The organism is Rhizobium sp. NLR22b (genome assembly GCF_019685295.1).
GTDB lineage: Bacteria > Pseudomonadota > Alphaproteobacteria > Rhizobiales > Rhizobiaceae > Rhizobium.
In genome coordinates this window covers 1-56512 of record NZ_JABDWM010000024.1, presented here as the reverse complement: position 1 = coordinate 56512, position 56512 = coordinate 1, and the positions used below count along the sequence as shown (strand labels likewise).

The following is a 56512-nucleotide window of genomic DNA, read 5'->3' as shown; positions in this document are numbered from 1 at the left end:
CTGGGGCGCTGTTACCCTGACGCTCGGCGAGCGAAATCTTGCCGCCAGGGATGAGGGCCAGCGCGCCCGGTCCGTGGACTATGTCAAGAGCGTCATCACCATGGTCAGCGAACTCGAGGGCGAGATCCTCACGCTCGTACCGGCAACAGTCGGCAAGGTGGTGCCGGATGGGACCGAGGAGGAAGAGTGGACATGGGTGGTGGACGCCACCAGGGAGTGTTTTGCTCACGCTCAAAAGAGGGGGGTGCGGATTGCCGTCGAGCCGCTCAACCGTTTCGAGACCTATTTCTTCAACCGTGCCGCCCAAGCGCTGGCGCTCGCCGATGCCGTCAGCCCTGAATGCGGAGTCTGCCTGGATGCCTTCCACCTGAACATCGAAGAGGAAGACATCTATGAGGCGATCCGGCTCGCCGGGAAACGCCTGTTCGACTTCCACGTCGCCGATAATAATCGTTTCGCCGCCGGCCTCGGCCACCTCGACTGGCCGAAGATCATCGGCACGCTCAAGGAGATCGGTTACGACGGCGCCGTCACCAACGAATTCGTCGCTCCGGTTGATCGAACGCCGGCCACCAAATATCCGGACATGGTCGAGCGCAACCCCGTCGACATCCCCCCGGAACAGCTGAAATTTATCCGGGACCACGGCTCGAGCCTGCTCACCGAGAAATTCTACGACGATCAGATGCGGATCACCGCCGAGACGATCCTGCCGCTGATCAAGTAACGAATGGAAGATATCTCCCGCGGCCCACCGCGGGCCTTGAGGAGCGGGGGCAGAGACATGCGTATCAAAAGCGTCGAGGCCTGGTGGGTCAAGATTCCCATCGAGGCGAGCCGTCAGCACCGCAGCGACTTCGGCCGCCTGATGACCTTCGACAGTGCGATCCTGCGTATCGAGACGAACGACGGCATTGTGGGCTGGGGGGAAGGTAAGAATGCCGCGGGCAGTGCCGGCAGCTATGGCACGCTGGTGCACATGATCAATCACGAGGTAGGGCCCAAGCTCATCGGCCGCGATCCTGGCGACATCTTCACCATATGGGAAATGCTCTACAACGGTGTACGCCACGAGACGGCGGCGAGTTCGGGTCACGCCATGCCCGAGATCGCGCGGCGCGGCCTTTCGGTCGCTGCGATCAGTGCGGTCGACATAGCGCTCTGGGACATCCTCGGCAAGTCGCTCGGCGTCCCAGTCTGGAAGCTGCTGGGTGGCCGCAAGGCGGACCGCTTGCCTGCCTATGCCTCGGGCGGTTGGGAGAGCACGGACCGGATCGGCGAGCAGCTCCGGTCCTATATCGCGGCAGGCGGTTTCAAGTCAGTCAAGATGCGCGTCGGCGCGATGGACGGTGCGCCGCATGTCTCGGCAGCGCGCGTGCGTGCCGCTCGCAAAGCTGTCGGCCCCGACGTCGATCTAATGGTCGATGCGCATGGCACATATACTGTTGGCGAAGCGAAGCGCTTTATCCAGATGGTTGCGGACTGCGACCTCGCCTGGTTCGAGGAGCCTGTCATAGCCGATGACAAGCCGGGCATGGCGGAGGTGCGCGCGGCCGGGAACGTGCCGATCGCTGCCGGCGAGAGCGAGGCGACGCGTTTCGCCTTCCGAGATCTTGCGATGCTCCGGGCCGCAGACATATTCCAGCCCGATCCGGCTTTCTGCGGTGGCATTACGGAAGCGATGCGCATCAGTTCGCTCGCCAGCGCCTTCAACCTCCGTTTCGCACCGCATCTTTGGGCTGGGGCGCCCTGCTTCTTTTCCGGTCTGCACGTGTGCGCGGCCTCTCCGGCAAGCTTCGTCATCGAATATTCCCTCGGCGCAAATCCGATGATCCACGATCTTGTCGAGGACGCTGTGTCTGTAAAGGACGGTATGATAGAGATCCCGGACCGACCTGGCCTGGGCTTCACGATCAATCAGAGGGTCCTGGAGACTCACGCGCAAAGACAGTGACGATGAAAGAAAACTCCCTCCTCTCCGATCTCGCAGCTTATCTTTTCTCAAACTCGAGCGACACCGGCCGCACGCCATCGGAGCGCGAGCTTGCAGAACATTTCACCGTCAGCCGGGGCCAAATTCGCGAGGCATTGGCGATCCTGGAGGCAATGCGCATCGTAGAGCGTCGAGCCAAGTCGGGCATCTATTTGACGACCACGGAGGCGAGCGTGGAGGCAATGGCGCTTTTTGCCCGCGCCGGCGTTCCCCTTGACCCCATTCTGATCTACGAGACCGTGGAGCTTCGCAAGATCCATGAGATCAAGGCCGCGGAACTCGCCTGCGGCCGGGCGACGGAGGAGAATTACAAGCGCTTGCGCGATATACTCGCTGCGTCCGAGGCGAAGCTTGCCGCGGGCGAGGGGCTGGCGCGCGAAGACCGGGATTTCCATCTGGAGATCGTTCGAGCCACCAAGAACAGCGTCTTCTATCGGGTGTGCAGCGTCTACTACGTCATGGGCGAACACCGGCTTCCTATCTATTTTGCCGATGCCGCCCGAAGCCGGCGCTCGCATGAGGAGCATATCCGCATTTACGAAGCGCTGCTTGCCCGAGACGGCAATCTCGCCCAGGCGCTGATGAGCGCGCATCTTCAAGGTGCGGAAAGCTATTGGAAGGGTCTTATCGGCGGTCCAGCGACGGCGGCCGGATAGGCGTAACCGGCGGGGAGGCCGATGAGCTTCATCTTTTCCACACATCCCCTGCACCCCGCGGCCAAGGCCGTGCTTGAGGGGGCGGGTGATCTGCGCGTAGCTTCCGCGCCCGATCCGGAAACCTTGCTGCGAGAAGGACGCGGCGCGGGTATTGTCGTCGTGCGCGCGCCGATCCCGCCGGCCTTCTTCGAGGATGCGCCAGCGCTTCGCGCGGCGATCCGCCATGGTGCGGGCCTCGACATGGTTCCAATGGAGGCGGCGACCCGCGCCGGCGTGCTTGTCGCAAACGTCCCCGCTGTCAATGCGTCGACTGTCGCCGAGCACGTATTCTTGGTGACATTGGCCCTGCTGAGACGCTTCCGCCAAATGGACCGGGAACTGCGTCAGGACGGCTGGGCGGCGGGCCGCGCCGAGTCGGATGCGGCCGTCGACCTCGGCGGCCGCACTATGGGCATCGTCGGTATGGGCAATGTCGGCAAGGCGATCTTCAAGATCGCGAAGTTCGGCTTTGGCCTGGAGGTGGTCGCAACGAGCCGGTCGCCGGAAAGCGTGCCTGCGGGCGCGCGCTTCCTGGCGATCGATGAGCTTGTTGAGCGGGCCGACATCGTCGTGCTCTGCTGCCCGTTGACGCCGGAGACGACTGGCTTGCTCAATGCCGGGCGCATCGGTCGGCTGAAGCCAGGAGCAATCCTGATCAACGTGTCACGCGGTCCCGTCATCGATGATGCGGCGCTGATCCAGGCGCTAGGCGATGGCCGAATTCGCGGAGCAGCGCTTGATGTCTTTGCAACGCAGCCATTGCCGCTCGACCATCCCTATTTCGGCTTCGCCAACGTCATCGTCACTCCGCATCTGGCTGGTCTGACGGAAGAGAGCATGATGCGCATGGGGACAGGTGCGGCCAGCGAAGCGCTGCGCGTCATCAGAGGCGACTTGCCCGTCAATTTGCGCAATCCCGAAGTGGTAGAACACTACCGCCGGCGCTTTCCGGCATAGGCCGTCCGACCGGGAACGTTGGTTGCCTGCCGCGCCACCGAGACCATTTGTATTGGGTGGATCAGGTCAGCCTGCGTGCCGCAGGCTGACCCCGCTTCCGGCGTCAAACAGGACGACCTTCTCCGGATTCCACGAAAAGCGAACCGTATCCTCGATCCGCAGCGCCGTTTGCGTCGGCACGGTCGCGTGGATAAACTTCTCGCCGGTGCGCAGTGTCACGATCTTTTCGACGCCATGGTTTTCCACGTCGTGCACCCGTGCTTCCCCCGGCGCGCCACTGTCGAGGAAGATGTCCTCCGGGCGAATGCCGAAGGTGAGCGGGCGGCCGTCCGTCGCAATTGCGTGGTCGCTGCCCAACGGCAGCCGATAGCCCTCGCTGGCCACCGCCTCGCTGCCGGCGAGCGTGCCGTTGATCAGGTTCATCGGCGGTGAACCAACGGCGCGCGCGACGAAGGTGTTGACCGGATTCCGGTAGATCTCCTGCGGTGTCCCGGTCTGCACCAGTTGACCGTTGTTCAGGACGCCGATCTTGTCGCCCATCGACATGGCCTCGATCTGGTCATGAGTGACGAAGAGGAAGGTCGCGCCGAGGTTCATCTGCAGGTTCTTCAACTCCGTGCGGAGTGCTTCGCGAAGCTTCGCGTCGAGCGCCGAAAGCGGCTCGTCCATCAGGAACACGCGCGGCTTGCGCACGATGGCACGGCCGATAGATACGCGCTGCATCTCGCCTCCCGACAGCCGGTCCGTCTTGCGGTCGAGCAGATGCTCGATGCGCAGGGTCTTCGCAACCCGAGCGACGCGTTCCTTGATTTCCTCTGGCTCAATGCGGCGGATGCGGGATTTTAATGGAAATTCCAGGTTCTCTCGGACCGTGTAGCGCGGGTAAAGCGAGTACTGCTGGAGCACCAGGGCCACGTCCCGCTCGGCGGCGCCCCAGTCGGCGACGTCGTGCCCGTCGATGTAGATCTGGCCTGCGGTGGGCTTTTCGAGCCCGGCGATCAGGCGAAGCGTCGTTGTCTTGCCGGCGCCGGTCTGCCCGAGCAGCACGAAGAACTCGCCGTCAGCGATGTCGATGTTCAGGTTTTTCAGTGCCGTGTGGCTGCCGAAAGTCTTGGTAATGCCCTTAAGTTCGATATGCGCCATCAGAGTCTGATCCCGAGCGATGAACCGGTTGCCGTATTGAAGAAATGAGCCTGGGCGGGGTCGATGCGTGCCCAGACGGCTTCGCCTGGACCGGGTACGAAACCGCTTTTGGTTCGCGCCCTGATCATTTGCTGGCCGACCTTCAGGTCAACGATATCGTGTGAGCCGAGCGGCTCGATAATATGCGCCTCGACCGGCACGAAGCCCTCACGTGCTTCCCGTGAAACGATCACGCCCTCGGGCCGAACCCCGAGTGTTAGCTGGCCGTTCGCGGCCTTCGCGTCAGAGAGACGGTTGGCCAGTGCGGCGGGGAACTCAAAGCCCGTTACGCCGTCGCCAACCTGCACGCGCGTATGGTCGCCCGTTTCGCTGACGGTTGCCGGCGCCATGTTCATCACCGGGCTTCCGACAAACTGCGCGACAAACATGTTGGCGGGTTGACCGTAAACCTCTTCCGGCGTGCCGATCTGCTGGAGGATGCCCTCGTGCATGATGACGATGCGGTCGGCGAGCGACATGGCCTCCACCTGGTCATGCGTCACGTAGATCGTGGTTGAACCTTGCTTGATGTGCAGACGCTTGATTTCCGCCCGCATCTCCTCTCTCAGCTTCGCGTCCAGCGCACCGATCGGCTCGTCCATCAGCATGGCCTTCGGCCGTCGCACCAGAGCGCGGCCGATTGCGACACGTTGCATGTCTCCTCCTGACAGTGCCGAAGGCTTGCGGGCCAGCAACTCGGTGATGCGCAGAACCGCGGCGATTTCCCGGACCGCCTTATCGACATCGGCGCGGCTCATCCGGGTGGCGCGGAGCGGGAAGGCGATGTTTTCGTAGACCGTCATGTGCGGATAGAGCGAAAAGGATTGAAACACCATCGCGATGTCCCGGCCGGATGCCTTGATATGTTGCACCGGCTTGCCGTCGATTAGGATGTCGCCTTCGTCGATCGTCTCCAGGCCGGCGACGGCGCGCAATGTCGTCGTCTTCCCGCAGCCCGATTGTCCGAGCAGCACGATGAACTCGTTATCGGCAATGGCGAGATTAAGGTCTTTGATGACCTGGACGGCACCGAAATATTTCTGAATGGCGCGAAGCTCGATCTGCGTCATGACTGGCTGCCTTCGTCTGATTGCGCGTCCCGGGGGATTTTGGTCGCCACCATGAAGGCGATCAGTCCGACCAGCGTCATCGTCATGCCGTAGCGGTGCAGGAACAGGTTCCAAGGCTGGCAGAGCGCGATAATGCCCAAGATCATCAGATACTGCGAACCGGGTTCGAGATATTTCTGGTTGAAGGCGCGCAAGGTCATTTGCGGATCGCTCCGAAGCTCATGCCGCGCAGGAGATGGTTCCTGAGCAGGAACGTGAAGATCGCGACCGGTAGCAGGAACAGGAACGTACCGGCCGCAATGACCGTCCAATCCGGCAGGCCGGAGCCGACCTGGCTCGGAATGAAGGGTGGAGCGGTTTGCGCGCGCCGGTTCGTCATGATCAGCGCAAACGCATATTCGTTCCAGGCCGTTATGAAGCAGAAGACGGCGGTCGCAGCGATGCCGGTGGCCGCTTCGGGGATGACGATCTTGAAAAACGCCTCCATCCGCGTGTAGCCATCGACGAGCGCGGCCTCCTCGTATTCCTTTGGGATCTCGTCGATGAAACCCTTCATCAGCCAGACGGAGAAGGAAAGATTGAAGGCGGTGTAGAGGATGATCAGCCCCCAATGCGTGTCGTTGAGGCCGACGGCGCGGTACATCAGGAACATCGGGATCGCCACGACGACGGGCGGCAGCATGCGCGTCGACAGGATGAAGAAGAGAAGGTCGGCCTCCCCTTTCACTCTGAAGCGCGAGAAGCCATAGGCGGTGAAGGTTCCCATGCCGACTGCCAGCACCGTGGACGTGATCGCGACGATCAGCGAGTTCATGAAGCGGTTCGGATAGCCGGATGGCTGCACCTCGCCGCGGCCGGAACGGACGATTTTCTCACCACCGTCGAACACCATCCGCTCCCACCAGGGGGCGGCGGCATATTCTTCGGGGGTCGGCACGCCACGCAGCTGCGAGCGCTTGGTGAAGAGCTTCACGAAAGGCGAGAGCTCCGGCTCGAAGAGCACTGTCGGTGGTATGGTGGTGGCGAGGTTGCGGGGCTTGAAGGCCGTCGAGGTGATCCAGTAGATCGGCGCCAGGAAGATCAGCGTAATGACAAGTACGGCGGCGATTGCCACCCGGTTCAGCGCGCGTTCGGAGCGGGTTTGAACGGCGGCCATCTCAGCGTTCCTTCACTTTGTTGAGGTACTTGACGTAGATATTGGTGATGGCGAGGATCATGATGAGAACGATGTAGGCGAGTGCGCAGGAGCGCCCGGTCTGCCACTCCTGGAAGGCCATTTTATAGAGCCGGATGGAGATCACCTCAGTCGTCGGCTGGCTGGTCAGGATGTAGGCGAGGTCGAAGGTCTTGAAGGCTTCCATCGTACGGAAGATGATTGCGATCATCAGGATCGGCGCCACAAGCGGCAGCGTGATGCGGAAGAAGGTATAGAACGGTCCTGCCCGGTCGATCGCCGCTGCCTCGTAGAGATGCTTTGGCACGGCCGAAAGGCCGGCGAGCGACAGCAGCATCACGAAGGGCGACCACATCCAGATGTCAGTGATGGCAACCGCATAAAGCGCCACATCCGGATTCGACAGCCACTCGAAGGAGCCGAGACCGAGCGTGTAGTTTATGATGCCAAACGAGGGATCGTAGAGCAGCTTCCAGAACAGACCGACCACTGCCATCGATAGCATCATCGGCAGTAGCAGCAGTGTCGTCAGGAGACCCTTCAGCGGAATATCGCGGTTGAGCAACATGGCCGTGCCGAAGCCGACGATCACCTGTCCCGTAACAGAGACGATCACATATTTTGCGGTGATGGCGAAATTCGACCAGATGAACGGGTCGTTCAGCAGTTCGCGGTAGTTCTGCAGGCCGACGAAGTTGGCTGGTGCGTTCGACGAGGCGCGAAAGTCGGTGAAGGAATAGCCGAGCGAATAGATCAGCGGAAAGATGTTGAAGACGATCAGAAACAGGATCGTCGGGATGATGAACAGATTGCGAATGTGAATGTCGCTCATGCCGCGGGATGCGGCACGCGATTTCGTGTCCAGCGATATCATGACTGCGGTGGCCAATCCTCTCCTCCTCCGAGAGTTCGGCGCCTGATGCCGGAAGGCATCACGATGCGCGAAGTGAATGCCGGGCGCCGCGCCCTCTCGAACCGCGCCCCTGGGCGCGAGATGCAGAATGAAACTGGAGGGGCGGCCAGGCCCCTCCGCTGATCGCGTCTGCTATTTGTTGCGTCCGTATTTCTTGAACGTCGCATTCCAGTCCGCTGCCAGAGCGTCGAGCGCTTCCTTCGCCGTGCCTTGGCCGGCCGTGACGAAGGGGTAAATGCGTTGGTTCGCCTGGATCAGCAGCTCGGCGTATTCAGGCGTTGCCCAGAAGTCCTTGACCTTGAACATGGTCTCGTAGAAGGCCTTGTTATAGGGCGTCGCGTTCTGAAATTCCGGGGATTCGAGCACCTTGGCGCTTGCCGTGTAGCCACCGAGTTCAGCCCAGCGCTTCTGGGTCTCGTCCTTGATGAACCATTCGAGGAATTTCATCGCCTCTTCCTGGTTCTTTGAGTAGGAGATGACCGATATGCCTTGTCCGCCGAGTGCTGCGAACTGCTCGCCATTCGGGCCTGCCGGATTGGCAAAGAATCCGGTAACCTTGGCATTCGGGTTCGAGGCCTCATTCACTAGAGCCGGGAAGAAGGCGAAATAATTCATGCTCATCGCGGCCAAGTTTTCGGTGATCGCCTGGTTGTTCTCGACGAAGAAGGACTTGGCCCAGCCTGGAGGCGTAAAGCCGTAGAGCTCGCGATAAAGTTCGAGCGCTTTGACGTTCTTCTCCGAGTTGATGATGCCGTCGACCTTGTAGTTCTGGTAATCGCCGAGTTCGCCTCCAAACGAGAAGATCGCGTTTTCGACCCCCATGACGAGCCCGTCGTAAGAATTGTCGGTGTAGATGGCGATGCCGTAGCGCTTCTGGTCTGGACGGTGGAAGAACTCGGCGATGTCGCGCATCTGGGCCCAGGTCTTTGGCGGGGCGAGATCGTAGCCGTATTTCGCCTTGAATGCCTCCATCTCCTTGGGGTCTTCGAACCAGTCCTTGCGGTAGGACCAGCCGACGGCGTCACCCTCTGCAGGAATTGACCAGTACTTCTTCGAGTTTGCCGGATACTCGGAGTAGTATTTCACCGTTGCCGGAGCCATCACCTGAGTCAGATTGTGCTTGGTGAAAAAATCGGTCAGATCGACGTAATGTCCTGCTTCCGACGCCGCCCCGATCCACTGGCTGTCGCCGACGACCAGGTCATAGGCTGAGCCCTTTGCATTGAATTCGGTGAAGGCCTTGGTCTGAAAGTCGGCCCATGGGGTGGTCTCGACAGTGACCTTGACGCCCGTTTCAGCCTCGTATTCGTTTGCAAGTTCCTGAAGGTAATTTGCCGGGTCCCACTCGGCCCAGAAAATCGTCAGTTCCTGGGCCTGTGCGGACGTTCCGCAGGCCCACATCAATCCGACACCGGCAACGAGACCGGTCATAGTTTTGCGCATAACGTTTCCTCCCATTTATGCACCTTCCCGCGTCGTCGCGGGCCTCCCGATCCGGCTTCTTGATCCTTCTGGGTTGATTTCGTGCTTGAGTCCTCCCCGACCCCAGCGCGTTTCAGATCTCAAGCCTGAATATTATTCCAATGATCTGGTAGTACCAAACTCCATTACCGTCAAGAGCGACCCACGGAGAGCTTTCATCTTCGGTTCTTCTTCCAGACTTCTGGATATATTCCCGTAGCCGCGGCTTACCTAAGCAGTCTTGTCGGGCGGCCTCAAATTCCTTGTCGCAAATCCCGGCCATGATGTAGGACATGTTACTTCATCTGGTCGAACCAGTTGGCGGGCTGCGATGTCATGCACTACCCTCCGCCTGCCGTAGTGCGCTGTCGACGAGCGCCTTGGCGGCCCACTCGGCAACAGATTGCGCGCCTTCGGAGGTCAGGCCCCAGATATCCTTCAACACGATCAGCACCTCGACGCCGAAGACAAGCGAAAGCGCCTGCGCAAGGCGCTCCCGGGACTCCGCTGGCACGCTGCCCTGCAGGGGCGCCGTCACGCACTTCAGCAGGTCGACACGGTGGCCGCGCTTGAATAGCGGTTCGTTGCCGAGCGTGCCCGCCTGGCGCTGCGCCCACTGGTCCAGCGAAAGTTTCAGCGCCGCCTTGAAGGTGGCCTCGAACTCGTCGATCCGCGGCATCGCGGTCGCCAAAAGGTCGGCAACGCGGGTGCGTGCATCCGGACTGTCGGACGACCAGCCGAGTATTGGTCCCAGAGCCTCATCCACCACGGCATGCACGAGCGCGGCCTGGCTCGGAAAGTAACGGTAGGCGGTCGCCCGCGAGACTTCAGCAGCCTCGGCCACTTCGCTGACCGAGGGCGTAATGCCGGACTGCATGAGCCGCGTTGCTGTTTCGAGCATCAGTTTTCGCGTGCGGGCACGCGGGCCTCGCTCGGTCCTGGCTGTTTCATTCTGTTGACGTGAGACATCCATATCTTTATGATACGCGCGTCTCACAAATTTGCAAGGGCCATCGCTTGCTCCGAACGTGGGATATGCTGGGAGGAAACCCGCCCGGTTGCGGAGGGGAAATGAAGCAGATCTACGTGGTTGGCACGGCTGACACGAAGGGCGAGGAGCTTGATTATCTCGCCGCTTGCATCGAGGCGTCGGGCGGGGCGGTTACCCGCGTCGACGTCGGCATCCGTGAGCCTCGGACCACCGTCGACGTGGCGGCTGACACGGTTGCCGCTTGCCATCCCGAGGGTGCTGGAGCCGTCCTTTCCTGCGAAGACCGCGGAAGGGCGGTCGAAGCGATGGGCATTGCCTTCGCGCGCTTCCTGGTGGCGCGCCAGGACATCGCCGGCATCATCGGTATCGGCGGAGGCGGGGGCACCTCGATTATTACTGCGGGCATGCGCCAATTGCGGCTCGGCCTGCCAAAGATCATGGTATCGACGCTCGTCTCCGGCAATGTTGCTCCCTATGTCGATGTTTCCGACATCGTGATGATGCCTTCGGTCACGGACATGGCTGGCCTGAACCGGCTTAGCCGGGTCATCCTTCACAACGCTGCCCAGGCGATTACGGCGATGTCCAGCCGGCCGGCTGAGGTGACGGCATCGAAGCCGGCGCTCGGGCTCACCATGTTCGGCGTGACCACACCTGCCGTATCCGCCATGGTCGAGCGCCTCCGGCCGGACTATGACTGCCTGGTATTCCACGCGACCGGAACGGGCGGGCGCGCGATGGAGAAGCTTGCCGACAGCGGCCTGATCTCAGGCGTGCTCGACATCACGACCACCGAGGTCTGCGACCTGCTTTTCGGGGGTGTTTTGCCGGCCACCTCCGACCGTTTCGACGCGATTGCCCACACGGGTCTGCCCTATGTCGGCTCGGTCGGCGCGCTTGATATGGTGAACTTCTGGGCGCCGGATACCGTCCCCGAACGCTATGCCGGCCGGCTGTTCTACCGCCACAATCCAAACGTCACCTTGATGCGCACGACCTCGGCAGAATGCGCTGAGATCGGCCGCTGGATCGGCGACAAGCTCAATCTTTGCCACGGCCCCGTGCGCTTCCTCATTCCCGAGAAGGGTGTCTCGGCCCTCGACATTGAAGGCGGTGCGTTCTTCGACCCAGAAGCCGACGCCGCGCTTTTTGCCGCGCTCGAGGCGACGGTGAAGCCGACGGCGTCGCGACGTATTGTTCGATTGCCGCTCCATATCAACGATCCGGATTTCGCAGAAGCCGCCGTCGCCGCCTTTCGTGACATTGCCAAACCGTGAGAGACAAAATCGATGCCAGCCATACCCCGCAAGACCATCCTCGAAAAATTTCACGGCATGATCGCAGCCGGCGTGCCGATCGTCGGCGGTGGTGCCGGCACCGGCATCTCCGCCAAGGCCGAGGAGGCAGGCGGCATCGACCTCATCATTATCTACAATTCCGGGCGCTACCGCATGGCGGGGCGCGGCTCGGCGGCAGGACTGCTGGCCTACGGCAACGCCAACGAGATCGTGAAGGAGATGGCGCTCGAAGTGTTGCCGGTCGTGAAAAAGACGCCGGTGCTCGCCGGCGTCAATGGCACGGACCCCTTCGTGCTGATGCCGCGCTTCCTTGCCGAGCTGAAGGCGATGGGCTTTTCAGGTGTGCAGAACTTCCCCACGATTGGCCTCTTCGACGGCAGGATGCGGCAGAGTTTCGAGGAGACGGGTATGAGCTACAATCTGGAGGTCGAGATGATAGCCACCGCCCATGGGCTCGATCTGCTGACCACGCCCTATGTTTTCAACGAGAGCGAGGCTATCGCCATGACCGGCGCCGGCGCCGATATTGTCGTGGCGCATATGGGGGTGACGACCGGCGGCACGATCGGCGCCACATCCGGCAAGTCGCTCGATGACTGCATCGACGAGATCACCGCGATCGCCAAGGCGGCGCGGTCGGTGCGCGACGACGTCATCGTGCTCTGTCACGGTGGTCCCATCTCCATGCCGGAGGATGCGCGTTACGTTCTCGAGCGTTGTGCTGGCTGCCATGGTTTTTACGGCGCAAGCTCGATGGAGCGACTGCCGGCCGAGGCGGCAATCCGCAAGCAGACGGAAGATTTCAAGGCGCTCGCTGTCGGCGCGGTCGTCTGAGGAAGGTCATGGAGGAGGCCGTTTCATGGTAAAGGACAACTACTTTGTCTATCCGCAGGATGTAAGCGCCTTCGGTTTCGACTGGGGCAAGCTGTCGCTGACCGTGGCGCCCGAAGTCAATGGCGCCAGTCGTTTTTCCGGCGGGGTAGTCGAACTGCCAAGCGGCGAGGGCCACTCACGTCACAATCATCCGGGTGCAGAGGAAATCATCTTCGTAATATCCGGCGAGGGCGAGCAGATGGTCGAGGACGAGAACGCAAATCCGGTGACGCGCAAGGTCGCCAGCGGCTGCACGATCTATATTCCCGAAAGTCGCTTTCATTCGACGAAGAACACCGGTGGCGGGCCGATGCTCCTGTTCGTCGTCTACTCACCGGCGGGGCCGGAGCTTGCGCTTCGCGATTTGCCGGACTTCCGCCTGCTGCCGCAGGACATCTGAGGCGGGCATCCATTTTGTGGGAGGAAAGACAATGAACGACAATGCAGGGCAGACAGGGCAGGCCGCCGTGGCGCCGTTCGATACGGCCAAGCTCGACCGCCTCATGGAGGAGGCCGGTATCGACGTCCTGATCGCCACTTCCAAACACAACACGCAATATCTGCTGGGCGGATACAAGTTCATCTTCTTCGCAGCCATGGATGCGATCGGGCATAGCCGGTACCTGCCGATGGTGATCTATGAGAAAGGTGCGCCCGATCACTCCGCCTATGTGGGGAACCGCATGGAGGGCGCAGAGCATCAGAACAATCCATTCTGGACGTCCGCAGTGCATACGGCGAGCTGGGGCACCCAGGATGCGGCCGGGCTCGCTGTCGAGCACCTGAAGAAAATCGGCAAGGCCGGCGGACGCATCGGTGTCGAGCCTGCCTTTCTGCCTTCCGACGCCCGTGATCTTCTTGCCTCTCGGCTGGATAGTGCGCGGTTTGTCGATGCCACACATGTGTTGGAGCGGCTGAGGGCGGTTAAGACGCCAGATGAACTGGCAAAGCTCAAACGCGCCTCCGAACTGATTACCGACTCGATGCTGGCGACAATCGCCGCCGCCCGCGCCGGCTCGACGAAACTGGAGATCATCGAGCAGCTGCGCAGGGAGGAAACCAACCGGGGACTGCACTTCGAATATTGCCTGCTCACGCTCGGCGCCAGCCACAATCGCGCGGGCTCGCCGCAGGCCTGGGCTGAGGGCGAGGTCCTGTCGATTGATTCCGGCGGCAACTATCACGGATACATCGGCGACCTCTGCCGCATGGGTGTGCTCGGCGAGCCGGATGCGGAGCTGGAGGATCTTCTGGCTGAAGTCGAAAGCATACAGCAGGCGGCCTTCGCCAAGGTCAGGGCAGGGGTTGTGGGCAGTGAAATGATCGCGGCGGCGGAAGCCGAGCTCAAGGCCTCGCCATCGGCGGGCTTCACCGACTTCTTCTGCCATGGCATGGGCCTCATCACGCACGAAGCGCCGTTCCTCATGACGAACCACCCCGTCGCCTATGAGGGCATCGATGCCGACAAGCCGCTGGAAGCCGGCAGTGTGATCTCGGTCGAGACGACGATGCTTCATCCGAAGCGCGGTTTCATCAAGCTGGAGGATACGCTCGCGATCACCGACGGGGGCTATGAAATGTTCGGCGAACGTGGCCGTGGCTGGAACCGCGGCGGAGTGTGACTGGAGGCCGGCACAATCAGATGCCCGGCAGACTTCACTACCGGGCATTTTGTCCGGGCGCCGTGGTCTCAGGTGTGGCGGATCTCCGTTCCCAGCACCTTCAGGCATTCGCGCATGAAGGCGGCGAGCGCCGTCCAACCCTTGGCCGAGACCATCGTCCCATCGACATAGGCTTCAGTGGGCGAGAGGTCGATGTAGGTTCCGCCCGCCAGCGTGACCTCAGGTTCGCAGGCCCCGAGCGCACCCACCTTCTTGCCGCGAACGACACCGTCGACTGCGATCAGGATCTGGACCCCGTGGCAGATGGTGAAAATCGGCTTCCGCTGCTCGTGGAAGTGACGCACCATTGCCTGCACCCGTTTGTCGGTGCGGATATATTCGGGCCCGCGCCCGCCGGCGCAGTAAACGGCATGATACTGATCGAGCTGGTCTTCCGCTTCGGAAAACGTCTTGTTGATGGTGACATTGTGCCCGAGTTTCTCGGTGTAGGTCTGATCTCCCTCGAAATCGTGCAGCGACGTCCTGAGAATATCGCCCGCCCTCTTGTCCGGGCACACCACGTGCACCGTGTGCCCGACCGCCTCCATCGCCTGCTGGAAGACGAAGATTTCGTACTCCTCGGTGAAATCGCCAGTGAGCATCAGGATTTTCTTGCCTGCCATGGGTTCTCCTCCTCGTTGTCACAGGCACGCTCTTGCCTGCGGGGTTGAATCAGATGTCGTCGAACGCCGGCAACAGCCGGTCTCGCGAACGTTCAATGTGGATGCGCATTGCGTTCTCAGCAGCGCGGGGGTCGCGCGCCGCGAAGGCGTCGAGTAGCGTCTGATGCTCGCCGAGTGCCTCCTCCGTGACGCGGCGATGAAACATCAGGCGGAAAATGTGGAAATGCGTGTGCTGGAATGCCAGCATTTCTCGGATCAACTCGTTACCGGCAAACTCCATGATGCGGTCGTGGAAAATAGCGTCCTTGCGGGCGAAGGCCGAATAGTTCGCCCGCTCGTCCCTATCGTCGCGACGTGTCATCACGCCTGCGGCGTCCGTGAGGATGGCCAGTTTTTCGTCGTTCATCGCCTGAGCCGCCTTCGCAGCGCCGGCAGGTTCCAGCAGCAGACGAAGTTCATAGAGTTCATCGAAGCGGTGGCGCGTAATCTGGGGCGCAGCGCGGTAGCCGACGAGATGCTGCTTGACGACGAGGCCTTCGCCCTCAAGCCGACCGAGAGCTTCGCGGATCGGAGTGTGGGAGACGTTGAACTCCCTGACCAGGTTGTCGACCGTAATGCGCTCTCCGGGGGCGATCTTCAGCGACATGAGCTGGTTGAAGATTGCCTCGTAGACGTCGACAGCTAAGCCGTTGGCGCGCTGGATCTGGGCCGTTCCCGTTGAGGGTTCTCTAAGTCTCGTCGAAATCATCTGATGCCTTGCCTCTTGACAGGTTCAATCGCTAGCACGATGCTGCGTGTAAGACAATCCTATATCCTATACGATTTAATATAGGGGACAAATCATGCGCGTTTCCGAAGCGGCAGCCCTTGCGCTTGCCACCCGCCTGCTCGAAGAGCATGGCGCACCGCGTGACCATGCGGCGCTGCAGGCTCGCGTCCTGGTGACGGCCGAGATGAAGGGGCACCCCTCGCATGGCCTGTGCCGGCTCTCGCGCCTCGTCGAAAGGATCAAGCGCGGTGTCATCGACCCACAGACGAAGGGAACGCAGCGCTGGCGGGCGGATGCAGTGCTGGAGGTCGAGGGATCGGCGGGACTTGGCCCCATCGTCGCCATGGCCGCGATCGAGCGGTTGGCGCCTCATATTCCTGATCTTGGCATCGGCCTGGTCGCCGTGCGCAATGCGAACCATCTCGGCATGCTCGCGCATTATGTTGAGGCCGTTGCTGCGATGGGTTTGGTCTGCATCGCGCTATCGTCCAGTGAGGCGCTGGTCCATCCATTCGGCGGTACACGGGCAATGCTTGGCACCAACCCCATCGCCATTGGCGTTCCGACCGCCGAAGACCCACTTGTGCTTGACCTTGCCACCAGCATCGTGCCGATGGGCAGGATCCATCATCACGCGGCGACCGGCAGACCCATTCCCGAGGGATGGGCGCGCGATGCGGCCGGCAGGCCGACGACAGATCCGAAGCGTGCCAAGGCCGGCGCGATTGCACCCTTCGGCGATGCAAAAGGCTATGGCCTCGGCATTGCCCTCGAGCTGCTGGTGGCGGCTCTTGCAGGCTCCGCGCTCGCACCCGAGGTGCACGGCACGCTCGACAGCCAGTCGCCATGCAACAAGGGCGACGTCTTCATTCTGATCGAGCCCAGTCTGGCGCCGGGTCTTCCGACGCGGCTGTCGGCCTATCTCGCTGCGGTGCGCGCCTCACCATCCGAGATGGCCGGCGAACCGGTTCGCGTCCCCGGGGATCGTGCGCGTCAGCGGCGTGCGGCCGCCAGCCGCAATGGTTTTGAGATCGACCAGCGCCTTTGGGACGACCTAAACGCGCTTTCCCCCTCCCGTATCCTGGCCTTCGAGGGACAAAGATCATGAGCCTGTTTGCCGCCTTGAGGCTGCCGCGGGAAATCCTGTTTGGTGTCGGCCAGCGTCATGCACTACCGAGCGTCGCCAGCAAGACCGGACGGCGCGCTCTCGTCTGCACGGACGCGCGTTTTGCCGCAACGCCCGTCTTCGCGGAAATGATCGCTGCCGTCAAAGCGGCCGGCATTGGCGTCGTAGTGCATGACCAGACGCTGCCGGACGTGCCGCGCGATACCGTAGCTATCTGCGTTGAAGCCGCGCGCGGCTTCGAACCAGATATGGTGATCGGGATTGGCGGTGGCAGTTGCCTCGATATGGCGAAATGCGCCTCGCTCCTGCTCGCTCATGGCGGCGCGCTCACCGATTATTATGGTGAGTTCAAGGTGCCTGCACCGGTCCTGCCGGTCATTGCTGTGCCGACCACGGCCGGCACCGGCTCCGAGGTAACGCCGGTTGCGGTTGTTTCCGATTCCGACCGTATCCTGAAGGTTGGAATTTCCAGCCCATATCTCATCGCCGCAGCGGCGATCTGTGATCCCGAACTCACCTTGTCCTGCCCGCCTGGGCTGACGGCGATTGCCGGTGCCGATGCGCTGACGCATGCCATCGAGGCGTTCACGGCGATGCGCCGCCCCGGCGATGCGGAGCTTGCGCAGCAGCATGTCTTCGTCGGCAAAAGCGATCTCACCGACCAGTTCGCTCTGCATGCCATCCGGCTCCTCAGCCGGAGCCTGGAAAAGGCCTTTGCCGACGGTTCGGACGTCGATGCGCGCGCCGATGTGATGATGGGCGCGCTTGCAGCCGGCTGCGCCTTCGGAACCGCGGGCACTGCCGCAGCCCACGCGGTGCAATATCCGGTCGGCGCCCTGACGCATACGCCGCATGGACTCGGGGTAGCGACCATGCTTCCCTATGTGATGGCATTTAATCGCCGCGTCGCCGTCGCGGAAATTGCCGCGGTCGGTAAAGCGCTCGGCCTCGATCCCAATGGAATAGAGAAGGACGAGACAGTTGCCGATGCCGCAATCGCCGAGGTGAGCCGCCTCTTTGCGGCGATCGGCATTGCGCCGACGCTCGCCGGACTCGGCCTTCCCGAAGACCGGATCGACTGGGCGGCCGGGGAGGCCCTCGGAATCGGCCGGCTGATCAAGAATAACCCACGCCCCCTCGATTCGGCCGCCATGCGCGGCCTGGTTCGGGCCGCCTATGACGGCGACCTGGCCGCTTCCGCCCTCTGACCTCGGAAATCATCATGAACGTCAACCAGCTTTCTCTCCACCCCGACGATGATACCTTCGGGCTCAGCTCGTTTTCCCGTGGTCTCTATATAGGCGGCGCCTGGCGGCCTGCGGCAGGCGAAGGTCGGATCCAGGTGATCGATCCGTCGACCGAGGTGGTCATTGCCGCCGTGCCGGATGCGACGCTTGCGGATGCGGCAGCGGCCGTGGAGGCTGCGGCGAGCGCCGCGGAAAGCTGGCGCGAGACTCCGCCGAGAAAGCGTTCCGAGATCCTGCGCCGCTGCTTCGAACTTATGGTGGAGCGCTCCGAAACGCTCGCGAGACTCATTTCGCTCGAGAACGGAAAGGCTTTGCGCGATGCGCGCGGCGAGGTGGCCTATGCGGCGGAATTCTTCCGATGGAACGCTGAGGAGGCGGTGCGGATCTCAGGTGAATTCGGCATCGCCCCGGCCGGCGGAAACCGGATCGTCGTCGATTACCAGGCTATCGGCATCTGCGTACTCATTACACCCTGGAATTTCCCGGCCGCGATGGCGACCCGCAAGATTGCGCCAGCCCTTGCCGCAGGCTGCACCGTCATCCTCAAGCCGGCGAGCGAGACGCCGTTGACGGCCTATGCGCTTGCTGCTCTCTACGAGGAGGCTGGCGTGCCGCCGGGCGTGGTGAACGTGATGACAACATCGACGCCGAGCCCCGTCATCGCCGCTATGCTGGCTGACCCCCGTGTGCGAAAGCTTTCCTTTACAGGCTCGACGGGTGTCGGGCGCACGCTGCTGGCGGAAGCAGCAAAAAATGTCATCTCCTGCTCCATGGAGCTCGGCGGCAACGCGCCATTCATCGTTTTCGACGACGCCGACGTTGATGCTGCGATCGAGGGTCTGATGGTTGCGAAAATGCGCAATGCCGGTGAGGCGTGCACCGCTGCGAACCGGATCTATGTCCAGTCCGCTATCCACGATGCCTTCGCGGAAAAATTTACCCGGCGCATGGCCGCCCTCGAGATCGGCCCAGGTGTAGATCCGGATACCGAATGCGGTCCGATGATCACACGCAAGGCAGTGGAGAAGATCGACCGTCTGGTTACGGACGCCATTTCAAAGGGGGCGCGCGCGCTCTGCGGCGGACGAACATTGGCAGGGCCGGGCTTCTTCTATCCGCCGACGGTGCTCGTCGACGTCTCGCCGGCCTCAGACATGGGGTGTGAAGAGATTTTCGGTCCCGTCGCGCCGCTCTATCGTTTCGACAGCGAGGCAGAGGTCATAGCTGCGGCCAATGATACCGAGTACGGCCTCGCCGCCTACATCTATACCCGCGACATCAGCCGTGGCATGCGCGTCGCTTCGAAGGTCGAGGCGGGCATGATCGCTCTCAATCGTGGACTGGTCTCCGATCCCGCTGCCCCCTTTGGCGGTGTGAAGCAGAGCGGCCTCGGACGTGAAGGAGGGCAGCATCACGGTATCGCAGAGTTCATGGAAGCCAAGTACATTGCCACCAGCTTCTGAGGAGGAGCGCGTGACCGCCGATCCGTTCCGCATTCGTGATCATGTCTCAGATTTCGACGAGATCGTCGCCGATCTCCGTGCCCGCAGCCTTGCAACGCGGCGCACCGTGACCATGGAGGCCAACATCGCTTACGGGGCTGGGCCAGGCGAGACGCTCGATATCTTCGTGCCGAATGATGCCGACCCTGACATGCCGATACACATGTTCATCCATGGTGGCTATTGGCGAATGTTTTCCAAGGAGGATTATTCCTGCGTCGCTGAGACGATCACAGGCGCCGGCGCGGTCGCAGCCATCGTCGATTATTCGTTGATGCCCGGCGCGAGAATGGACGTTCTGGTTGGTCAGGTCCTGAAAGCCAAGGCTTTCCTGCTGGCCCATGCCGATCGTTTTGGCGCCACACCGCACCGATTCTCCGTCAGCGGTCACTCCGCCGGTGCACATCTGGCAACCTTTCTCTTCCACCGGTCTCCTTCGCCTTCGCGCGTCGTTGCCGCTTTCCTGCTCGGCGGGCTCTACGACCTCGAGCCCCTGCAGACCTCCTTCCTGCGTGACGAGATCGCCTTGAGCGACGAGGAGGTGAGACGGTTTACGCCCATGCGTCACGAGCACGATCCTGCAACGCGCGTCGCTATCATGGCCGGCGAACAGGAAACTGATCCGTTTAAAATTCAGGCAAATGCGTTCAGAAAGATTCTTGCCGCCCAAGGGCTTGATGTGTGGGCATCGCTCGCCGCAGACGGGAACCACATGAGCACGGTACGCGACCTCGCCGTCGCTGGCACACCTGTGGCGGCAGCGTTGCGCGCCGCAATTGCCAATATGCCGGTGAGGAACTGAAGCGACCAACGTTCCCCTACCGCCGTTTGTCGCGATGGTGGCAGTCGAAGAGTGTGCATTGTCATGATCGGACCAATTTGTAGCGACCGGCGCGTTGAAGACAAAATGCCGTGCCCGCTGCGCCGGCGGCAAACAGGGGCTTGTCAGGACTTGAAGATCGTAGGGGTTTTTCTTCACCATCTCCTACGCGCCGGATAACTCGACACCATTGACCATTTTTTTAAGAGTTATGCCTATCGTGATGGCCTCGGACGCGGCCGCCGCCAATTGAGACAATGGTCAGTTTGCACGCAGGAGTGCTGTTGCATGCCGGAGCCGGAGAAAGAGCCGAATTTCCTGGGCAGGGGCGAACATTTCATGTCGTTGATTGATCGACTGTTGCAGCGCATGCGGATCGTGACGAAGGTTCTCTTCTTCGTCGTCCCTCTGATCGTCCTCATAGCGGGCATCGGGCTTTTCGGCTATTTCACCGCCGGCACGCTCAAGGGCCAGATGACCCTGACGCGGCAGACGATCGACGCGCTTTCCAGTTTCCAGCAGCTGCGATCCTCGCTGACGGCCTTTACCGATCTTCCGACGGCGGCCACGCGCGACCGGCTGATCGCCAGCATCTCCGATCAGGAGAAAGGCGCTACGACGCTCGATGCGATGTTGATCGATCCGTCCCAGAAGCAGCAGATCTCGGCGGTGCGCGACCTCGGCGGCAGGATGCAGGGTAGTGCGGACGCGCTTTGGGCCGTGGCTCAGGAGCGGACGAATACCGAACAGGCGATCGATGCGGCCGTGGCGCAGCTTTTCAAGGAGAGCCAGACCGCCCGCAAGCAGCTCGACGTCCTTCAGGATCAGGCGAACGGAAAGGAAGCCTTCGTCCGGGCGCTTCTCCTCGATGCCTCCGCCTACAAGAACATCGCCCAGCGCATTGTGAAATTGCGCAAGGCGACCGCGCAGGCGGCTGCCCCCGCGGATGTCGCCGGCGCTCTTGGCAGCCTTCTGCCGCCGCTCGTCAAGGAGGTCGGCGGGAGCGCCGCAGTCGCTTCCGACAAGGCTCAAAGCCAGATTGCCGCGCTGAAGCCGGTATTGGACAAACTCGCCGCGATGGCCAAGGACAGCGCCAACCTGACGCTTGTGGGCTATGCTCCCGTCGACCAGGATCTGCAGGGCTTTGAAGAGAAGTTCGTAAAGCTCGCCTCAGGAAATGCGGATACCGCTATCGAGCGTTTTGTCGGCATGGATGCGAATATCGGCACGCTGCGCTCCATGGTGGCGATCGTCAGTGCCGCGTTCAAATCGATCGACGATCTGCGCCTGCACCTGAGTGAATTGAACAGACGGGTCGATGCCGAAGCGCGGGACGCCGTTCTCGCCGATCTCAAGGGGCTGCGCGAAAGCGCTGGACAGCTCGTGCCCTTGAGCGGCAAAAACGCCGCCTTGCAGGAACTTGCGAAGAAGATAGAGCCATCCCTCGCCACGATCGAGAAGGACACGTCGCTGCTGATATCGGTCGCAGATCGGTGGCGGGCAGAGAGGGGGACGGCGACCGAACTCGTGGCATCGGCAAGCCATACTCTGGAGCAATTCGTCAGCACGGCGCAGGAAAGCGGCAAGGACATCAGCCAGCGCTCGGCCACCATGTCGCTCTCGGCAATGATCGCGGGCACGGTGCTTGCGATCATCGGCGGCCTGATGCTGATCGAAACGCTGCGCGGACCGCTGAAGCGGATCACCCAGACGATGACGAGACTTGCCGCCGGCGATCTCGACGTTCCGATCGGCGACGGCAAGCGCGGCGACGAAATCGGTGATATGATCCGGTCCGTGACCGTGTTCCGCGACCAGGCGCTTGAAAAGACCAGGCTCGAAGAGGTGGCTGAGGCTAACAGGGCGCGGGACGAACACGAGCAGGCCCGCCGCGCAGCCGAGCAGGCGCGCATCGAGGCCGAGCAGAGCGAGGCTCTGGACGCCTTGTCCGACATGCTCGGCAAACTCGCCGACGGCAATCTCGCAGCCGTGATGAGCGAGGAACTGGCCGCCGATTATGTTGCGATGGCCAGGACCTACAACCAGGCGATCGATGCGCTTCGCCGCACGCTCGCCGAGGTCCGCAACACCACCTACGAAATCGCCGAGGGCAGCACCAATCTTTCGGGTGCGGCCGACGATTTGGCGCGGCGCACGGAACAACAGGCGGCCGCTCTCGAAGACAGTTCACGCGTGCTTGGCGAACTCACAGCCAGCGTTCGCACGACAGCGGAAAACGCGCACCAGACATCGGTTTCCGTCGCGGAGGCGCATCGGCAGGCGGAGCATTCCGCGGCTGTCGTCGCCAAGGCCGTTGACGCGATGGACGCGATCAATCGTTCGTCGGACAAGGTCTCCAGCATTATCGGCGTGATCGACGAGATTGCCTTCCAGACCAATCTTCTCGCACTCAATGCCGGCGTCGAGGCGGCGCGGGCAGGAGAGGCGGGCAGGGGTTTTGCCGTCGTCGCACAGGAGGTGCGCGAGCTTGCACAGCGTTGCGCCAAGGCCGCCCGCGAAATCAAGGATCTCATTTCCAACAGCGCGTCGCAGGTTGGCGCGGGCGTCAGGCTCGTGGAGGAGACTGGGGAGGCGCTTTCCGTGATCATAGAGCATTTCACCTCGATCAACGGGCTGGTGCAGGTCATCTCGACCGCCACCAGCACGCAGTACAAAGGGATCGACGAGGTCAACAGCGCGGTTCGCGACATCGAGCATATCACTCAGCACAATGCCGCCATGGTGGAGGAAAACACCGCCGAAATTCACAGGCTTCGGCAGCAGGTGGAACTGCTGAACGAAAGGATTTCCCGATTTCAGACCGCCGACGGCCGCAAGCCTTCCACCGCCGTGAGCCCGCGAATGGCGGCCGCCTCCTGAGTGTCCTTCGCGGCTTCGTGCGACATTGTCTAGAAGTCAGCGACCTTGCCCCAGGCGGATTCCGCGAAGCGGTTGGGATGATAGGGCCTGGGATCGACGATCGGCTCATTGCCGGTGACGATATCGGCAATCAGATGACCGGCGCCGGGTCCGATGCCGAAGCCGTGGCCGCTGAAGCCCGCAGCGAGGATGAAGCCCGGAAGGGTAGCGATCTCGCCGATCCCCGGCACGCCATCTGGCGTGCTGTCGATATAGCCCGCCCAGGCCGCGTTGATTTCGGCGTTCTTCAAGGCGGGCAGCAGCTGGAGCGCCCGTGAATGCGTGAGAGCGATGGTGGTCTTGTCGATGGCCGGGTCGAGGATGCGCATCCGCTCCATCGGCGTCGGCCTGTCGAGCCGCCATCGCGCCAGAGATTCGTGCCCTGAGCGAATTCCTTCCAGTCCGCCGGGTGCGAGGCTGCGCCAGCGCCGGGCGAACATCGGCAGGAACTGCGGCGCGAAACGGAGCTGCTGCGCGGTTGGGTCGACGCGGCCGCGGCCGCTGATCGCCAGCGTGTAGCCGCCGTCGCCGCGGCGTGTCACTGATACCGCTGATGTATGCAGCGCATCCGGCAGGCCGAGTGCACCCGGCGAAACCGACAGGATCGACGAGCGGATCGAAGCTTGCGGAAATCGAATGCCGAGCTGGCGGCAGAAGGACGAGGCCCAGGCGCCGCCGGCCAGGATCGCGATCTTTGTCCCGATGGTGCCGTGCTCGGTGACGACGCCTGAAACCCTGCCGCCTTCAATGTCGACGCCGCGGGCCGCACAGGATTGATGCACCGTGCCGCCGAGCTTCAGGATCGCACGCGCGACGGCAGGCGCGGCTCTTCCAGGATCGGCGGTGCCGTCGGTCGGCGAAAAGACCCCGCCTTTCCATACGGCGCCGGTGGCCCGCCCGCGTTCGGTTGCCTCCGCGCCACTCAACATATGGGTTGTGACACCGACCGATCGGGCGAAATCGCGCCAGCGGGCCCAGCCTGAAAGTTCTTCCTCGCTATTGCTGAGATAGAAGAGGCCGCAGCGGCGGAAGCCGGTGTCCTCGCCTGTTTCGATGGCGAAGCGCTCCCACAGATCGAGGCTCTTGGTCGAGATCGGCAATTCACGAGCATCGCGGTTCTGCTGCCGGCACCAGCCCCAGTTGCGGCTCGATTGTTCTGCCCCGACAAGGCCTTTCTCGACGAGGGCGACCTTCAATCCACGTTTGGCCAGATAATAGGCGGCGAAGACGCCGACGATGCCGCCGCCGATCACGACCGCATCGGCGGCAGCGGGTAGCTGCGGTGTAGTGTCGACGCGCGTCAATGGTGCGGGCATGGCATGGTCTCCGTTTCAGGCCAGTCTAACGGATTCACCGCCACGCCTTTGCCGGAGTTCATCCCACGGCAGCAGAAGATTCCGTCTTGCGGGCCGGCCGGCAGCCATTTGTGCTTCGGCATGTCCCGCAATCCGGTCGACACCCCTTTGTGATGTGTTAAGCTCGACGTTGGAGAGGCTGCAGCATAATCTGCTGCGCCGTTGGCGATCTCGAGCAAGCGAAGGCGCGTGTGATGATGAAACTCGACCGGATCGACATAAAAATTCTCTACGAACTGCAGAAGAATGGCCGCGTCACCAATGTGGAGCTCGCCGAGCTGGTCAATCTGTCGCCGAGCCCCTGCCTGATGCGGGTGAAGAAGCTGCAGTCCGAAGGTTACATCGAAGGTTATTCGGCTCAGATCAACGTCAGCAAACTCGGGCGGACACTGACCGTGTTCACCGAAATCACCCTGAAAAACCATCGGCAGATCGACTTCGCCCGGTTCCTCGCAGCGATCGAGAAGGTCGACCAGGTGATCGAATGCCATCTGGTTTCGGGCGGCTACGACTATCTGCTGAAATTCGTCACCGCCGGAATAGACGAATACCAGACGATCATGGAGCGGCTCACTGACATGGACGTCGGCATCGACAAATATTTCAGCTTCGTCGTCCTGAAATCACCGATCGTCAAGGCGCACATGCCACTGACGACCTTGTTCCCGCATTAGGGCTATTCAAGCAAAACGGCACAGCGGTTTTGCGTCTCTCATCCTGCGTGCATATCGGTTCCCTGTGTCGCAGGTCGTTCCCCCCATAAATAGAAGCCTTTCAATGGTTGGAAGGACTTGCGACAAAATCTCATCCCTGCCTTCCAAAGCCATGTTGGCTGCCACTTGCTGGGGTTCTGCAGTCGAGTCGAGGCTTTCCAGCACGACCCGACCCGGCGTGCGCTCGATTTGGCTAGCGCCTTGCTTTGATTTAAAAGGGTGGATCAGTCGCGCATAGAACGACGGCATGATTCTTGGGGCAAAAACTGAGCCAGGAAATGCGCGTGGGACCGGCCCTCAGTGCCGGCAATAGGCCCGCACTAGTTCCGGATCCTGCTGGAGCTCGTCGAGCCAGGCCGGATCAAGCGTCGGCACCGACGAGAAGAGCAGTTGCGAATAGGGATGCTGCGGCGCCTTCACCTTCGCGGGGCTGATTTCTTCGATCTTTCGGCCGCCATACATGACGACGATCTCGTCGCAGATCGCTTCCACCACCGACAGATCGTGGCTGATGAAGATGTAGGAGAGGCCGAGTTCCCGCTGCAGTTCCTTGAGGAGATCGATCACGGCGGCAGCGACCACGGTGTCGAGCGCCGAGGTGATCTCGTCGCAGAGGATCAGCTTCGGATCGGCGGCGAGCGCCCGGGCGAAGTTGACGCGCTGCTTTTGCCCGCCCGAGAGTTCCCCCGGCCTGCGGTGGCGCAGGTTGCGGGGAAGGCGCACCATGTCGAGGAGTTCGTCGATCCGGGCATTTCGCGCCTGTCGATCCATGCGATGGTAAAAAACCAGCGGCCTGGCGAGGATGTCCTCGACGGATTTTGCCGGATTGAGCGCCGTATCGGCATATTGGAAGACGATCTGCATCTCGCGCAACTGATCACGTGAGCGCTCGCGAGCGCTGCGGCGCAGTTCCGTGCCGTCGAAGATGATCTTGCCGACGGCTGCCGGCAGGATGCCGGCAATGGTGCGGGCGAGCGTCGACTTACCACAACCGGATTCTCCGATGATGCCGAGGTTGCGCCCTTTTTCCACCGTCAGGCTCACATGCTCGACTGCGCGAACCAGGGGAAGGCCGTCGGCTTGGCGCTGTCCGTACCCAGCGACGAGATTTTCGATCGTCAGAAGCGGCGCCGTCGCGGCCTCTATTGCGCCCGCCGTGCCGCGCGATTTCGGCTCGAAGGCTGCAAGCAGTTCTCTGGTATAGGGATGCTTTGGATCGTTCAGAATCTCTTCGGTGGTGCCGGTTTCCTGGGTTTCTCCGCCTTTGAGAACGACGATGCGGTCGGCGATCTGGGCGACGACGGCAAGGTCGTGCGAGACATAGACGCCCGATATGCCGCCTTTTTTCATCACCGATTTGAAAGCGCGCAGAACTTCGATCTGGGTCGTCACGTCGAGCGCCGTTGTCGGCTCGTCGAAGATGACCAGAGTGGGATCGCCGATCAGCGCCATGGCGGCTGCAAGGCGCTGCAACTGGCCGCCGGAAACCTGGTGCGGGTACCGGCTGCCGATCGTCTCCGGTTCCGGTAGGGAAAGCGCCCGAAAGAGCTCGATAGCCCGGGCACGCGCATCTTCCGGCGACATCAGCTGATGAATGCGGGTAACCTCGATCACCTGGTCCATGATCGATGTGGCCGGGTTGAAGGCAGCGGCGGCCGATTGCGGCACATAGGCGACTTGCGTGCCGCGCACCTTGGCGCGCTGCTTCTCGCTGAGGGTGACCATGTCCTTGCCACCGACCGAAACGCTGCCGCCGGAGATGCGGCAGCCCGCGCGGGTATGGCCCATGAGCGTCAGGGCGATGGTCGTCTTCCCCGAGCCGCTCTCACCGATCAGCGCGACGATCTCGCCCTCGGCAATATCAAGACTGACACCCTTGATGATCTCGACGCGTCGGCCGGAATCGGTGGTGGCCTCGACCTTCAGGTCACGAATTTCGATGAAATTGCTCATGACGGGCTCCGGTCGCGAATCTTCTGCGGCAGGTTGTCGATCAGCAGATTGACGCTGATCGTGAGGCTGGCGATGGCAAGTGAGGGGAACATCACCGCCGGCGCGCCGAATGGCAGGCCACCGATATTCTCGCGCACGAGCGCACCCCAGTCGGCATAGGGCGGCTGGACGCCGAGGCCCAGGAAGGACAGTCCCGACAGCAGCAGAACAATGAAGACGAAACGAATGCCGAGATCGGCAAGCACCGGCCCGACGATATTGGGCAGGATTTCCGAGCGAATGAGATAGAGGGTGCTTTCACCGCGGATGCGCGCGACGGTGATGAAATCCATGGTATTGATGTTGACGGCGAGCGCCCGGGCGAAGCGGTAGGAGCCAGGGATGTAGATCACCGACAGCGTCAGGATCAGAACCGGGATCGAAGAGCCGACCGCGGCGACCACCACCAGACCGAAAAGCTTGCTCGGAATGGAATTCATGGCGTCGAGGAAGCGGCTGAGGATCGTGTCGAGCCAACCGCCGGCGACCGCCGCGATCATGCCGAGCACCACACCGCTGAAGCAGGCGATCGTTACCGCCGCGAGCGAGATGCCGACCGTATAACGCGCGCCCATCAGAATCCGCGACAGCATATCGCGGCCGAGATAATCAGAGCCCAGCCAGAGCTCCCGGCTCATCGGGCCGAAATAATCGAGATCGACAATTTCGCCGATGGGATAAGGGATAATCAATGGCGCGAAGATCGCGACGAGCGCCCAAGCGAGGATGACGGTCAGGCCGATCGCTCCGATGAGGTTGAAGCGATAACCAAGCCGGGTTCCGGACAGCCGGGCGGAAGTGGTCTCGGAGCTGGTCATGGTCATCGGAGCCTCGGATTGGAAAGAATGGCGATGATATCGGCGATGGTGATCAGCAGCAGATAGCCAAGACAGAAGATCATCGCGCAGCTCTGGATCAGCGGCAGGTCGCGGGTGGCTACGGCGTCCAGCATCAGCTTGGCGATACCGGGGTAGTTGAAGATGGTCTCGACGATGATGACACCCCCGAGCAGATAGGAGAGCGACAGCGCGACAGCATTGACGATCGGGCCGAGAGCATTCGGCAGCGCATGGCGAAAGACGATGCGCGGCCGGGAGGCGCCCTTGAGCAACGCCATCTCGACATAGGGCGTGTTGAGCGTCTCGATCACCGCTGCACGCGTCATCCGGATCATCTGGGCCGAGACGACGAAAGTGAGCGTGATCACCGGCATGGCATAGACGCGCAACAGGTCGCTCAGACTGTGGACCTCGTTGGCCAGGGAGAGCGCCGGCAGCCATTTCAGGTAGACGGCGAAGATGAGCGCGGCGGAGGTCGCGACCATGAATTCCGGCACCGAGATGACACCGATGGTGATTACGGTGACGATCCGGTCGTAAAGAGTGCCGCGCAGCATTGCCGCGGTGATCCCGAGTGTCAGCGCAATCGGCACGGAGAACAGCGCGGTGACGCCGGCAAGTTTCAGCGTATTAATGAAGCGGCCGGCAATCAGGGCTGCGACCGGCATTTCGTTGGCATAGGACGTGCCGAGGTCGCCCTGCAATAGACCGACGATCCAGCGCAGGAAACGAAAGAGGGCCGGCTCGTCGAGATGCATGGCCTTGCGCAGCCCTTCGACGGCTTCCGGCGTGGCGGCCTGACCGAGCAGGATCGTCGCCGTATCGCCCGGCAGGAGCGTTGTTGCGAAGAAGACCGCGAAAGAGACGATCAGCAGTGTGATCACGGCGACGAACAATCTGCTCAGCACAAGGGATAAGACCTGGTTGTTCACGGGTGGCTCCCCTTTCGTCTCGGTCGGTTTCGAAAGAACCGGGGCTGGGCCGCAGCCCCGGTTCTTTAATCTATCAGGCTTCAAGCCAGACGTATTCGGCAAAGGCATATCCCATCTGGCCGCCGAGCGGGTTGGGCTCCAGACCCTTGAGTTTGGCAGTGGTGGCGTCGACATTCGAGAGATAAGCCGGAATGATCGTGCCGGCTTCATTGGCAATCATCGCCTGCATCTCGTCATAGATTGCCTTGCGCTTTTCCTGGTCGAGCGACCCGCGTGCTTCGATCAGCATCTTGTCGAACTTTTCCGACTTGTACTGGCTCTCATTCCAGGGAGCCTGCGAGGAATAAAGCAGCGAGAACAGGATGTCGGGGGTAGGACGTGGATTGATATTGCCGAAATGGATCGGCGCCTTGAGCCAATAATTGTCCCAGTAACCGTCGGAGGGAACCCGCTGGACATCGAGCTTGAGGCCGATCTCGGCGCCTGACGCCTGAATGATCATCGCCATGTCGATCGACGAGTTTGCCGCCTCGGAGGCGATCACGGGAATGGATTGACCGAGCACGCCAGCCTTGTCGAAGTGGAATTTCGCCTTGTCCGGATCGAAGGCGCGCGGCTTCAGATCGGCGTTGCGGTAATAGTTGACGGGGGAAACCGGCTGGTCGTTGCCGATCTCACCGAGGCCACGAAGCGCCGATTTGACGATCTGTTCGCGGTTGACGAGATACTTCATGCCCTCGATGAAGTCCCGCTTGTTGCCGGGATTCATGTCCAGCCGCATGTTGAGGTTGGTGTAGTTGCCGGACGTCGTCTTCGACAAGGTGAAGCCGTCACCCTGGGCTTCGACAAGGCGCATCGAGCGTGGATTGATCGAGGCTGCGAGGTGGATATCGCCTGATAGCAGGGCGTTGACGCGGGCATTGTCGTCGCTGATGGCGAAATATTCGAAGGAATCGACGTTGGGGCCGGATTTCCAGTAGTTCTTGTTCTTGATCCCGACGGAACGAACGCCCGGCTCGAAGACTTCCCTGACGAAAGCGCCGGTGCCGTTGGCCTTGGTGAAATCGGTCGTCCCGTCGGCAACGATCATGAAGTGGTGCATCGACAGGATGGTCGGCAGGTCGGCATTCGGATCGGCAAGCGTGATCTCGACGGTCTGCTTGTCGATAGCCTTGAAGCTGGTCATCTGGGCGGCGATCTTGGCAACCTTCGAACCGACGGACGGGTCGAGATGGCGCTTCAGCGAGAAGACGACGTCTTCAGCCGTCAGCGGTTTGCCGTCATGGAAAGTGACGCCCTTCTTCAGCTTGACGGTCCAGGTCTTGGCGTCCTTGGATTCGATCGCCTCGGCAAGCTCCATCTGCGGCGTACCGCTCTTGTCGAGGAAGGTGAGGCGGTTATAGAAGGAGCAGCAGCGGACATAGTCGGTAGAGAGCGACGCCTTTGCTGGGTCGAGTGTATCAGCCGTCGACGACGACCAGCCGGCCGCCTTGAGTGCTCCGCCGGCAACGGGCGTCGCAGCGAGCGCCTTGCCGGCGCGGCCGAGCACAAGCCCGCCGGCCGACATGGCAACGCCGCCCGCAAGCATCATATGCAGCAATTCGCGACGGGTTGCGCCACGACGGATGGCGGTTTCGATCATGGCGTCGTCGGATCTGGTCCAATTGGTGATCTTGTTGTTCATCTCATTCCCCTTTTCCTCTGTGACGGGCCGCCTTAGTGGCGGGCCCGATCCGGCTTTAAAAGTCAGGCGCGCGCGGCGGCGACGGCCTCTGCAAGGTCGGCCATCGACGTGAAATGATAGTCGGGTGCGGTGAACTCGGCCGGCTCGATCGTGCCGCCGTAGCCCTTCTGGGCATGCCGCCGCTCGATCCAGCAATTGACCAGGCCGAGTTTCCTGGACACCCCGATATCGTGGTACTGGCTCTGGGCGACATGCAGGATTTCATCTTTCGAATGCCCTTCCGAAGCGATGTAGGCGAAGACTTGCTCGAAGAAGGCCGGGTCGGGTTTCTCGGTCCCCGTATCGTCGGCAGTGAAGGCCGCGTGGAAGGGATTGCCGAGCTCCTTCTGGAAGAATTCGAATGCCCAGCGGCGGGCGTTGGTCATCGCTACGAGGCGGTAATCTTTTGCGAGCTCTGCCAGTGCTGTGGCGCTGTCGGTGAAACCCTTCCAGCTCTTTGCCGAGTCCCGCAGTCGTTCGCCGTATTGGCGATCGGCCGGCAGGTCGAGCTTCGGCGCGATCGCGAGATAGACGCGCACGAGATCGTCGGGAAAGAGGTCGGCGTCGTCGGAGTAGCGGACCTCGCGGTAGAGGCTGAGCGCCCGCTCGCCATCGATTTCATTTCCCGTTTCGGCCGCGATCTCGGCAAGACAAGTCTTGAGACCGCCCTCGAAATCGATGAGCGTGCCGACGACGTCGAAGGTCAGGTATTTGAATTCCGAAAGGCTCTTGCTCACGTGAATTCCCCAGTGTTCGGCCCCAATCGGAGCGCGGCTTCTCGAAGAAGAATTTTCTGTTCCGCCGGCGGTCTCGTTGTCCCGCTCTTGTCTGGAACGCTCGCATCCGCCGGTTCCAGGTCTTTTCTTGATTTCAGTTTGTCACCTGCGCTGCGCCGGATTCTCCGAAAAGGCGCCATGAGGCGGCACAAAATACCGAATCTCGCTGTTTCGCGATATTCTCAGGCCCGCAGCGCCCGACGCACATCCGGGTCCTCCAACGTCTCGTCGAGCGTCATACGGGTGCGCTCGACGATTGCGTCGATCTCCGTTTCAGTGCAGCACAGCGGCGGGGCATAACCAAGCACACCATTGCCGAACGCGCGGATGACGAGGCCGTTTTCCCAGGCGCGATCGAAGATGCGGCGCGCCGGTTCGGCCGATGCCGGCAGCGGTGTCTTGTTCACCTTGTCTACCACAAGCTCGATGGCAGCAAGCATACCGCGCCCGCGGACATCGCCGACGAGCGGGTGATCCCTCAGCGAGTCCAGGCCCTGCATCAGCCGCCTCCCGGCCTTGACTCCATTGTCGAGAAGGCCGTTTTCGTAGAGTTTCAACACTTCGAGGCCGACGGCGGCGCTGACAGGGTGGGCCGAATAGGTGTAGCCATGGCCAATCGCGCTGGCACCCGCCCCGTCGGCAATCGTCTCATAAACGTGATCGGCCGTGAAAACGGCGCCCATCGGCACGTAGCCTGAGGTGAGGCCCTTGGCGGCTGTCATGAGGTCAGGCACGACCCCTTCCTCACTGCAGGCAAAAAGCGGCCCGGTCCGGCCAAAGCCGGTGATCACCTCATCGGCGACAAAAAGGATGTCGTGCTCGCGGCAGAATTCCCGCATCGCCTTGAGCCAGCCTTTCGGCGGCACAAGCACGCCCCCCGAACCCTGGATCGGTTCGACGTAGAAGGCGGCGACGCGTTCGGGCCCGATCGCCTCGACCTTGCTTTTCAGTGCCACGAGCGAGGCCTCAATGATCGCCTGCGGGCTGTCGCCGACTGGATTGCGGTAGGCGTAATGCGACGGAATTTTATGCTGCCAGTCGAAAGGAAGGCCGAAGCCGGCATGGAAGGCTGGCAAGGCGGTGAGGCCCGCGCCCACCGTCGAGGAGCCGTGATAGCCCTGTTCGACCGAAATGAACTGATCGCGTTCGGGCCGCCCTCGAGCATTCCAGTAGTAGCGGATGAAGCGGATCGTGCTATCCACCGCATCTGAGCCGCCGAGCGTGAAATAGACATGGTTCAGATCGCCCGGCGCCCGGTCGGCAAGCTCTCCGGCGAGTCGGATCGCAGGCTCGGAGCCGAGGCCGAAATAGGCGGTCGCATAGGGAAGCTCCCGCATCTGCCGGGCCGCCGCCTCGACAATGCTCTCGTGGCCGTAACCGGCATTGACGCACCAGAGGCCGGCGAAACCGTCGATCAGTTGTTTGCCCGAGGCGTCGGTGACCGTTGCTCCCTTGGCCGAGGCCAGCACCCGTACGCCATGCTTTTCATGGCTGCGGTAGGATGCCACCGGATGAATGAGATGGGCGCGATCGAGTTCGATGAGCGAATTGCTGTACATGGGATCTCCGGATCAGCCGAGTGCCTGACTGGCAAGGGCAAAGTTGGTAGCGGTCCGGGCGGCGACGTCGCCGGCCGATGGCTTTCTCATAACGATGCCACCGCCGACATGGGCGAGCCCCAGCGTGACCAGCCATGGAGAGAGTCCGGTTTCGGCAGTCGTATCCACCCGGAGGAACCGTCCTGCCCGTGCGGCGATGTGATGTTCGATGAGCTTGCGCGCGTCTTCGATATCCGCGGCGACCACGGGTCCGATCACCTCGCCGCGACCGAAGGGACGCAGGCAGGCGAAACCAGAGACACCGCCGTCGCGGCGAATGACGGCGAATTCGCCGATCCTTGCGAGATAGGAGATGAGCTTTTCTCGGTCGGCGCCGAAGGCAAGGCGGTCCACCCCAATGATGGCCGGGAGATCGTCGGCGGTGGCAGCGCTCGTGCCGGCCGGCGCGCCGATTTCTCCGACAAGGCCTTGGTGCTGCAGCACGGTCCCGGTTTCATGAAAGCCGAGCTTCTCGTAGAGCGGTAGGCCCACCGTTGTCGCGACCAGCCGCAGCGGCCGGTCGCCTGCGATCCGCAAGGCGGCTTCCATCAGCCTGCGGCCGAGGCCACGGCCGCGCATGGTTTCGTCGACGATGACCATGTTGATGGTCGCGCAATCTTGCCTGTAGGGTGTGACGAGGATGGTGCCGACGACCCTGTGGTCCTCGATCGCGACCACGCCCTCGCTCAACGCGAGCGCCATCTGCCAGTCTTCCCGCCGATGCGGCCAGCCCGCCTGTCTGGAGAGCGCAACGGCGCCTTCCAGATGGTCTGGACTGAATGCAGTGATTTCGATCTGACGAGTTTGCATCGGGCCGTCCTTCATGTCGTGCCCGCAAGTCTGCCGGAGCCCCGGCGGGCAGATCGTCTGAAGGCCGCGGTTCAGGCGGTATCTTATGGCTTTACCTCGGCGGACCGCCGCATCTTATGCTGGAGCCGATCGATATATTCCATCGGGATGCTCCATGGCTGGTGGGATTACCTCATCATCGCCAGCGCTGCCTCAAAGAAGTCGTCGCCACCGAAGTTTCCTGATTTCAATGCCAGAAGCATGTCGTCCTGCCGATTGCCGACCGCCCGCAGCACCGGCACGCCGGGGGCAATTTCGGGGCCGATCAGAAATGCCGGGATGGCGAGCCTGTCGACGGCGGCCCCCGAGGTTTCGCCACCAGCGACCACCAGGCGCCGCACGCCTCTTTCAACCAGTTCAGCCGCGATGACCGAGGTCGCCGTCTCGATCGCGTGGCCGGAAGCCTCCCGCCCATATTGCAATTGCAGCCGGGATACGGTTTCCGGCGCCGCGCTCGCGGCGACGATCACGGGACCGGCGGAGATGCGGTCTCCGGCCCAGGAAATCGCCGCGGCGATCTCATCCGGGCCTGATATCAGCCGCTCCGGATCAAGCCGCAGCACAGGCATCGACCGTTCAGCGACCTCGAGCTGGCGTAGCGTTGCTTTCGAACAGCTGCCGGCAATAATCGCCGAAAACCCGCCGACAGGGCGAATGATGTCTTCAGCTGCTGCGCCGCCTGATATGCGGCCGGAACGGACGAGCGCCCGGGCAAGGCCGAGGCCAAGGCCGGACGCACCGGTCGACATCGGCGTTTCGAGTGCGATCTCGCCGAGTGTTTCCAGATCCCTCTCGCAAATCGCGTCGGCAATAGCCATGGTCACCCCTGTCGCGCGCAACGTATCGAGCCTCGCCCTGGCGGCGGCAGGGCCGGCCGCGACGGCTGCCAGGTCGATCAAGCCGACGGCGCCGCGCGATTGGCGGGTGAGAACCCGCACGAGGTTGGCGTCGTGCATGGGGTTGAGGGGGTGATCCTTGAGCGGACTTTCGTTCAAGGGTTGGCCGCCGACGAAGAGATGGCCGAGATAGACGGTGCGGCCGGTTTCCGGAAAGGCTGGTGTAACCAGCACGCTGCCGCCGCCCGCAGCATTGCGCAAGGCCTCGGTGACGGGACCGATATTGCCGGCATCGGTGGAATCGAAGGTCGAGCAGATTTTGTAAAGCACATGGCCCGCGCCCCGATGGCGCAGCCATCGCTCGGCTTCGGTGGCAGCCGTCACGGCCTCTGGGGCCCTGACCGAGCGGATTTTCAGGGAGACGACAACGGCATCCACGTCGGGCAGTGCCAGCGATGGATCCGGGATGCCGACCGTCTGCACCGTGCGCAGGCCATTCTTTGTCAGCGTGTTGGCAAGATCCGACGCGCCCGTATAGTCGTCAGCGATCGATCCGAGTGAAATAGCCATCGTCTAGCTCCGTGCAAAGGGTTTGAACCAGCCTAGACCGTCCAGTGTGTGGCTGCGCGGGATGTATTCGCAGCCGATGAAGCCGTCATAGCCCAGGCGGTCGATTTCGCCGAACAGATAGGGATAGTTCAGTTCCTCCCCATCCGGCTCGTTGCGTGACGGCACGCTGGCAATCTGGATATGGCCGGTGATCGGCAGCAGGCGCCGCAACGCCATGACGACGTCGCCATGGATGATCTGACGGTGATAGATATCGAACTGGAGCTTCAGGTTCGGCAAGCCGCATTCGGCAATCAGCAGTTCGGCTGCGTTGAAGTCGTTGAGGAAATATCCCGGCATGTTTCGCCCGTTGATCGGCTCGAGCAGGAGATCGATGCCCTTTTCCGCAAGCCGCTCGGCCGTATAGGTGACGGAGCGCCGATAACGGGAGGAGGCGTCGCCGTCGTGACGGTCGGCGATGCCCGCCATCAGGTGCAACCGTCCGACTCCCGTCGCTGCCGCAAAGTCCAGTGCCTTGTCGACATCGGCTTTCAGCGCATCGAACCGTTCGGGAAGGGCGGCAATGCCACGTTCGCCTGCTGCCCAGTCGCCCGGCGGCAGGTTGAACAAGGCCTGCTGCAGATTGTTGCGGGCAAGCCGCTCGGCAATTGCCTCCGGCGTGGCTTCATATGGAAAGAGGTATTCGACGGCGGCAAAGCCGGCATCGGCTGCGGCGTCGAAACGATCGAGGAATGCCCATTCGTTGAACATCATCGTCAGGTTGGCGGCGAAAACCGGCATGTCTAGCGTTCCTTTTTACAGCCTCTGCGGCTTCTCGTTGGAACCGGGCAATTCAGCGCCGGAAAGTTTGGCATAGAGCCGCGCGAGCGAGGAGTCGTCGTCCCGGCCCATGCCGGCGCCTGCGGCGGCCAGATACATCTGCAGGGCCGCGGCCGCGAGCGGTGACGGATATCGTTCGGAGCGCGCCATATCCTGGACGATACCGAGATCCTTGACGAAAATCTCGATGCTGCTGAGCGGCGTATAGTCTCCGGCCAGCACATGCGGCACGCGGTTTTCGAACATCCACGAATTGCCGGCCGAGGCGGTGATAACCTCATAGACCTTGTCGAGGTCGAGGCCCTGCTTGGCGGCAAAGGTGATGGCCTCGCAGGCGGCGGCGATGTGCACACCGGCAAGAAGCTGGTTGATCATCTTGAAGGCAGCGCCCGTTCCGGCCGCGTCGCCGAGTTCGTAGACCTTGCCGGCCATGGCGTTGAGACCTGGGCGCGCCCTGTCAAAGGCCTGGCTGGAGCCGGATGCCATGATCGTCAATTCGCCAAGCGCCGCCTTGGCTGCGCCGCCGGAAATCGGCGCATCGAGATAATGCAGACCGAGAGCCTCTACTCTTTGCGCCAGATTGCGTGCGACGGCGGGATCCATGGTTGCCGACGAGATGAACACGGCGCCTGGCTTCATCGTGCTCGCAACGCCTTCCGGGCCGAACAGCACGGCCTCGGTCTGCGCGCCGTTGACGACGACGGAGACGACGATGTCGGCATCCTTTGCCGCGCCGGCCGGGGTCTGTGCACCCCGTCCGCCGTCGGCGATGAAGCGGTCCACCGCCGCCGACCTGATGTCATATCCAACGACATCGAGCCCTGCGCGCTTCATCGACCGGGCCATTCCGAGCCCCATTGAACCAAGGCCGATGACGGCCGCGATGAAAGTCGAGCCTGAGTTTTCGGCAAGCGGTGTCATGGGAGTTTCTCCAGTCCTGAAAGAGCCGTGCCCCGGCAACTGCAGCCAAGTTTTGGCAGCGCTACCATTTCCCTACTCCCTTTTGGCAGCGCTGCCAACCGCAGATTGGCAGCGCTGCCAAAAATATCTTGCTTCTGGCCGGAAGTGATGAAAGATGGATGTTGCAGCGAGGCGTCCCAAGGATCGCTTCGCCCTCAAAGATTCCAGATGCCGGGTTCAAAAGCGACCATGGAATTCAAACATCAGGCGACGGTGACCCTTGCAGAGGTCGCGGAAGCGGCCGGAGTCGGCGAGAGTACGGTGTCGCGCGTGCTGCGCAACCACGGTTCGTTTTCCGGCAGAACGCGGGAGCGGGTGATGGCCGCCGTCGAGCGGCTGGGCTATGTCCCGAACCGGATCGCCGGAACGCTTGCCTCCACCGGTTCGCGTCTTGTCGCCTTCGTCATTCCCTCGCTGTCCAACATCGTATTTTCCGACGTGCTGCGTGGAGCGAGCGCCGTTCTGGAAGAAAACCGCTATCAGGCGGTCTTTTCGGTGACGGACTATGATCCGGGCAAGGAGGAGGCGCTAGCAACCGCGATGCTTGCCTGGCGGCCGGCAGCGGTGATGCTGGCGGGGTACGAGCACACCGACGGCACGGTGAAGATGTTGCGCGCCAGCGGGTGCCGGGTCGTGGAATTGCTCGATCTGGATGGCGATGCCCTCGATATCGCCGTCGGCTTCTCGAATCGTGCGGCCGGGCGGGAGAGCGCTGCCTTCCTGCTCAGACGGGGCTACCGAAGGATCGGCTATGTCGGTCACGACCTGGACCGCGACACCCGCGCCGGCAAGCGTTTTTCGAGCTTTTGCGAAACTCTCGACGCCAACGGAACTCCGCTCATTGCTCGCGAAATCCTGGCGGGCGCCTCGTCAGTGGAAAACGGCAAGAAGGGGCTGGAGCGACTGTTGGCACGAGCGACCGATCTCGATGCCGTCTATTTTTCCAACGACGACATGGCGCTCGGCGGTTATTTTCACTGTCTCTCTCAAGGGATCGTTATCCCCTCGCAGCTCGCCATATTCGGCTATAACGGCCTAGATATCGGCCGGGCAATACCGCAACCCCTGTCGACGATCCGGACGCCGCGCGTGGCGACGGGACAGACAGCCGCTGAGTTGGTCGTCGCCAACGCGCCGCCGCAAGCCATCGATCTCGGTTTTGAACTGATCGAAGGCGCAACTGCGTAAGATCGGAGGAACTGCCATGTCCGACGCCCGCCTGCGTGAGGAAATCTGCCGATACGGTCGCTCGCTGTTCGAGCGCGGGCTGACGCCGGGTTCGTCCGGCAATATATCGTTGCGGCTGGAGGACGGCGGCTGGCTGGTGACGCCGACCAACGCCTCGCTCGGCTTCCTCGACCCGGCCCGGATCTCCAGGCTCGATGCGGAAGGCCGGTTGCTGTCGGGCGACAAGCCGACCAAGGAAATCCCGCTTCACACCGCCCTCTACGACACACGCGGCAGTGCCCGCGCTATCGTCCACCTTCACTCGACACATGCGGTGGCGCTGACCATGCTGCCGGAGATCGATCCGCGTGCCGCCCTGCCGCCGATGACGCCATATTATCTCATGCGCGCCGGCGAGACCGCGTTGGTGCCGTATTATCGCCCAGGGGATCCGGCAGTGGCCGACGCGATCCGGGGACTGGCCGGCAGATATTCGTCGGTGCTTCTGGCCAATCATGGACCTGTTGTCGCCGGTGACAGCCTGGAGGCGGCGGTGTTTGCGACTGAGGAACTGGAGGAAACGGCAAAGCTCTATCTGCTGCTGCGCAACCTCAACCCCCGTTTCCTCAGCCCGGCTCAGGTGGCCGATCTCGTCGATACATTCGGCCTCGACCTTCCGTCGCAGCATGGCCACGATCACGATTGAACAGATCCCCGGCGCCCCGGGGAGGCGCAACCTTCTGCCAAACGCCGCTTTCGATACGATAGATTCTGCTTCCGATGCGGCCAATTCAGGCAGCCATGGGCGAAACGGAGCCTATGATTGTGAACAGGTCCCAGTTCCGATCGCTAAAGGATACGCAGATGACGACGTTCCGTCCGAAATACATCACCTTCGATTGCTACGGCACGCTGACCAATTTTCAGATGGCGGAAGCGGCGCGCGACCTCTACGGCAATCAGCTTGACGAGCCGCGCATGGCGGAGTTCATCAAGAATTTCGCCGCTTATCGCCTTGATGAGATCATGGGCGCCTGGAAGCCCTATGCCGAGGTGGTGCACAATTCGCTCGAACGGACTTGCAAGCGCAATGGCGTGGAATTTCGCCACGAAGCAGCGCAAATGGTTTACGAGCGTGTTCCCACCTGGGGGCCGCATCGCGACGTACCCGAAGGTCTTGCCAGGGTTGCCCGCGAAATTCCGCTGGTGATCCTGTCCAATGCCATGGATGCGCAGATCATGTCGAATGTCGAAAAGCTCGGCGCGCCCTTCCATGCGGTCTATACCGCGCAACAGGCAAATGCCTATAAGCCGCGTTTCCAAGCCTTCGAATATATGTTCGACATGCTCGGCTGCGGACCGCAGGACGTGCTCCATTGCTCGTCCTCCTTCCGCTATGACCTGATGTCTGCCCACGATCTCGGCATCAAGAACAAGGTCTGGGTCAACCGGGGCCACGAGCCGGCCAATCCCTATTACGGCTATGTCGAAATCCCTGATATCTCAGGTCTGCCCGGTGTCGTTGGCCTCTGACGGAGACAAACGGATGCAGTTTCAATCCTACTGGCATGACACAGCCCGCGCTTTTGCCGATGCGGCTCACGGTCCTGTCGAAGGACATTATGATGTGGCCGTCATCGGCGCCGGTTTTACCGGGCTTGCGGCCGCGCGCCAGCTTGCGAAAGCCGGCGTCAAGGTCGTCGTGCTGGAGGCCGAACGCGTGGGCTGGGGGGCGTCGGGACGCAATGGCGGCCATCTCAACAACGGGCTAGCCCATAGCTTCCTGTCTGCCAAGTCAGCACTCGGCACCGAGCGTGCCGTCGCGCTTTATCGGGCGTTCGACGAGTCGATCGACACCATCGAGGCGATCGTCGGCGAGGAGGGCATCGACTGCAATTTCCGTCGCGCCGGGAAGCTGAAGCTTGCCTCCAAGCCGCAGCATTTCGATGCCATTGCCCGCAATTTCGAGGCTGTGCATAGAGAGGTCGATCCGGAGACGGCGCTTCTTTCGGCGGATGACTTGAAGAGTGAGGTCGGCTCGCCTTTCCATGGCGCCATGCTCTCGAGGAAGAGCGCGATGATGCATATGGGGCGCTATGTCGCCGGGCTCGCCGCCGCGGCCGCCCGCCACGGCGCCGTCATTTTCGAAAAGGCCGCCGTGACCGGCCATCGGCAAGGCAATGGACGCCACAGCCTCAAGACGGGGCGCGGCACCGTCACCGCCGACCACGTACTGGTCGCGACAGGCGCCTACACCCCGTCGCTCTTCGGCTATTTCCGCCGCCGGATCATTTCCGTCGGCAGCTTCCTGCTCGCCACGCGGCCGCTGAGCGACGCCGAAATCGCAGCGACGATGCCGGGAAACCGGACCTGTGTCACCTCGCTGAATATCGGAAACTATTTCCGGCTGTCGCCGGACAAGCGGCTGATCTTCGGCGGTCGAGCACGCTTTTCCGCCACGTCGGACCAGCGGTCGGATGCAAGGAGCGGTGATATTCTGCGCGCCGGTCTGGCTGAAATCTTCCCGCAACTTGCCGGCATCGAGATCGACTACTGCTGGGGCGGGCTCGTCGATATGACGAAAGACCGTTATCCCCGCGCGGGCTATGGCGACGGCGTTTGGTACGCCATGGGCTATTCTGGCCACGGCGCCCAGCTCTCCACCCATCTCGGCATCATCATCGCCGATGCCATCATGGGCAAGGCGGACCGCAATCCGGTCAAAGGCCTCGAATGGCCTGCCGTCCCCGGCCATTTCGGCAAGCCGTGGTTTCTGCCGGTCGTCGGGCTCTATTACAAGACACTCGATCGCTTCATGTAAGCGCGGCGTGACGAGAGCGGTTCAGCCTTTCTCAGGCATCTCCCGTAAACTTGCCGCCGTTTGGAAGACAGTCAGAAAAACCATATGGGAAGGCGCCGGCGGAGCTTCCGGCGCCCTTTTTTATGACGGTCAGGAGAGCCCGCCGATGTGGAAGCTCTTCATTTCAAGATATTCCTCAATGCCGCATCGTGCGCCCTCACGCCCGAGGCCGGATTGCTTGACGCCGCCGAACGGAGCGACCTCGGTCGAGATGGCGCCGGTGTTCAGGCCGATCATGCCGAATTCGAGCGCCTCGCCGACGCGCCAGGACCGTTTCAGGCTCTCGGTGTAGAAATAGGCTGCAAGGCCGAAGGGAGTGGAATTGGCGATGCGGATCGCCTCCTCCTCGGTGTCGAACCGGAACAGCGGTGCAACCGGTCCGAATGTCTCTTCGCTGGCGAGCTGCATGTCGGTGGTCGCGCCGCCAAGCACCATCGGAGCGGCATATTGATCGCCTGCAGGCATGGAATCCACAGTGGCGAGGATCTTGGCTCCCCTTTTTACGGCATCCTCCACGTGACGGTTGATCTTCTCGATCGCCGCCTTGTTGATCATAGGCCCGATATCCGTGCCGGCCTCGGTGCCTGCCCCGACCTTCATGGCTGCGACCCGCGCGCCAAGTTTGGCGGCAAAGGCGTCATAGACGCCGGACTGGACGAGAAGGCGGTTGGCGCAGACGCAGGTCTGTCCGCCATTGCGGAATTTCGACGCGATGGCGCCTTCCACGGCAAGGTCGAGATCGGCATCGTCGAAGACGATGAAGGGTGCGTTGCCGCCGAGTTCGAGGCTGAGCCGCTTGACGCTGTCGGCCGCCCCGCGCATCAGCAGCGAGCCGACGCGGGTCGAGCCGGTGAAAGAGATCTTGCGGACGGTCTGGTTCGTCATCAATTCGTCGCCGATCGCGGCCGGCATGCCGGTGACGATGTTGATCACGCCCTTGGGGATGCCGGCGCGTTCCGCCAGTACGGCGAGCGCCAGCGCCGAAAACGGGGTCAGGTCCGATGGCTTGATGACCACCGTGCAACCTGCCGCAAGTGCCGGCCCCACCTTGCGGGTGATCATCGCATTGGGAAAATTCCAAGGCGTGATGATCGCCGATACGCCGACGGGCTCCTTCAGAACGATGATCCGTCGCTCCGCGGTGGGCGAGGGGATGGTTGTTCCGCCGATACGACGCGCTTCCTCGGAAAACCATTTGATGAATGAGGCGCCGTAGCGGATTTCGCCTCGCGCCTCCGTCAGCGGCTTTCCCTGTTCCCTGGTCAGGATCAGCGCCAGATCCTCGATATTGTCGAGCATCAGATCGTGCCAGGCCTCGAGCAGGGCGGCGCGCTCGGCATGGGTCTTTGCCCGCCATGGACCAAAAGCTTTTTCTGCCGCCATGATCGCGGCCCGCGTGTCAGCTGCGTCCATGTCGGGCACGCTGCCCAGCACATGCTGGGTCGCCGGATCGATGACCTCGATCGTGCGCCCCGCCGCGCCCCCGCACCATTCTCCGTCGATGAGCCCCTGCTGGCGCAGCAGGCTGCCATCCCTCAATCCGTTCATCTTGTCCTCTTTCATCAAAGCGTCCTCTCCACAATTCCGGGCGCAAACCGCGGCGCAACCTGTGCGACATGCTCTAGTCGAGCGACGAAAGCACCGATGTCGTGATCGTCTCCGTCTTGTCCTTGCCGGGAACAGCGCCGATGCCGCGCGCCGTCGTCGCCTCGATCGCGGCTAATATCCTTGCGGCAGCAGCCGCCTCTCCAAGGTGTTCTAGCATCATTGCGCCCGACCAGATGGCGGCTATCGGATTGGCAATTCCGAGATGAGCGATGTCAGGCGCGGAGCCGTGGACGGGTTCGAACATGGACGGCGCCGAGCGATCGGGATTGATGTTGGCCGATGCCGCAAAGCCGAGCCCGCCCTGGATGGCGGCCCCAAGGTCGGTCAGAATGTCGCCGAAGAGATTGGATGCGACCACGACATCGAGGCTCTCAGGCGCCATGACCATGCGGGCGGCCATGGCGTCGATGTGGTAGCTGGTCACCTCGACATCCGGATATCCCGCAGAGAGCCTGTGGGTGATCTCGTCCCAGAAGACCATCGAATATTTCTGCGCATTGGACTTGGTCACTGAAGCGAGTTTGCCACGCCGCGCGCGTGCCTGCTCGAAGCCGAAACGCAGGATGCGTTCTATCCCCTTGCGGGTGAAGATCGAGGTTTCCACAGCTACTTCGCTGTCCGTGCCCTGATGGACGCGGCCGCCGGCGCCGGAATACTCGCCCTCGGTATTTTCGCGGATGCAGAGGATGTCGAAGCCCTCGGACCGCAGCGGCCCCTGCACGCCCGGCAGCAGCCTGTGCGGGCGGATATTGGCATACTGAACGAAAGCCTTGCGGATGGGCAGCAGGAGCCCATGCAGCGACACGGAATCGGGCACCTTGCGTGGCCATCCGACGGCGCCGAGCAGGATGGCGTCGAAAGAGCTCAGCGTCTCGATCCCGTCGGCGGGCATCATGCTGCCGTTTTCGAGATAATAGTCGCAGGACCAGGGGTAGCGGGTCGCTTCAAGAGAAAATCCGCCCGATCCGGCGGTCTTTTCGAGCACGGCCCAGGCAGCGTCGGTCACGTCGCGGCCGATGCCGTCTCCTGGCAGAAGGGCAATCCTGTAGGTCTTCATCGCAGCTCCTTAAAGGCTGATGAGCACGCTCTTGCTCTTGCGGTTGGCATGATAGGCTTCGCGGCCGAGATCCTTGCCGATGCCGGACTGCTTGTAGCCGCCGGTCGGCAGGATATGGTCGCGCGAGCGGCCGTAACGGTTGACCCAGACGGTGCCGGCCTGCAGGCGGCCGGTGAGGCGGATGGCGCGCGCGAGATCGCGGGTGAAGAGGCCGGCGGCCAGCCCATAGGATGGGTGGTCGGCCAGCCTCAGCGCCTCCTCCTCATCCTCGAAGGTCTGGATGGTCAGGACCGGTCCGAAGATTTCCTCGAGAACCGCGGGCGATGTTGCCGTCACGCCCGAAATCAGCGTCGGCGCGTAGAAATAGCCCTCACGGTCGAGCCGGCCGCCGCCCGTAAGGCACTCCGCGCCGCCGTCGATGGCGGCGCGGATGATGCCATCCATGCGGGCGATCTGGCGTTCGGAGATAACGGGCGAATAGTCGGTCGTTTCCTCCCAGGTCGGTCCCGGGCGGATTGCCGCCAGTCGGGACAGCAGTGCTGCCGCGAGCGCGTCCGCCACCTTCGCCTCGACGATGAGGCGGGATCCGCATATGCAGGCCTGGCCGGCATTGGACAAAATGCTGGCGGCGATGGCGCCCGCGGCGAGATCGAGATCGGCATCCGCGAAGACCAGTTGAGGGCTCTTCCCGCCGAGCTCCAGCGTCATCGGCTTCACGCCGGTACGGGCGATATTGGCCATGATCGCCGCACCGGCCGCAGTCGAGCCGGTGAAGCTGACCTTGGAAATCCCCGGATGCCCGGTGACGGCCGTTCCGGTGGTGGGGCCGTCGCCGAGCACGACATTCACGAGGCCGGCGGGCAGGCCGGCCCGCACTGAAAGTTCGGCCATGTAGAGCGTTGAAAACGGCGTCATCTCCGATGGCTTCAACACCACCGCATTGCCCGCGGCCAGCGCCGGAGCGAGCTTCCACCCGGCCATCGACAGGGGGAAATTCCAGGGCGTGATGGCGCCAACGACGCCATAGGGTTCCGTCATGATCATGCCGAAATTCGCGTCGTCGGTCGGGACGAGATCGCCGCCTTCCTTGTCGGCGAATTCTGCAAAGAAGCGGATCTGTTCGGCGGTGACGGCGATGTCGCCGGCAACGAGCTGGCCGACGGGGCGGGTTGAGGAGAGCGCCTCAAGCCTGGCGAGGGTCTCTGCCTCGGCTTCGATCAGGTCCGCCCAGCGCTGCAGCGCCTTGGTGCGCTCGCGCGGGCGCACACCGCCCCAATTGCTTTCATTCAATGCACCCTTTGCCGTTTCCACGGCCTGATCGACAAGGGCCGCGTCGGCAAGCGGACAGCCGGCATAGGCCCTGCCGTCGGACGGCCGATGCATGTCGATGACGGCTTCGGCCGGAACCAGCCGGCCGCCGATGAAATGCCCTACGGGCAGTGAGATCGAGTTCGGATCGAAGCTGAGTGTCATTGCGTGTCCTCGGCATGAGCTTGCTTAAGCCTAGCTTGCGAAACCGAGCAGCATGCATCGACCGATATTGTTGCGGCGGATAAAAATTGCGTTTTCCCCGCCGCCACCAGTCAAATCTACGGCTGGTGTCCGCGCCCGGCGCCGCGCTGCCCGCGCAGAGAGGACAGCCGCCCGCCAGCTCACGTCACTGTCACGTAGATCTTGCGCACCGTCTCGATCGTCTTCCAGACGCCGATAAAGCCCGGCTTCATGACGAAGCTGTCGCCGGCCCTGTAGACCACCGGTTCTCCGCCTTCCGGCGTGAGTTCGACCAGACCGGACAGAATATGGCAGAACTCGAACGTCTCGCCCTTGATCGAACGCGTCTCACCGGGCGTCGCCTCCCATATGCCGGTATGAACCGTCTCCGCGCGAGCGACATCCTGTGCCCAGGTCTTGAAGGTGGGATTGCCCGCGATCAGGCGCTCGGGAAGGGGGCCGGACTCGCGCGGCGGATGGGATGGGTTGGCGTCGATGGTCTTGAGCAAAGACATTGTTTTCCTTTCCGGGGTGCAGATTTGTGTGGCGAGATAGATCAGTAGCCGCGGCTGCGATCGACCAGCCCGATCGGATCGAGGCCGGATTGATGCCGTTTGATGTTGCCGATCACGGCGGCCGCCGCGGTTTCGGCTTGAGTGACGCTGGCGATATGCGGCGTCAGCAGAATTTTCGGATGATTCCAGAAGGCGTGGCCCGGTGGCAGCGGCTCCGGATCGGTAACGTCGACGACGGCGCCGGAGAGATGCCCGGTGTCGAGCGCGCCGACGAGCGCCTGATGATCGAGCTGGGCGCCGCGGCCGGCATGAACGAGTGCGGCCCCGGCGGGAAGCCTGGCGAAGAGCTCGGCATTCAGGAAGCCGCGCGTCTCCTCGGTCAGCGGCAGCATGCAGACCAGAATATCGGTGGTGGCAAGCAGGGTCTCCAGCCACTTGCCGCCGCTGAGGCACCGAACGCCCTCGATCGCGCGCGGGGTGCGGCTCCAGCCGGACAGCGGGAAGCCGAAGGGGCGCAAACTCTCAAGCACTGCGCTTCCCAGCATGCCAAGCCCCAGCACCCCGACGCGGCGTTTCGCGGCCTGAACGGGTGGGATCGGCTGCCAGATCCCGCGCCGCTGCTGGTCGAGATAGGCCGGCAGATCGCGATGGAGTGCGAGGACGGCCAGCGTCACATATTCCTGCATCATCCTGACGATGCCGTCCTCGACCATGCGCACCACCTTGACCTGCGCCGGCACGGCGTCGATGCGGAACTGATCGATGCCGGCGCCGATCGAAAACAGGATTTCGAGATTGCGGTAGCGCGCGAGATCATCCGGCACGGTCCAGGTGATGAGGTAGCGCACCGCCTCCGGTTCGACCGACGCCGGATCCGTGGCGAAGTCTATGTCGGGAAGGTCGCGCGCGAAGGCCTCAGCGAATACGGCGCCCCGCTTCGCATCGGAATTGAAGAGAAAGGTCATTGCATCGGCTCCTTGATCTGACGGTCAGGCGATGCAATGTCGGGCGAGTGCCTCGATCATCGCCTGGCAGGCCAGGAGTTCGCCCTTGAGGATGAATTCGTCCGGCCGGTGAGCACGGGCGATATCGCCCGGCCCGCAGATGATCGCATCCATCCCGGCGCGCTGAAAAAGGCCGGCCTCGGTGCCGTAGCTGACGGCGGCGAGCGGCTCGCTACCGGTAAGTTCGCCAAGCAAGCGCGCAAGTGGCGCATCGGCGGCAAGCGACAGCGCCGGATAGGCGCTGAGTTCGCGCCATTCCACTTGGAAGCCGCGTTGCGGTAGCGCCTCGGCCACGGCCCGCAGCGGCGCAAGCAGCGTGGCCGGGTCGATTCCGGAAATAGCCCTGGCCTCGAACTCGGCCTCGCAGCTATCGGGAATGATGTTGACCGCCTGGCCGCCCTTCAATGTGCCGACCTGGAGCGAGGAATAGGGCGGTTCGAACACATGCTCGAACGGACCATGCGTCAGCCGTTCGGCTTCGGCGCTAGCGCAAGCCAAAACCTCGGCCATGGCGTGGATGGCATTCAGTCCCTGTTCCGGGCGCGAGGAATGGCCGGAGCGGCCCATGACAGTCAGCCGAGCGGCTGCCTTGCCCTTGTGGGCCCGGATCGCCCGCATGCCGCTCGGCTCGCCGATGATCGCGCCGAGCGGACGTGCGCAGAGCTTAGGCAGCCGCGCGATCATGTGCGGGACACCGCGGCAGCCTGCCTCCTCATCGTAGGAAAAAGCGAGGTGGATGGGCCGGCGGAGCCCTGCCGCCGCGAGCGCGGGGGCGGCGGCAAGCATGACGGCGAGAAAGCCCTTCATGTCGGTGGTTCCGCGACCGTAAAGGCGGTCCTTTTCGGCGCGCAGGCGGAACGGATCGCTGCTCCACCCGCCCTCGGCGGCGGGAACGACATCCATATGGCCGGAGAGGATGTAGCCGGGGCTCTCCCTTGGGCCGATCGTCACGAAGAGGTTCGACCGGTCCCCCTCAGGGCCGGGAAGCTCGGTGGCGGCAATGCCGTGACTTTGCAGGTACTGCCGGATCCAGGTGACGATTTCGCCGTTGGGTGTGCCGACGATGGAGGAAAAGCCGACAAGCCTTTCGAGGATTTCAATTGCCTGCATGAGCCTCCTCACTGCACGGATGGATCGAATTGCCGCCGGGCTTTGGCCATCACGGCGCCGTCGGCGCTCGGGATCTGGTCAATGACTGTAGAGGCCTGCCCCGGCTTTATTTGCCGAAAGTGCCTCGGATTTGGACGATTGTTGTGTTCGCGCGGGCTTCGCCAGTGAATTGTATCGCACGAACCGTCCTAATCTGGATAACGAAGTTTCAGGAGGGCGCTTTCCCTATGGATTGGCCGGACATGCGCGAGGAGGGCGGGAGTGAGTGCACTGACATCCGAATCCAGATTGGTCGACAGTTTCGAGACGCGCATTGCCGGGATCGACAGTGTCGACCTCGACAAGCTGCATGCGCTGTCGATGTCCGTCGCCTGGCCGCATCGCCGTGAAGACTGGCAGTTCCTGCGGGAATTCGGCCAGGGCATCGCGGCCATAGATGAAATCGGCCGCATCCTCGGCTCTGCGATGTGGTTTCCCTATGATGAACGGTTCGCCACGATCGGTATGGTCATCACTTCGCCGCGCCTGCAGGCCAATGGCGCCGGGCAATGGCTGATGCGCCACGCGCTCGACCAGGTTGCCGGGCGTAATCTTGGGCTGAACGCGACGCGGGCGGCGCGACGCCTTTATTTGTCGTTGGATTTTGTCCGTGAAGCGCCCGTCTTTCAATGCCAGGGTGAAGCGATAGCGCCACCGGATGTGGAGTTGCCGCCCGGTGCCGCGATACGGCCTGTGGAAGCTGAAGATCTGGAGGCGATCGCAGAACTGGATCGCGTGGCCTTCGGCACGGACCGCACGCCGCTTCTGGCTCGGCTCATGGGACATTCCAAGGGCATCGTGTTGGTTCGCGCCGGCCGGATCGAGGCCTTCTCGCTCTGCCGAAGGTTCGGGCGCGGCCATGTCGTCGGCCCGGTGGTGGCCGCCAGTGACGCAGACGCGATTGCTGTCGTCCATCCGCATGCGCTCGAGCATGCGGGGTTATTCCTGCGCCTCGATACGCGCGAGAAAGTCGGGATATTTGCCGATTTTCTCTCCCGCTGCGGCCTTGCTGTCTTTGACTTCGTGACAACCATGTCGCTGGGCGCCCCTTGGCTTCCAATTCCGGGCGGTCATGTCGGGCATCGGCCGAAAACCTATGCGCTGGTCAGCCAGGCGCTCGGCTGACGGGGAATTAAGCGCCGGGATAAATGGGCGTGGCGTCCGCAGCCTTGATACGTTCGACTTCGGGTCGGAAGGAACGATATTGCCACAGTCCTTCCGCCGTTTCCCGCCGGTATACGGTCTCGAGCCAGAACACCGTGTCATCGATTGGCGGGACAGGATGCCAGGCATACCACTCCGACCAGATCCTCTCTCGCTGCTCGATATTCATCGCCCTCTCCCATTCTTGAAGCGATCCGCTTCGAAAAATATTCAGAAGGAGAGAATTATATTGCGAAACTATTCTGTCACGAAGATCGTTGTTGGCGCCGCGCGAAGCTGCTCAGCCATCGTCTCACTGCGGCTGGCGCGCATGACGGCCTCAGCCAATCGAGCGTAGCCCGAGATAGGCGGCCAGGCTAACGGCAGCAAGGGCGATGGTCAGCCTGGGGCGGGCGTCGTCGAACATTGCCGCCAGCATAAGGCAGAGCATCAGCACGACAGATTTTGCCCAGAGATTTTGGTCGGAGACGGTGAAGGCGACTGCCGCCAGAAAGACCGCGCTTGCGACGACCGTCACGGGAGCGGATTTCTCAGCGAGATCGCCGCCGGAAAAATACGGCAGAAGAAAACGCCGCATGCTGAGGCCTGAAGCGACGCTCAGAAGAAGGCAGGTCAGGACTAGGTGCAGCATATGGTCGGCGCCGGTCGTTCTACAGATCAGCATTGAGATGCAATCTCCATGCCAGCCGTAAAACGCCCGGTAGCCGAGCCGATGCAGCGATTGGCGTGGCTATTTCGGCGGCGTCTCGATCTTTTTTTCGGCAATCACTTGGCTGTCTGGCCTGCGGATGGCGCGGACATTTTTAATGAGAAGGTCGAGCCGGGAGCCTTCACGCGCTGCCCCGATTCCGTTGTTTCGCCTGGGCCTAAACCCGCTTGAGCTCGGGTGATGATTTTTATATAGAGAACAATGACTCGCTTTAATTCCGGAAAAGAGATTTTTCATTGGACCTGTCGTCAATCGAGATATTCCTCGCCGTTGCCAGCGATCGCAGCGTTACCAAGGCCGCCAAGGCGGTCGGGCGGGTGCCGTCGAATGTGACGACGCGCATCCAGCAACTGGAGGAGGACCTTGGTGCATGCCTGTTCAGCCGTGACGGCAAGAAGATGACGCTGACACGGGAGGGCGAAACCTTTCTCGCCTATGCCAACCGGCTGATGGCGCTGGCGCTTGAAGCGCGTCAAGCCGTGCGGCCTCTTGCTCCATCGGGAACATTGCGGGTCGGCACGATGGAAAGTACGGCGGCAAGCAGGCTGCCGGCGGCGTTGACGCAATTCAACCAGATGTGGCCCGACGTGTCGCTGCATCTGACGATGGGCGCGTCTCGCGATCTCGCCCGCGATGTTCTGGCCGATGTGCTGGATTGCGCGCTGATTGCCCGGCCACCGAAGGCGATGCGGGAGGAGGATTTGGAGTTCGATGCCGAACTCAAGGCGCTGGAGATGGAGACGGTCTTCGTCGAAGATCTGTTGATCGTGCTGCCGTCCGGGCATCCCGCCATCAAATCCGCGGCCGACCTGCGTATCGGGTCGCTCGCGGCTTTGGAACCCGGCTGCACCTATCGCCGGATTGCCGAAGACTGGGCGCGCAAATCGAGCGACCTGCCGACGAGCCAGCACGGTTCCTATCATGCGATCCTGGCGAGCGTTGCGACCGGGAATACGGCGGGTGTGATGCCAAGGTCCGTTCTCGATCTCATGCACTGGCCGACCGCCGTTCAGACCCATCAGCTCGGGCCGGTCGAGACCCTGCTGGTCTACCGCAAGGATCATTGCCCTAGTGCCTTCAGCGCCTTCCATGAGGTGCTTGGTGCAACCAAAGGCAGAGATGTCAGGCTGGCAACGAACTAGCGCCTGGGTCTCTTCCTTCGCCCTCCAGATAATCCTCATTCATCATTGGTCTTCGCATGCAGTTACCCGTTTCACCGAAGGTGGGGCCGAGCCGTTTTCGCCGCTTTCGCTTGTTTTCGCCCATTCTGGCCGGCGCAACGCTAAGAGAACGATTAATTGCCTGTTTCGGCGCCTTGCTGGGCATCGGTCTCACCGGCGTCATCAGCGGTTATCTGTTCGGTCAGGGGCCGCATCTTCCGCTGATCGTCGCACCGACGGGGGCGTCGGCGGTGCTGCTTTTCGCCGTGCCGGCAAGCCCGTTGGCGCAGCCTTGGTCGATCATCGGCGGCAATACGATTTCCGCCACGATGGGCATCATTGCCGCGTATTTCATTCGTGATCCGATCATTGCGACGGGCGTCGGCGTTTCGCTGGCCATCGGGGCGATGTCGTTCACGCGATGCCTGCATCCGCCGGGAGGGGCTGCGGCACTGACCGCCGTGCTCGGCGGCCCCGTCGTTGCCGGCTGGGGATTCGTCTTTCCCTTCGTGCCGGTCGCTTTGAACTCCTGCATACTCGTCGGGCTCGGGCTGCTGTTCCACAAGCTTTCCAGGCGGAACTATCCGCACGTCGTTCCTAAGCCGGCGGAAAACACCCACCAGACGATCGATCCGCCATCTGCCGTGCGGGTGGGCTTTCGCGAGGAGGATGTCGACGCCGCCCTTGAAGCGCTCGACGAAACCTTCGATATCGACCGGGCCGACCTCGGGCGACTGCTGCAGCAGGTCGAGCTGCAGGCAGCCATCCGATCAAACGACAAGATCAGCTGCGCCGATATCATGTCGCGTGACGTGATCGCCATCGGTGAGGCGTCTGGGCCGGACGCCGCGCGGCATCTTCTTTTGAAGCATAATATCCGTACCTTGCCGGTGAAGGATCCGGAAGGCCGTCTGATCGGCACTGTCGGCTTGCGTGAATTGTTTGCGGACGGCGATACGATTGCCCATGCGATCTCCAAACCGGCGACGGCGAGAGCTTCAGATGCGGCTCTGTCGCTCCTGCCGGTTCTGACGGACGGGCGCACCCATGCCGTCATCATTGTCGACGACGACCACCGGATCCTCGGCCTGATATCGCAGACCGACCTTTTGAGCGCCGTGGCGCGGCTGCTGCCGAATGACGGCGACACGATCGCGGCCGTGGCGTGAGCTTGTCGAGCGGCTCGGATTGCCGCCGGAGATCTCGCTGTCACAGGCTGCATGCTGCGTCGTCATTTCCGCGAAGTTGCCGTCTACAACTGCGGGACTTCGGACGTTTCCGAAATGATCCCGGCGATGACCTGAAACGGATGTGGAATGCGCTTCGCGTCAATTTCCTCCACCTGCGACCGGCAGGAATATCCTGTCGCCATAAGGATATCGGTATCGCCGGCCGTCTCGACTTCCGGTTTCCAGCTCATCGCGTAGAGGCGTTCGGAGATCGGGCGGTTGCGGGCCTCGTGCCCGAAGGTGCCGGCCATGCCGCAACAGCCGGTTTGCGCAACCTGAAGGTCAATGCCAAGGCTTTCGAAGATCTTTTGCCATTGTGCGACGGAGGCCGGCGCATTGGTGCGTTCGGTGCAATGAGGCATCAAGCGGAAGCTGTTGCCCTTGACGACCGAAGGGGAAGCGGCGAGCCGGTCGAGATTGGCGGCGAGCCATTCTTGGGGAAGAAGGACTGCCGCCTTCAGCATTCCTCTATACTCGCTGCGGAAGGCGAGCGTCATCGACGGATCGAGGCCGACAAGCGTCATTCCGGCATCATCGAGCTGCTGAAGATAGCCTGCTGTCCGTTGGGCTGCATCGGCGAAGCGTCCGAGATAGCCATGCACATGCAGGGCTTTGCCATTGATATGGGAGGCCGCGAGAAGGGGTGAGAAGCCTGATTTCCTGGCGAGAACGATTGCGGCGAGTGCAACGTCAGGATCGAAATAGGCGGTAAAGCTGTCGGCGACGAAGACCACGCTCCGCTGCCTTTCACCCGGCGACAGCGCTTCGATCGTCTGAGCGGTCGCAAGCGGCACGCCGAGGCGGGCGGCTTCCTTTGCCAGTGAGATTTGCGGCAGACGCGGCAGCGAGGTCAGCCCCACCACACGCATCAACCTTCTGCCGACCCGCGTGCCGACGACCATGTTGTAGGCGGGGCGGATGCGCTGGACGAGCGGCAGGGTCGTCTCGATCGCCGCGACCAGCGGGTCCTTCAGCGGACGGAGATAACGTCCGTAGTAGAGTTCCAGGAATTTCGAGCGGAAGGCCGGCACGCTGACCTTCACCGGGCATTGCCCGGCGCAGGCCTTGCAGGCGAGACAGGTCTCCATCGCCGCGCGCACCTCATGGGAAAAATCGTCCCGATTTGCCGGGCTCAGCGAGTTGAAGGCGCGTCGCGCGAGGCTCGCGAGCGGAGCGCTTCGCCGCAGGCGCGTTGCCTCATCGCGGGGATCGATGCCATTTTCGGCAAGCAGCCTCAACCATTCCCGCATCAGCGCGGCACGGCCCTTGGGCGAAAAGCGCCGGTCGCGCGTCGCCTTGTAGGAGGGGCACATCGGGCTCGTTTCGTCGAAATCGAAACAGGCGCCATTGCCGTTGCAATAGGCGGCATTGTCGAAGGCGGAGCGGATCTGGTTGCCGATGATACGGTCGGTATCTCCCCGCAGCGGGACATCGTCGATCTTTGTCAGCGCCTCTGACGAAGGCGTGGCAATCTTGCCCGGATTGAGCCGGTTATCCGGATCGAAAGCCCGCTTGATTTCCTGCAGGCAGGGATAAAGATCGCCGAAGAATTCAGGCACATATTCCGAACGCACCCCTTTGCCGTGCTCTCCCCAGAGCACGCCGCCATATTTGCGGGTGAGCGTCACCGCGGCGTCGCTGATCTCCCGAACCAGCCGGACATGAGCGTCGCGGGTGAGGTCAAGGGCTGGCCGCACGTGCAGCACGCCGGCATCGACATGGCCGAACATGCCGTAGGAAAGGCCAGCGCCATCGAGAAGCGCGCGGAATTCGCGAATATAGGCCGCCAGATTTTCCGGCGGCACGGCCGTATCCTCGACGAAGGCGACAGGCCTGACCGGCCCCTCCACATTTCCGAGCAGGCCAACGGCGCGCTTGCGCATCGACCAGATCGCCTCGACCTCAGCATGGCCTCGGGCAATCGTGTAACCGGCATGGCGGGTGCTTATGCCGGCGTCGAGAGCTGCGGTCACTTCCGAGAGCTTGCGTTCGAGCTCCTCCTCGTCGTCGGCGAGGACTTCGACGATATTGATGCCATCGGTCACCGCGTCCGGTTCATCCGGAAAAAAGCGGGCGATGCCGGTCCAGACGATGTCGCGTCTCGCAAGACCAAGTACTTTCTCATCGATGGTCTCCACCGAGGCGACCTTCAGCGCCGCGAGATCGCGGGCGTCTTCCAGGGCGGTATTGAAATCGCCATAGCGGATATTGATCAGCGCCGCATGAGCGGGGATCGGCAGAAGGTTGAGTTCGGCTTCGGCGATCAAAGCCAGCGTTCCCTCCGATCCGCAGAGAACGGCGTTGAGGTCGAAGCATCCGTCGTCGCGCCTGACATGGGCGAGGTCGTAGCCGGTCATGTAGCGATTGAGTTTCGGGAAAACCTCAGTGATCCGGTCCCGCTTTTCGCGTGTGATCCGCTCCACCGTTCTGTGGATCTCGCCGACGCGGTCCTTACCTGCGACGATCTCATCGAGCGCTTCCGCATCGAGCGGGCGCGACCAAAAATCGGAGCCGTCCACCAGCACGATGCGCAATCCGAGAATATGGTTGCTGGTCTTGCCGTAGAGGCAGGAACCCTGGCCACAGGCGTCGGTGGAGATCATGCCGCCGATCGTGGCGCGGTTGGAGGTGGAGAGTTCGGGCGCGAAAAAGAGACCGTAAGGTTTCAGCGCCTGGTTCAACTGATCCTTGACGACGCCCGCCTGCACGCGCGCGACCCTGCGGACGGGATCGATTTCGAGAATGGACCTCATGTGCCGCGAACAATCCACCACCACGCCAGATGTCAGGGATTGCCCGTTCGTGCCGGTGCCGCCGCCGCGCGGTGCAATACTTATTCCGCGGAACGTGGGTTCTGCCAGCACGGACGCTAGGTGCTGCAGGTCTTCTACGCCTCGCGGAAAAAGGATGCCCGTCGGCTCAAGCTGGTAAATGGAATTGTCGGTCGAAAATACGGTTCGGCTGGCCGGGCCGGTCTCGATGTCGCCCTCGAATCCCGCTTCGACGAGCCGCTGGAAAAACCCTATGGCGGGGAGGGCGAGGGTAACCTTCGGCTGGAGGCGTGGAATCATTGCGAACCTTCAGAATGCACTCGAACTCTGTCACTAGCGCATCAGCCCCAGAATCGGAATCGATTTCCGAGGGCGATGTGAGGATCAAGTGCCACGGCTCCTTGCAGCGGCTGATAAAACGCGCAACGCCAGTCCCAGTCCCAGTCCCAGTCCCAGTCCCAGTCCCAGTCCCAGTCCCAGTCCCTGTCCGTGTGCGCGGCGGAGGCTGCATTATATCAGCCTTCGCCGTGACGGTTCCGTGCAGTCAGTGAGCAGCCGGTGGGCGTCCGTTTGTCTCGAAGAGACCGCGAGCCGCCTCGACCATCGCCTGCAGATGATTGGGATCGCGCACGCCCTGTCGGTAGAGCTCGATGATGATGCTCGCCATTCGTTCGGCTTCGTCGCTGTCTCTTGCCACTGCGTAATCGGCGCTGAGCTTGTCGAAGACGCGCTGGCAGGTTTCGAGATCGCGGGAGTCCAGCGGCACCTGCGATCGGTTTAGGATCGTTTGAACCATCTTCATTCCCTCGGAAAAGGCCCGCCAGGCGTGTCCAGGCGAGCCTGCGGCCTTGTCTTAAAAGTCCATACCGGCGCCGGGGGGCATCGCCGGAGGAGCATCCTTCTTCGGCTTCTCGGCGATCATCGCTTCCGTCGTCACCAGCAGGCCGGCGATGGAAGATGCGTCCTGTAGCGCGGTGCGGACGACCTTGGCCGGATCGATGACGCCCTGCGCGTAGAGATCGCCGAATTCGCCGGTCTGAGCGTTCCAGCCATAGGAAAATTCGCTCTTCTCGCGCAGCTTGCCGACAACTACCGAACCTTCGGCGCCGGCGTTTTCGGCGATCTGGCGAGCCGGGGCCTCGAGCGCACGGCGCACGATTTCGACGCCGACCCGCTGATCGTCATTGGCAGTCTTCAAATTGTCGAGTGCCTTGACAGCGCGCAGCAGCGCCACACCGCCACCGGGCAGGATGCCTTCCTCGACCGCCGCGCGTGTTGCATGCAGCGCGTCGTCGACGCGATCCTTCTTCTCCTTCACCTCGACTTCCGTCGAGCCGCCGACGCGGATGACGGCAACACCGCCGGCGAGCTTGGCAAGACGTTCCTGCAGCT

Annotated in this window: 51 protein-coding genes and 1 pseudogene (1 of these 52 cut by a window edge); 21 read left to right on the top strand and 31 right to left on the bottom strand. The window is 62.3% G+C overall.

All coding sequences use genetic code 11. The features are described from left to right. The 4 genes in view from HJC00_RS28670 to HJC00_RS28655 are tightly spaced (at most 57 nt apart) and all read left to right on the top strand, a layout consistent with a single transcriptional unit that may run on beyond the window. Nucleotides 1–727, top strand: partial view of a sugar phosphate isomerase/epimerase gene (locus HJC00_RS28670; RefSeq protein WP_221165008.1) — the 3' portion only. The gene continues 161 nt to the left of window position 1, outside the view; 727 of the gene's 888 nt are visible here — the last part of the coding sequence; the start codon falls outside the window, past its left edge; it ends in the stop codon at nt 725–727. A 57-nt stretch (nt 728–784) separates the two neighbouring features. Beyond that, nucleotides 785–1954 carry a mandelate racemase/muconate lactonizing enzyme family protein gene (locus HJC00_RS28665; protein WP_210631740.1) on the top strand — a complete coding sequence of 390 codons (1170 nt, stop codon included), beginning with the start codon at nt 785–787 and terminating at the stop codon, nt 1952–1954. Nucleotides 1955–1956: 2 nt separating this feature from the next. Then, complete coding sequence (locus HJC00_RS28660; RefSeq protein WP_210631741.1) at nt 1957–2649, top strand: FadR/GntR family transcriptional regulator; 693 nt, start codon at nt 1957–1959, stop codon at nt 2647–2649. Nucleotides 2650–2670: 21 nt separating this feature from the next. After that, nucleotides 2671–3645, top strand: a complete 975-nt coding sequence (locus tag HJC00_RS28655; RefSeq protein WP_221155939.1) for an NAD(P)-dependent oxidoreductase — start codon at nt 2671–2673, stop codon at nt 3643–3645. 66 nt (nt 3646–3711) lie between these two features. On the opposite strand, the gene HJC00_RS28650 is transcribed toward HJC00_RS28655, so the two are convergent. The 7 genes from HJC00_RS28650 to HJC00_RS28620 form a co-directional block, all read right to left on the bottom strand. Beyond that, on the bottom strand, nt 3712–4788 hold the full coding sequence (locus tag HJC00_RS28650; RefSeq protein WP_210631743.1) for an ABC transporter ATP-binding protein: 1077 nt from the start codon (nt 4786–4788) through the stop codon (nt 3712–3714). Continuing rightward, the gene (locus HJC00_RS28645) at nt 4788–5897 is read right to left on the bottom strand and encodes an ABC transporter ATP-binding protein (RefSeq protein WP_210631744.1); all 1110 of its coding nucleotides are present in this window, start codon (nt 5895–5897) and stop codon (nt 4788–4790) included. Before HJC00_RS28645 ends, HJC00_RS28650 begins: the two co-directional genes overlap by 1 nt. Continuing rightward, a complete protein-coding gene (locus HJC00_RS28640) occupies nt 5894–6097 on the bottom strand; it encodes a hypothetical protein (protein ID WP_210631745.1) in 204 nt (67 codons plus the stop codon). The genes HJC00_RS28645 and HJC00_RS28640 overlap by 4 nt, the downstream gene beginning before the upstream one ends. Then, entirely contained in the window at nt 6094–7053 is a 960-nt protein-coding gene (locus tag HJC00_RS28635; RefSeq protein WP_003572879.1) for a carbohydrate ABC transporter permease, read from the bottom strand. Before HJC00_RS28635 ends, HJC00_RS28640 begins: the two co-directional genes overlap by 4 nt. Nucleotide 7054: 1 nt before the next feature. After that, the gene (locus tag HJC00_RS28630) at nt 7055–7945 is read right to left on the bottom strand and encodes a carbohydrate ABC transporter permease (protein ID WP_405047677.1); all 891 of its coding nucleotides are present in this window, start codon (nt 7943–7945) and stop codon (nt 7055–7057) included. A gap of 171 nt (nt 7946–8116) precedes the next feature. Beyond that, nucleotides 8117–9427 carry an ABC transporter substrate-binding protein gene (locus HJC00_RS28625; protein ID WP_210631747.1) on the bottom strand — a complete coding sequence of 437 codons (1311 nt, stop codon included), beginning with the start codon at nt 9425–9427 and terminating at the stop codon, nt 8117–8119. 352 nt (nt 9428–9779) lie between these two features. Continuing rightward, complete coding sequence (locus tag HJC00_RS28620; protein ID WP_210631748.1) at nt 9780–10418, bottom strand: TetR/AcrR family transcriptional regulator; 639 nt, start codon at nt 10416–10418, stop codon at nt 9780–9782. A 98-nt stretch (nt 10419–10516) separates the two neighbouring features. On the opposite strand from HJC00_RS28620, the gene HJC00_RS28615 reads away from it, so the two are divergent. The 4 genes from HJC00_RS28615 to HJC00_RS28600 are packed head-to-tail and all read left to right on the top strand — an operon-like array spanning nt 10517 to nt 14229. Continuing rightward, nucleotides 10517–11713, top strand: coding sequence for a Tm-1-like ATP-binding domain-containing protein (locus tag HJC00_RS28615; RefSeq protein WP_221147347.1), 1197 nt, complete (start codon nt 10517–10519; stop codon nt 11711–11713). A 12-nt stretch (nt 11714–11725) separates the two neighbouring features. Further along, nucleotides 11726–12568, top strand: coding sequence for a phosphoenolpyruvate hydrolase family protein (locus tag HJC00_RS28610; RefSeq protein WP_210631750.1), 843 nt, complete (start codon nt 11726–11728; stop codon nt 12566–12568). 25 nt (nt 12569–12593) lie between these two features. Then, a complete protein-coding gene (locus HJC00_RS28605; protein WP_210631751.1) occupies nt 12594–13007 on the top strand; it encodes a cupin domain-containing protein in 414 nt (137 codons plus the stop codon). A 31-nt stretch (nt 13008–13038) separates the two neighbouring features. After that, on the top strand, nt 13039–14229 hold the full coding sequence (locus HJC00_RS28600) for a Xaa-Pro peptidase family protein (protein ID WP_221165007.1): 1191 nt from the start codon (nt 13039–13041) through the stop codon (nt 14227–14229). Nucleotides 14230–14297: 68 nt separating this feature from the next. Here HJC00_RS28600 and HJC00_RS28595 read toward each other — a convergent pair whose 3' ends face one another. Both HJC00_RS28595 and HJC00_RS28590 read right to left on the bottom strand, forming a co-directional pair. Beyond that, a complete protein-coding gene (locus tag HJC00_RS28595; protein ID WP_221147348.1) occupies nt 14298–14891 on the bottom strand; it encodes a DJ-1/PfpI family protein in 594 nt (197 codons plus the stop codon). A 49-nt stretch (nt 14892–14940) separates the two neighbouring features. After that, nucleotides 14941–15639 carry a GntR family transcriptional regulator gene (locus HJC00_RS28590; protein WP_221165006.1) on the bottom strand — a complete coding sequence of 233 codons (699 nt, stop codon included), beginning with the start codon at nt 15637–15639 and terminating at the stop codon, nt 14941–14943. 94 nt (nt 15640–15733) lie between these two features. Here HJC00_RS28590 and HJC00_RS28585 point away from each other — a divergent pair, with 94 nt between their 5' ends. The 5 genes and pseudogenes from HJC00_RS28585 to HJC00_RS28565 all read left to right on the top strand — a co-directional run bounded on the left by HJC00_RS28585 (nt 15734) and on the right by HJC00_RS28565 (nt 23235). Beyond that, entirely contained in the window at nt 15734–16768 is a 1035-nt protein-coding gene (locus HJC00_RS28585) for an Ldh family oxidoreductase (RefSeq protein ID WP_210631755.1), read from the top strand. Beyond that, on the top strand, nt 16765–17994 hold the full coding sequence (locus HJC00_RS28580) for an iron-containing alcohol dehydrogenase (RefSeq protein ID WP_210631756.1): 1230 nt from the start codon (nt 16765–16767) through the stop codon (nt 17992–17994). The genes HJC00_RS28585 and HJC00_RS28580 overlap by 4 nt, the downstream gene beginning before the upstream one ends. 14 nt (nt 17995–18008) lie before the next feature. Further along, a complete protein-coding gene (locus tag HJC00_RS28575) occupies nt 18009–19496 on the top strand; it encodes an NAD-dependent succinate-semialdehyde dehydrogenase (protein ID WP_210631757.1) in 1488 nt (495 codons plus the stop codon). A gap of 10 nt (nt 19497–19506) precedes the next feature. Beyond that, nucleotides 19507–20420: pseudogene (locus HJC00_RS28570) on the top strand (alpha/beta hydrolase). 274 nt (nt 20421–20694) lie between these two features. Then, nucleotides 20695–23235, top strand: coding sequence for a methyl-accepting chemotaxis protein (locus tag HJC00_RS28565; RefSeq protein WP_221165014.1), 2541 nt, complete (start codon nt 20695–20697; stop codon nt 23233–23235). Between the two features lie 29 nt (nt 23236–23264). On the opposite strand, the gene HJC00_RS28560 is transcribed toward HJC00_RS28565, so the two are convergent. After that, nucleotides 23265–24590: an FAD-binding oxidoreductase gene (locus HJC00_RS28560; protein WP_221098914.1), complete on the bottom strand. Its 1326-nt coding sequence runs from the start codon at nt 24588–24590 to the stop codon at nt 23265–23267. A gap of 236 nt (nt 24591–24826) precedes the next feature. Here HJC00_RS28560 and HJC00_RS28555 point away from each other — a divergent pair, with 236 nt between their 5' ends. Further along, the gene (locus HJC00_RS28555) at nt 24827–25303 is read left to right on the top strand and encodes an Lrp/AsnC family transcriptional regulator (protein ID WP_210632195.1); all 477 of its coding nucleotides are present in this window, start codon (nt 24827–24829) and stop codon (nt 25301–25303) included. Nucleotides 25304–25639: 336 nt separating this feature from the next. Here the strand turns inward: HJC00_RS28555 and HJC00_RS28550 are convergent, their stop codons facing one another. The 10 genes from HJC00_RS28550 to ltnD all read right to left on the bottom strand — a co-directional run bounded on the left by HJC00_RS28550 (nt 25640) and on the right by ltnD (nt 37197). Further along, nucleotides 25640–27295 carry an ABC transporter ATP-binding protein gene (locus tag HJC00_RS28550; protein ID WP_210631762.1) on the bottom strand — a complete coding sequence of 552 codons (1656 nt, stop codon included), beginning with the start codon at nt 27293–27295 and terminating at the stop codon, nt 25640–25642. Continuing rightward, complete coding sequence (locus HJC00_RS28545; protein WP_221165005.1) at nt 27292–28158, bottom strand: ABC transporter permease; 867 nt, start codon at nt 28156–28158, stop codon at nt 27292–27294. Before HJC00_RS28545 ends, HJC00_RS28550 begins: the two co-directional genes overlap by 4 nt. Beyond that, nucleotides 28155–29105, bottom strand: a complete 951-nt coding sequence (locus tag HJC00_RS28540; RefSeq protein WP_221165004.1) for an ABC transporter permease — start codon at nt 29103–29105, stop codon at nt 28155–28157. The genes HJC00_RS28545 and HJC00_RS28540 overlap by 4 nt, the downstream gene beginning before the upstream one ends. 73 nt (nt 29106–29178) lie before the next feature. Next, a complete protein-coding gene (locus HJC00_RS28535) occupies nt 29179–30789 on the bottom strand; it encodes an ABC transporter substrate-binding protein (protein ID WP_221155932.1) in 1611 nt (536 codons plus the stop codon). Nucleotides 30790–30851: 62 nt separating this feature from the next. Beyond that, nucleotides 30852–31565: an HAD-IA family hydrolase gene (locus tag HJC00_RS28530; protein WP_210631766.1), complete on the bottom strand. Its 714-nt coding sequence runs from the start codon at nt 31563–31565 to the stop codon at nt 30852–30854. Nucleotides 31566–31786: 221 nt separating this feature from the next. After that, a complete protein-coding gene (locus HJC00_RS28525; RefSeq protein ID WP_221165003.1) occupies nt 31787–33163 on the bottom strand; it encodes an aspartate aminotransferase family protein in 1377 nt (458 codons plus the stop codon). Between the two features lie 12 nt (nt 33164–33175). Next, the gene (locus HJC00_RS28520; RefSeq protein WP_221165002.1) at nt 33176–34012 is read right to left on the bottom strand and encodes a GNAT family N-acetyltransferase; all 837 of its coding nucleotides are present in this window, start codon (nt 34010–34012) and stop codon (nt 33176–33178) included. A gap of 167 nt (nt 34013–34179) precedes the next feature. Then, nucleotides 34180–35457 (bottom strand): 3-oxo-tetronate kinase, encoded by a 1278-nt coding sequence (gene otnK / locus HJC00_RS28515; protein ID WP_221165001.1) that lies wholly within the window; start codon nt 35455–35457, stop codon nt 34180–34182. A gap of 3 nt (nt 35458–35460) precedes the next feature. Next, entirely contained in the window at nt 35461–36237 is a 777-nt protein-coding gene (otnI, locus tag HJC00_RS28510) for a 2-oxo-tetronate isomerase (protein WP_210631770.1), read from the bottom strand. A gap of 15 nt (nt 36238–36252) precedes the next feature. Continuing rightward, nucleotides 36253–37197 (bottom strand): L-threonate dehydrogenase, encoded by a 945-nt coding sequence (ltnD, locus tag HJC00_RS28505; RefSeq protein WP_221165000.1) that lies wholly within the window; start codon nt 37195–37197, stop codon nt 36253–36255. Nucleotides 37198–37425: 228 nt separating this feature from the next. Between ltnD and HJC00_RS28500 the strand changes: the two genes are divergently transcribed. From HJC00_RS28500 to HJC00_RS28485, 4 genes are all read left to right on the top strand, one after another. Beyond that, nucleotides 37426–38424, top strand: coding sequence for a LacI family DNA-binding transcriptional regulator (locus HJC00_RS28500; RefSeq protein ID WP_221155947.1), 999 nt, complete (start codon nt 37426–37428; stop codon nt 38422–38424). Nucleotides 38425–38440: 16 nt separating this feature from the next. After that, nucleotides 38441–39109, top strand: coding sequence for an aldolase (locus HJC00_RS28495; RefSeq protein WP_210631772.1), 669 nt, complete (start codon nt 38441–38443; stop codon nt 39107–39109). A gap of 158 nt (nt 39110–39267) precedes the next feature. Next, entirely contained in the window at nt 39268–39936 is a 669-nt protein-coding gene (locus HJC00_RS28490) for a haloacid dehalogenase type II (protein WP_221164999.1), read from the top strand. 13 nt (nt 39937–39949) lie between these two features. Further along, on the top strand, nt 39950–41224 hold the full coding sequence (locus HJC00_RS28485; RefSeq protein ID WP_210631774.1) for an FAD-binding oxidoreductase: 1275 nt from the start codon (nt 39950–39952) through the stop codon (nt 41222–41224). A 129-nt stretch (nt 41225–41353) separates the two neighbouring features. Here the strand turns inward: HJC00_RS28485 and HJC00_RS28480 are convergent, their stop codons facing one another. The 6 genes from HJC00_RS28480 to argE all read right to left on the bottom strand — a co-directional run bounded on the left by HJC00_RS28480 (nt 41354) and on the right by argE (nt 48048). Further along, nucleotides 41354–42811, bottom strand: a complete 1458-nt coding sequence (locus HJC00_RS28480) for an NAD-dependent succinate-semialdehyde dehydrogenase (RefSeq protein ID WP_221165013.1) — start codon at nt 42809–42811, stop codon at nt 41354–41356. A gap of 73 nt (nt 42812–42884) precedes the next feature. Further along, nucleotides 42885–43928, bottom strand: a complete 1044-nt coding sequence (locus HJC00_RS28475; protein ID WP_221164998.1) for a tartrate dehydrogenase — start codon at nt 43926–43928, stop codon at nt 42885–42887. A gap of 9 nt (nt 43929–43937) precedes the next feature. Further along, on the bottom strand, nt 43938–45401 hold the full coding sequence (locus tag HJC00_RS28470; RefSeq protein ID WP_221164997.1) for an aldehyde dehydrogenase: 1464 nt from the start codon (nt 45399–45401) through the stop codon (nt 43938–43940). 179 nt (nt 45402–45580) lie between these two features. Next, on the bottom strand, nt 45581–45934 hold the full coding sequence (locus HJC00_RS28465; protein WP_210631777.1) for a cupin domain-containing protein: 354 nt from the start codon (nt 45932–45934) through the stop codon (nt 45581–45583). A 41-nt stretch (nt 45935–45975) separates the two neighbouring features. After that, on the bottom strand, nt 45976–46899 hold the full coding sequence (locus tag HJC00_RS28460) for a glyoxylate/hydroxypyruvate reductase A (protein WP_210631778.1): 924 nt from the start codon (nt 46897–46899) through the stop codon (nt 45976–45978). A 24-nt stretch (nt 46900–46923) separates the two neighbouring features. Next, nucleotides 46924–48048, bottom strand: coding sequence for an acetylornithine deacetylase (gene argE / locus HJC00_RS28455; protein WP_221164996.1), 1125 nt, complete (start codon nt 48046–48048; stop codon nt 46924–46926). A 261-nt stretch (nt 48049–48309) separates the two neighbouring features. Here argE and HJC00_RS28450 point away from each other — a divergent pair, with 261 nt between their 5' ends. Then, entirely contained in the window at nt 48310–49212 is a 903-nt protein-coding gene (locus tag HJC00_RS28450) for a GNAT family N-acetyltransferase (RefSeq protein ID WP_210631780.1), read from the top strand. 7 nt (nt 49213–49219) lie between these two features. Here the strand turns inward: HJC00_RS28450 and HJC00_RS28445 are convergent, their stop codons facing one another. Together HJC00_RS28445 and HJC00_RS28440 are read right to left on the bottom strand one after the other, a co-directional pair. Beyond that, nucleotides 49220–49420 (bottom strand): hypothetical protein, encoded by a 201-nt coding sequence (locus HJC00_RS28445; protein WP_221123435.1) that lies wholly within the window; start codon nt 49418–49420, stop codon nt 49220–49222. 150 nt (nt 49421–49570) lie between these two features. After that, on the bottom strand, nt 49571–49882 hold the full coding sequence (locus tag HJC00_RS28440; protein WP_210632198.1) for a hypothetical protein: 312 nt from the start codon (nt 49880–49882) through the stop codon (nt 49571–49573). 314 nt (nt 49883–50196) lie between these two features. On the opposite strand from HJC00_RS28440, the gene HJC00_RS28435 reads away from it, so the two are divergent. After that, nucleotides 50197–51102 carry a LysR substrate-binding domain-containing protein gene (locus HJC00_RS28435; RefSeq protein ID WP_221164995.1) on the top strand — a complete coding sequence of 302 codons (906 nt, stop codon included), beginning with the start codon at nt 50197–50199 and terminating at the stop codon, nt 51100–51102. A 56-nt stretch (nt 51103–51158) separates the two neighbouring features. Beyond that, on the top strand, nt 51159–52289 hold the full coding sequence (locus tag HJC00_RS28430) for an HPP family protein (protein ID WP_221164994.1): 1131 nt from the start codon (nt 51159–51161) through the stop codon (nt 52287–52289). An 83-nt stretch (nt 52290–52372) separates the two neighbouring features. On the opposite strand, the gene HJC00_RS28425 is transcribed toward HJC00_RS28430, so the two are convergent. The 3 genes from HJC00_RS28425 to HJC00_RS28415 all read right to left on the bottom strand — a co-directional run. Then, nucleotides 52373–55420, bottom strand: coding sequence for an FAD-binding and (Fe-S)-binding domain-containing protein (locus HJC00_RS28425; protein WP_221164993.1), 3048 nt, complete (start codon nt 55418–55420; stop codon nt 52373–52375). A 244-nt stretch (nt 55421–55664) separates the two neighbouring features. Then, nucleotides 55665–55916, bottom strand: a complete 252-nt coding sequence (locus tag HJC00_RS28420; protein WP_210631785.1) for a hypothetical protein — start codon at nt 55914–55916, stop codon at nt 55665–55667. 57 nt (nt 55917–55973) lie between these two features. Beyond that, nucleotides 55974–56512: TCP-1/cpn60 chaperonin family protein (locus tag HJC00_RS28415; RefSeq protein WP_311044199.1), on the bottom strand; the 539-nt coding region annotated here is incomplete at its 5' end.

Excerpts from the sequence above, each read along its gene's own strand:
- HJC00_RS28625 (WP_210631747.1), bottom strand. The coding sequence starts at position 9,427 with ATGCGCAAAACTATGACCGGTCTCGTTGCCGGTGTCGGATTGATGTGG.
- HJC00_RS28485 (WP_210631774.1), top strand. The coding sequence starts at position 39,950 with ATGCAGTTTCAATCCTACTGGCATGACACAGCCCGCGCTTTTGCCGAT.
- HJC00_RS28420 (WP_210631785.1), bottom strand. The coding sequence starts at position 55,916 with ATGGTTCAAACGATCCTAAACCGATCGCAGGTGCCGCTGGACTCCCGC.
- HJC00_RS28535 (WP_221155932.1), bottom strand. The coding sequence starts at position 30,789 with ATGAACAACAAGATCACCAATTGGACCAGATCCGACGACGCCATGATC.
- HJC00_RS28635 (WP_003572879.1), bottom strand. The coding sequence starts at position 7,053 with ATGGCCGCCGTTCAAACCCGCTCCGAACGCGCGCTGAACCGGGTGGCA.
- HJC00_RS28630 (WP_405047677.1), bottom strand. The coding sequence starts at position 7,945 with ATGATATCGCTGGACACGAAATCGCGTGCCGCATCCCGCGGCATGAGC.
- HJC00_RS28495 (WP_210631772.1), top strand. The coding sequence starts at position 38,441 with ATGTCCGACGCCCGCCTGCGTGAGGAAATCTGCCGATACGGTCGCTCG.
- HJC00_RS28430 (WP_221164994.1), top strand. The coding sequence starts at position 51,159 with ATGCAGTTACCCGTTTCACCGAAGGTGGGGCCGAGCCGTTTTCGCCGC.
- HJC00_RS28650 (WP_210631743.1), bottom strand. The coding sequence starts at position 4,788 with ATGGCGCATATCGAACTTAAGGGCATTACCAAGACTTTCGGCAGCCAC.
- HJC00_RS28585 (WP_210631755.1), top strand. The coding sequence starts at position 15,734 with ATGCGCGTTTCCGAAGCGGCAGCCCTTGCGCTTGCCACCCGCCTGCTC.
- HJC00_RS28645 (WP_210631744.1), bottom strand. The coding sequence starts at position 5,897 with ATGACGCAGATCGAGCTTCGCGCCATTCAGAAATATTTCGGTGCCGTC.
- HJC00_RS28520 (WP_221165002.1), bottom strand. The coding sequence starts at position 34,012 with ATGCAAACTCGTCAGATCGAAATCACTGCATTCAGTCCAGACCATCTG.
- HJC00_RS28580 (WP_210631756.1), top strand. The coding sequence starts at position 16,765 with ATGAGCCTGTTTGCCGCCTTGAGGCTGCCGCGGGAAATCCTGTTTGGT.
- HJC00_RS28480 (WP_221165013.1), bottom strand. The coding sequence starts at position 42,811 with ATGAACGGATTGAGGGATGGCAGCCTGCTGCGCCAGCAGGGGCTCATC.
- HJC00_RS28560 (WP_221098914.1), bottom strand. The coding sequence starts at position 24,590 with ATGCCCGCACCATTGACGCGCGTCGACACTACACCGCAGCTACCCGCT.
- HJC00_RS28550 (WP_210631762.1), bottom strand. The coding sequence starts at position 27,295 with ATGAGCAATTTCATCGAAATTCGTGACCTGAAGGTCGAGGCCACCACC.
- ltnD (WP_221165000.1), bottom strand. The coding sequence starts at position 37,197 with ATGACACCGCTTGCCGAAAACTCAGGCTCGACTTTCATCGCGGCCGTC.
- HJC00_RS28590 (WP_221165006.1), bottom strand. The coding sequence starts at position 15,639 with ATGATTTCGACGAGACTTAGAGAACCCTCAACGGGAACGGCCCAGATC.
- HJC00_RS28490 (WP_221164999.1), top strand. The coding sequence starts at position 39,268 with ATGACGACGTTCCGTCCGAAATACATCACCTTCGATTGCTACGGCACG.
- HJC00_RS28555 (WP_210632195.1), top strand. The coding sequence starts at position 24,827 with ATGAAACTCGACCGGATCGACATAAAAATTCTCTACGAACTGCAGAAG.
- HJC00_RS28575 (WP_210631757.1), top strand. The coding sequence starts at position 18,009 with ATGAACGTCAACCAGCTTTCTCTCCACCCCGACGATGATACCTTCGGG.
- HJC00_RS28425 (WP_221164993.1), bottom strand. The coding sequence starts at position 55,420 with ATGATTCCACGCCTCCAGCCGAAGGTTACCCTCGCCCTCCCCGCCATA.
- HJC00_RS28660 (WP_210631741.1), top strand. The coding sequence starts at position 1,957 with ATGAAAGAAAACTCCCTCCTCTCCGATCTCGCAGCTTATCTTTTCTCA.
- HJC00_RS28640 (WP_210631745.1), bottom strand. The coding sequence starts at position 6,097 with ATGACCTTGCGCGCCTTCAACCAGAAATATCTCGAACCCGGTTCGCAG.
- HJC00_RS28655 (WP_221155939.1), top strand. The coding sequence starts at position 2,671 with ATGAGCTTCATCTTTTCCACACATCCCCTGCACCCCGCGGCCAAGGCC.
- HJC00_RS28445 (WP_221123435.1), bottom strand. The coding sequence starts at position 49,420 with ATGAATATCGAGCAGCGAGAGAGGATCTGGTCGGAGTGGTATGCCTGG.
- HJC00_RS28500 (WP_221155947.1), top strand. The coding sequence starts at position 37,426 with ATGGAATTCAAACATCAGGCGACGGTGACCCTTGCAGAGGTCGCGGAA.
- HJC00_RS28545 (WP_221165005.1), bottom strand. The coding sequence starts at position 28,158 with ATGACCATGACCAGCTCCGAGACCACTTCCGCCCGGCTGTCCGGAACC.
- argE (WP_221164996.1), bottom strand. The coding sequence starts at position 48,048 with ATGCAGGCAATTGAAATCCTCGAAAGGCTTGTCGGCTTTTCCTCCATC.
- HJC00_RS28620 (WP_210631748.1), bottom strand. The coding sequence starts at position 10,418 with ATGGATGTCTCACGTCAACAGAATGAAACAGCCAGGACCGAGCGAGGC.
- HJC00_RS28665 (WP_210631740.1), top strand. The coding sequence starts at position 785 with ATGCGTATCAAAAGCGTCGAGGCCTGGTGGGTCAAGATTCCCATCGAG.
- HJC00_RS28525 (WP_221165003.1), bottom strand. The coding sequence starts at position 33,163 with ATGTACAGCAATTCGCTCATCGAACTCGATCGCGCCCATCTCATTCAT.
- HJC00_RS28465 (WP_210631777.1), bottom strand. The coding sequence starts at position 45,934 with ATGTCTTTGCTCAAGACCATCGACGCCAACCCATCCCATCCGCCGCGC.
- HJC00_RS28600 (WP_221165007.1), top strand. The coding sequence starts at position 13,039 with ATGAACGACAATGCAGGGCAGACAGGGCAGGCCGCCGTGGCGCCGTTC.
- HJC00_RS28460 (WP_210631778.1), bottom strand. The coding sequence starts at position 46,899 with ATGACCTTTCTCTTCAATTCCGATGCGAAGCGGGGCGCCGTATTCGCT.
- HJC00_RS28610 (WP_210631750.1), top strand. The coding sequence starts at position 11,726 with ATGCCAGCCATACCCCGCAAGACCATCCTCGAAAAATTTCACGGCATG.
- HJC00_RS28470 (WP_221164997.1), bottom strand. The coding sequence starts at position 45,401 with ATGACACTCAGCTTCGATCCGAACTCGATCTCACTGCCCGTAGGGCAT.
- otnI (WP_210631770.1), bottom strand. The coding sequence starts at position 36,237 with ATGCCGGTTTTCGCCGCCAACCTGACGATGATGTTCAACGAATGGGCA.
- HJC00_RS28475 (WP_221164998.1), bottom strand. The coding sequence starts at position 43,928 with ATGAAGACCTACAGGATTGCCCTTCTGCCAGGAGACGGCATCGGCCGC.
- HJC00_RS28605 (WP_210631751.1), top strand. The coding sequence starts at position 12,594 with ATGGTAAAGGACAACTACTTTGTCTATCCGCAGGATGTAAGCGCCTTC.
- otnK (WP_221165001.1), bottom strand. The coding sequence starts at position 35,457 with ATGGCTATTTCACTCGGATCGATCGCTGACGACTATACGGGCGCGTCG.
- HJC00_RS28565 (WP_221165014.1), top strand. The coding sequence starts at position 20,695 with ATGTCGTTGATTGATCGACTGTTGCAGCGCATGCGGATCGTGACGAAG.
- HJC00_RS28615 (WP_221147347.1), top strand. The coding sequence starts at position 10,517 with ATGAAGCAGATCTACGTGGTTGGCACGGCTGACACGAAGGGCGAGGAG.
- HJC00_RS28595 (WP_221147348.1), bottom strand. The coding sequence starts at position 14,891 with ATGGCAGGCAAGAAAATCCTGATGCTCACTGGCGATTTCACCGAGGAG.
- HJC00_RS28440 (WP_210632198.1), bottom strand. The coding sequence starts at position 49,882 with ATGCTGCACCTAGTCCTGACCTGCCTTCTTCTGAGCGTCGCTTCAGGC.